The sequence below is a fragment of the Pseudomonas sp. NBRC 111133 genome (genome assembly GCF_001320605.1).
Classification (GTDB): Bacteria; Pseudomonadota; Gammaproteobacteria; order Pseudomonadales; family Pseudomonadaceae; genus Aquipseudomonas; species Aquipseudomonas monteilii.
In genome coordinates, this window is the sequence record NZ_BCBJ01000085.1 from 1 (window position 1) to 56171 (window position 56171).

General features: G+C 62.9%; 49 protein-coding genes. 24 read left to right on the forward strand and 25 right to left on the reverse strand.

Features of this window, described 5'->3' with window-relative positions; genetic code table 11:
- Positions 1–150 precede the first annotated feature (150 nt).
- A complete protein-coding gene (locus APH36_RS20050; RefSeq protein ID WP_060499979.1) occupies positions 151–1329 on the forward strand; it encodes an acetyl-CoA C-acetyltransferase in 1179 nt (392 codons plus the stop codon).
- A gap of 84 nt (positions 1330–1413) precedes the next feature.
- On the opposite strand, the gene APH36_RS20055 is transcribed toward APH36_RS20050, so the two are convergent.
- Positions 1414–2133, reverse strand: coding sequence for an SDR family oxidoreductase (locus tag APH36_RS20055; protein ID WP_060499980.1), 720 nt, complete (start codon positions 2131–2133; stop codon positions 1414–1416).
- 54 nt (positions 2134–2187) lie between these two features.
- The gene (locus APH36_RS20060) at positions 2188–3012 is read right to left on the reverse strand and encodes a 5-methyltetrahydropteroyltriglutamate--homocysteine methyltransferase (RefSeq protein WP_060500015.1); all 825 of its coding nucleotides are present in this window, start codon (positions 3010–3012) and stop codon (positions 2188–2190) included.
- Positions 3013–3214: 202 nt separating this feature from the next.
- On the opposite strand from APH36_RS20060, the gene APH36_RS20065 reads away from it, so the two are divergent.
- Entirely contained in the window at positions 3215–4702 is a 1488-nt protein-coding gene (locus tag APH36_RS20065; RefSeq protein ID WP_060499981.1) for a methylenetetrahydrofolate reductase C-terminal domain-containing protein, read from the forward strand.
- Here APH36_RS20065 and yjiA read toward each other — a convergent pair.
- From yjiA to APH36_RS20080, 3 genes are all read right to left on the reverse strand, one after another.
- The gene (yjiA, locus tag APH36_RS20070; protein ID WP_060499982.1) at positions 4662–5639 is read right to left on the reverse strand and encodes a GTPase; all 978 of its coding nucleotides are present in this window, start codon (positions 5637–5639) and stop codon (positions 4662–4664) included. The genes APH36_RS20065 and yjiA overlap by 41 nt on opposite strands.
- A 77-nt stretch (positions 5640–5716) precedes the next feature.
- On the reverse strand, positions 5717–5914 hold the full coding sequence (locus tag APH36_RS20075) for a YbdD/YjiX family protein (RefSeq protein ID WP_016713459.1): 198 nt from the start codon (positions 5912–5914) through the stop codon (positions 5717–5719).
- 17 nt (positions 5915–5931) lie between these two features.
- Positions 5932–7998, reverse strand: a complete 2067-nt coding sequence (locus APH36_RS20080; RefSeq protein ID WP_060499983.1) for a carbon starvation CstA family protein — start codon at positions 7996–7998, stop codon at positions 5932–5934.
- A 177-nt stretch (positions 7999–8175) separates the two neighbouring features.
- Here APH36_RS20080 and APH36_RS20085 point away from each other — a divergent pair, with 177 nt between their 5' ends.
- Both APH36_RS20085 and APH36_RS20090 read left to right on the forward strand, forming a co-directional pair.
- Complete coding sequence (locus APH36_RS20085; protein WP_060499984.1) at positions 8176–8538, forward strand: PilZ domain-containing protein; 363 nt, start codon at positions 8176–8178, stop codon at positions 8536–8538.
- Between the two features lie 263 nt (positions 8539–8801).
- Positions 8802–10319, forward strand: coding sequence for a nucleobase:cation symporter-2 family protein (locus APH36_RS20090; protein WP_060499985.1), 1518 nt, complete (start codon positions 8802–8804; stop codon positions 10317–10319).
- Between the two features lie 115 nt (positions 10320–10434).
- Here APH36_RS20090 and radA read toward each other — a convergent pair whose 3' ends face one another.
- On the reverse strand, positions 10435–11805 hold the full coding sequence (gene radA / locus APH36_RS20095) for a DNA repair protein RadA (protein ID WP_060499986.1): 1371 nt from the start codon (positions 11803–11805) through the stop codon (positions 10435–10437).
- Between the two features lie 175 nt (positions 11806–11980).
- On the opposite strand from radA, the gene mscL reads away from it, so the two are divergent.
- Positions 11981–12400: a large-conductance mechanosensitive channel protein MscL gene (gene mscL / locus APH36_RS20100; RefSeq protein WP_060499987.1), complete on the forward strand. Its 420-nt coding sequence runs from the start codon at positions 11981–11983 to the stop codon at positions 12398–12400.
- Between the two features lie 80 nt (positions 12401–12480).
- Here mscL and APH36_RS20105 read toward each other — a convergent pair whose 3' ends face one another.
- On the reverse strand, positions 12481–13257 hold the full coding sequence (locus APH36_RS20105) for a ferredoxin--NADP reductase (RefSeq protein WP_060499988.1): 777 nt from the start codon (positions 13255–13257) through the stop codon (positions 12481–12483).
- A 213-nt stretch (positions 13258–13470) separates the two neighbouring features.
- Here APH36_RS20105 and APH36_RS20110 point away from each other — a divergent pair, with 213 nt between their 5' ends.
- Together APH36_RS20110 and APH36_RS20115 are read left to right on the forward strand one after the other, a co-directional pair.
- Positions 13471–14178, forward strand: coding sequence for an autoinducer binding domain-containing protein (locus APH36_RS20110; protein ID WP_060499989.1), 708 nt, complete (start codon positions 13471–13473; stop codon positions 14176–14178).
- 96 nt (positions 14179–14274) lie between these two features.
- Positions 14275–15399, forward strand: a complete 1125-nt coding sequence (locus APH36_RS20115) for a methyltransferase (RefSeq protein WP_060499990.1) — start codon at positions 14275–14277, stop codon at positions 15397–15399.
- Positions 15400–15516: 117 nt separating this feature from the next.
- Here the strand turns inward: APH36_RS20115 and APH36_RS20120 are convergent, their stop codons facing one another.
- From APH36_RS20120 to APH36_RS20130, 3 genes are read right to left on the reverse strand one after another with little or no spacing between them, the layout of a single operon-like run.
- On the reverse strand, positions 15517–15672 hold the full coding sequence (locus tag APH36_RS20120; RefSeq protein WP_016713451.1) for a DUF2474 domain-containing protein: 156 nt from the start codon (positions 15670–15672) through the stop codon (positions 15517–15519).
- A 9-nt stretch (positions 15673–15681) separates the two neighbouring features.
- Entirely contained in the window at positions 15682–16689 is a 1008-nt protein-coding gene (gene cydB, locus APH36_RS20125) for a cytochrome d ubiquinol oxidase subunit II (RefSeq protein ID WP_016713450.1), read from the reverse strand.
- Positions 16690–16692: 3 nt separating this feature from the next.
- Entirely contained in the window at positions 16693–18129 is a 1437-nt protein-coding gene (locus APH36_RS20130; RefSeq protein WP_025754001.1) for a cytochrome ubiquinol oxidase subunit I, read from the reverse strand.
- A gap of 345 nt (positions 18130–18474) precedes the next feature.
- Here APH36_RS20130 and APH36_RS20135 point away from each other — a divergent pair, with 345 nt between their 5' ends.
- The 5 genes from APH36_RS20135 (at position 18475) to APH36_RS20155 (ending at position 23797) form a co-directional block, all read left to right on the forward strand.
- Positions 18475–19695, forward strand: a complete 1221-nt coding sequence (locus tag APH36_RS20135) for an MFS transporter (RefSeq protein ID WP_060499991.1) — start codon at positions 18475–18477, stop codon at positions 19693–19695.
- A gap of 223 nt (positions 19696–19918) precedes the next feature.
- Complete coding sequence (locus tag APH36_RS20140) at positions 19919–21214, forward strand: NCS2 family permease (RefSeq protein ID WP_060499992.1); 1296 nt, start codon at positions 19919–19921, stop codon at positions 21212–21214.
- The gene (gene trmA, locus APH36_RS20145) at positions 21211–22296 is read left to right on the forward strand and encodes a tRNA (uridine(54)-C5)-methyltransferase TrmA (RefSeq protein ID WP_060499993.1); all 1086 of its coding nucleotides are present in this window, start codon (positions 21211–21213) and stop codon (positions 22294–22296) included. The genes APH36_RS20140 and trmA overlap by 4 nt, the downstream gene beginning before the upstream one ends.
- Positions 22297–22353: 57 nt before the next feature.
- On the forward strand, positions 22354–23259 hold the full coding sequence (locus APH36_RS20150) for a LysR family transcriptional regulator (protein ID WP_060499994.1): 906 nt from the start codon (positions 22354–22356) through the stop codon (positions 23257–23259).
- Positions 23260–23362: 103 nt separating this feature from the next.
- Positions 23363–23797 (forward strand): cupin domain-containing protein, encoded by a 435-nt coding sequence (locus APH36_RS20155; protein ID WP_060499995.1) that lies wholly within the window; start codon positions 23363–23365, stop codon positions 23795–23797.
- Positions 23798–23831: 34 nt separating this feature from the next.
- Here APH36_RS20155 and pcaG read toward each other — a convergent pair whose 3' ends face one another.
- The gene (pcaG, locus tag APH36_RS20160; protein WP_060499996.1) at positions 23832–24437 is read right to left on the reverse strand and encodes a protocatechuate 3,4-dioxygenase subunit alpha; all 606 of its coding nucleotides are present in this window, start codon (positions 24435–24437) and stop codon (positions 23832–23834) included.
- Positions 24438–24447: 10 nt separating this feature from the next.
- Positions 24448–25167 carry a protocatechuate 3,4-dioxygenase subunit beta gene (gene pcaH, locus APH36_RS20165; protein ID WP_003251597.1) on the reverse strand — a complete coding sequence of 240 codons (720 nt, stop codon included), beginning with the start codon at positions 25165–25167 and terminating at the stop codon, positions 24448–24450.
- Between the two features lie 200 nt (positions 25168–25367).
- Between pcaH and APH36_RS20170 the strand changes: the two genes are divergently transcribed.
- Together APH36_RS20170 and APH36_RS20175 are read left to right on the forward strand one after the other, a co-directional pair.
- Positions 25368–26261 carry a neutral zinc metallopeptidase gene (locus APH36_RS20170; protein ID WP_060499997.1) on the forward strand — a complete coding sequence of 298 codons (894 nt, stop codon included), beginning with the start codon at positions 25368–25370 and terminating at the stop codon, positions 26259–26261.
- 173 nt (positions 26262–26434) lie between these two features.
- Positions 26435–28354 (forward strand): methyl-accepting chemotaxis protein, encoded by a 1920-nt coding sequence (locus tag APH36_RS20175; protein WP_060499998.1) that lies wholly within the window; start codon positions 26435–26437, stop codon positions 28352–28354.
- Between the two features lie 119 nt (positions 28355–28473).
- On the opposite strand, the gene ggt is transcribed toward APH36_RS20175, so the two are convergent.
- From ggt to APH36_RS20190, 3 genes are all read right to left on the reverse strand, one after another.
- Positions 28474–30141 (reverse strand): gamma-glutamyltransferase, encoded by a 1668-nt coding sequence (gene ggt / locus APH36_RS20180; RefSeq protein WP_060499999.1) that lies wholly within the window; start codon positions 30139–30141, stop codon positions 28474–28476.
- A 117-nt stretch (positions 30142–30258) separates the two neighbouring features.
- Positions 30259–31155 (reverse strand): LysR family transcriptional regulator, encoded by an 897-nt coding sequence (locus tag APH36_RS20185; protein ID WP_028699858.1) that lies wholly within the window; start codon positions 31153–31155, stop codon positions 30259–30261.
- Positions 31156–31185: 30 nt separating this feature from the next.
- Positions 31186–31776 carry an NAD(P)H-dependent oxidoreductase gene (locus APH36_RS20190; RefSeq protein ID WP_060500016.1) on the reverse strand — a complete coding sequence of 197 codons (591 nt, stop codon included), beginning with the start codon at positions 31774–31776 and terminating at the stop codon, positions 31186–31188.
- A 163-nt stretch (positions 31777–31939) separates the two neighbouring features.
- On the opposite strand from APH36_RS20190, the gene APH36_RS20195 reads away from it, so the two are divergent.
- Positions 31940–32254, forward strand: a complete 315-nt coding sequence (locus tag APH36_RS20195; protein ID WP_016713437.1) for a putative quinol monooxygenase — start codon at positions 31940–31942, stop codon at positions 32252–32254.
- Here APH36_RS20195 and APH36_RS20200 read toward each other — a convergent pair.
- Positions 32244–33008 carry a sulfite exporter TauE/SafE family protein gene (locus tag APH36_RS20200; protein ID WP_060500017.1) on the reverse strand — a complete coding sequence of 255 codons (765 nt, stop codon included), beginning with the start codon at positions 33006–33008 and terminating at the stop codon, positions 32244–32246. The two genes, APH36_RS20195 and APH36_RS20200, sit on opposite strands and share 11 nt — an antisense overlap.
- 138 nt (positions 33009–33146) lie before the next feature.
- Between APH36_RS20200 and APH36_RS20205 the strand changes: the two genes are divergently transcribed.
- The 6 genes from APH36_RS20205 to APH36_RS20230 are packed head-to-tail and all read left to right on the forward strand — an operon-like array spanning position 33147 to position 38847.
- Positions 33147–33758, forward strand: a complete 612-nt coding sequence (locus APH36_RS20205) for a CDP-alcohol phosphatidyltransferase family protein (RefSeq protein ID WP_060500000.1) — start codon at positions 33147–33149, stop codon at positions 33756–33758.
- A 24-nt stretch (positions 33759–33782) separates the two neighbouring features.
- A complete protein-coding gene (locus tag APH36_RS20210) occupies positions 33783–35537 on the forward strand; it encodes a bifunctional alpha/beta hydrolase/class I SAM-dependent methyltransferase (protein WP_060500001.1) in 1755 nt (584 codons plus the stop codon).
- Complete coding sequence (locus APH36_RS20215) at positions 35538–36851, forward strand: phosphatase PAP2/dual specificity phosphatase family protein (protein ID WP_060500002.1); 1314 nt, start codon at positions 35538–35540, stop codon at positions 36849–36851.
- On the forward strand, positions 36848–37279 hold the full coding sequence (locus APH36_RS20220) for a hypothetical protein (RefSeq protein ID WP_060500003.1): 432 nt from the start codon (positions 36848–36850) through the stop codon (positions 37277–37279). Before APH36_RS20215 ends, APH36_RS20220 begins: the two co-directional genes overlap by 4 nt.
- A gap of 10 nt (positions 37280–37289) precedes the next feature.
- The gene (locus tag APH36_RS20225) at positions 37290–37913 is read left to right on the forward strand and encodes a lysophospholipid acyltransferase family protein (RefSeq protein ID WP_060500004.1); all 624 of its coding nucleotides are present in this window, start codon (positions 37290–37292) and stop codon (positions 37911–37913) included.
- 1 nt (position 37914) lies between these two features.
- A complete protein-coding gene (locus APH36_RS20230) occupies positions 37915–38847 on the forward strand; it encodes a phosphatidate cytidylyltransferase (RefSeq protein ID WP_060500005.1) in 933 nt (310 codons plus the stop codon).
- A 221-nt stretch (positions 38848–39068) separates the two neighbouring features.
- On the opposite strand, the gene APH36_RS20235 is transcribed toward APH36_RS20230, so the two are convergent.
- Positions 39069–39344 carry a metal/formaldehyde-sensitive transcriptional repressor gene (locus APH36_RS20235; protein WP_060500006.1) on the reverse strand — a complete coding sequence of 92 codons (276 nt, stop codon included), beginning with the start codon at positions 39342–39344 and terminating at the stop codon, positions 39069–39071.
- A 70-nt stretch (positions 39345–39414) separates the two neighbouring features.
- Here APH36_RS20235 and dmeF point away from each other — a divergent pair, with 70 nt between their 5' ends.
- Both dmeF and APH36_RS20245 read left to right on the forward strand, forming a co-directional pair.
- Positions 39415–40350: a CDF family Co(II)/Ni(II) efflux transporter DmeF gene (gene dmeF, locus APH36_RS20240; protein ID WP_060500007.1), complete on the forward strand. Its 936-nt coding sequence runs from the start codon at positions 39415–39417 to the stop codon at positions 40348–40350.
- Between the two features lie 96 nt (positions 40351–40446).
- The gene (locus APH36_RS20245; RefSeq protein WP_003258412.1) at positions 40447–40791 is read left to right on the forward strand and encodes a cupin domain-containing protein; all 345 of its coding nucleotides are present in this window, start codon (positions 40447–40449) and stop codon (positions 40789–40791) included.
- A 90-nt stretch (positions 40792–40881) separates the two neighbouring features.
- Here APH36_RS20245 and mmsB read toward each other — a convergent pair whose 3' ends face one another.
- Positions 40882–41769 carry a 3-hydroxyisobutyrate dehydrogenase gene (mmsB, locus tag APH36_RS20250; RefSeq protein WP_027609099.1) on the reverse strand — a complete coding sequence of 296 codons (888 nt, stop codon included), beginning with the start codon at positions 41767–41769 and terminating at the stop codon, positions 40882–40884.
- Between the two features lie 9 nt (positions 41770–41778).
- Positions 41779–43305: a CoA-acylating methylmalonate-semialdehyde dehydrogenase gene (locus APH36_RS20255; protein WP_060500008.1), complete on the reverse strand. Its 1527-nt coding sequence runs from the start codon at positions 43303–43305 to the stop codon at positions 41779–41781.
- 132 nt (positions 43306–43437) lie between these two features.
- On the opposite strand from APH36_RS20255, the gene APH36_RS20260 reads away from it, so the two are divergent.
- Positions 43438–44388 (forward strand): LysR family transcriptional regulator, encoded by a 951-nt coding sequence (locus APH36_RS20260; protein ID WP_060500018.1) that lies wholly within the window; start codon positions 43438–43440, stop codon positions 44386–44388.
- Positions 44389–44418: 30 nt separating this feature from the next.
- Here the strand turns inward: APH36_RS20260 and APH36_RS20265 are convergent, their stop codons facing one another.
- The 6 genes from APH36_RS20265 to recC all read right to left on the reverse strand — a co-directional run bounded on the left by APH36_RS20265 (position 44419) and on the right by recC (position 56072).
- Entirely contained in the window at positions 44419–44910 is a 492-nt protein-coding gene (locus APH36_RS20265) for an OmpA family protein (RefSeq protein WP_060500009.1), read from the reverse strand.
- A 4-nt stretch (positions 44911–44914) separates the two neighbouring features.
- A complete protein-coding gene (locus APH36_RS20270; RefSeq protein ID WP_060500010.1) occupies positions 44915–46186 on the reverse strand; it encodes a diguanylate cyclase domain-containing protein in 1272 nt (423 codons plus the stop codon).
- Positions 46183–46749, reverse strand: a complete 567-nt coding sequence (locus APH36_RS20275; protein ID WP_060500011.1) for a YfiR family protein — start codon at positions 46747–46749, stop codon at positions 46183–46185. The genes APH36_RS20270 and APH36_RS20275 overlap by 4 nt, the downstream gene beginning before the upstream one ends.
- Before the next feature lie 100 nt (positions 46750–46849).
- Positions 46850–48925: an exodeoxyribonuclease V subunit alpha gene (gene recD, locus APH36_RS20280; RefSeq protein WP_060500012.1), complete on the reverse strand. Its 2076-nt coding sequence runs from the start codon at positions 48923–48925 to the stop codon at positions 46850–46852.
- Positions 48922–52596 carry an exodeoxyribonuclease V subunit beta gene (recB, locus tag APH36_RS20285; RefSeq protein WP_060500013.1) on the reverse strand — a complete coding sequence of 1225 codons (3675 nt, stop codon included), beginning with the start codon at positions 52594–52596 and terminating at the stop codon, positions 48922–48924. The genes recD and recB overlap by 4 nt, the downstream gene beginning before the upstream one ends.
- Positions 52593–56072, reverse strand: a complete 3480-nt coding sequence (gene recC, locus APH36_RS20290; RefSeq protein ID WP_060500014.1) for an exodeoxyribonuclease V subunit gamma — start codon at positions 56070–56072, stop codon at positions 52593–52595. Before recC ends, recB begins: the two co-directional genes overlap by 4 nt.
- Between the last annotated feature and the right edge of the window lie 99 nt (positions 56073–56171).

A 56171-nucleotide genomic window follows, 5' to 3' on the forward strand; every position in this document is an offset into this window, starting at 1 on the left:
ATCTCATAGGCGCGGAATATCCGACGACATACCCTCTAGCAACCCCATTGATTTGTTTTTCACATCAATCACAAAGAAAAACAAACTTAACAAATCAACCAAACCCGCCGATGCTGGCAGCACCATGCCCATTGCCCGGAGAACAACAACATGAACGACGTGGTCATTGTCGCCGCAACCCGTACCGCCATCGGCAGCTTCCAGGGCGCCCTGGCTACAGTGCCTGCGGTCGACCTCGGTGCCGCCGTGATCAAGCGCCTGCTGGAACAGACCGGGCTGGACCCGGCGCAGGTCGACGAAGTGATCCTCGGCCAGGTACTCACCGCAGGTGCCGGGCAGAACCCGGCGCGCCAGGCCGCGATCAAGGCCGGCCTGCCCTACAGTGTTCCGGCACTGACCCTGAACAAGGTCTGCGGCTCGGGCCTCAAGGCCCTGCACCTGGCCGCCCAGGCCATTCGCTGCGGTGACGCCGAAGTGGTGATTGCCGGCGGCCAGGAAAACATGAGCCTTGCCCCTTACGTGATGCCTTCGGCACGCACCGGCCAGCGCATGGGCCATGGCCAGCTGATCGACAGCATGATCACCGACGGTTTGTGGGATGCCTTCAACGACTACCACATGGGGATCACCGCCGAGAACCTGGTGGACACGTACAGCCTGAGCCGAGAGCAGCAGGACGCCTTTGCCGCCGAGTCGCAGCGCAAGGCGGTGGCGGCTATCGAGGCCGGGCGTTTCGATGACGAAATCACGCCGATCGTGATGCCGCAGAAAAAGGGTGACCCCAGAGTGTTTGCGCGTGACGAACAGCCACGCCCGGACACCACCGCGCAATCCTTGGCCAAACTGCGTCCTGCGTTCAAGAAAGATGGCAGCGTTACCGCTGGCAACGCCTCCAGCCTCAATGACGGGGCAGCCGCCGTGCTGCTGATGAGCGCCGCCAAGGCCAAGGCCCTTGGACTGCCGGTACTGGCGAAGATCGCAGCTTATGCCAGTGCCGGCGTAGACCCGGCAATCATGGGCATCGGGCCGGTTTCCGCGACCCAGCGTTGCCTGGACAAGGCCGGCTGGCAGTTGGCCGAACTGGACCTGATCGAAGCCAACGAAGCGTTCGCCGCGCAAGCGCTGGCGGTGGGCAAGGCACTGGAATGGGATGCGGCACGGGTCAACGTGAATGGCGGGGCGATTGCGTTGGGCCACCCGATTGGTGCATCCGGCTGCCGCGTGCTGGTGACCTTGCTGCACGAGATGATCAAGCGGGATGTGAAGAAAGGCCTGGCTACCTTGTGCATTGGGGGTGGCCAAGGGGTGGCGCTGGCGATAGAGCGTTGATCCCAGCCTGAGTTGAACAGGCCCGGCCTCTTCGCGGGCTTGCCCGCGAAGAGGCCGGGCCTGCCTACAAAGCAACCTCAGCCTTCAGAACCGCTCATCGGCTATGGCCGGTAAGATCAGCTCCCGCACATAGCTCGCCGCCGACAGTTCAAGCAGCGTGCGTACCATCAGCACCACATCATGCAGCGGTATCAGCCCCCCTTCCCCACGCACCGCAGCCTCGGCCACCGGCACGTCCAGACCGTCCTCGGTATTCAGGTATCCCAGGTTCAGGCACGTCACCCCAAGGCCCTGCCCCCGATAACCTTCGCGCAACGCCTCGGCAATACCGCGAAGGGCGAATTTGGAGGCGGCAAAGGTCACTTCCGGGCGACCACTCTGGGGCAAGCCCGAGGTGGAGCCGGTCAGAATAATCCGTGGTTTTTCGCTTTCAAGCAGCAACGGCAGCAGGCGCTTGATCAGCAGGATGGTTGCCGTGATGTTGCAGTCGACCATGCGCTGCAATTCCACATCACGGTCTTCAAGGAAGCTGTAGTGCGCCTCGAACGCTTCGGCCTCCCACAAGCCGAGGTTGTAGATCAGCGTATCCACCCCGCCCTCGGCCACTGCTTCGGCAATGGCCTCGACGGCGGCAGCGGGCTGGCCGAGGTCGGCCTCGATCCACTGGGCTTCAACACCCTGGCCCAAGCTCACGTCTGCTGGCCGGGTGCGAGAGACGCCGACCAAAGTGTCACCCGGTTTGCCCAACCCTTCCATGAAGGCCTTACCCAGGCCCTTGCTGGCGCCGACTACCAGAACTCTCATCGCATCACTCCCTGTCGATTTGAATCGGAGTCGGCATTCTAGGGTGTTTGAGGATCAAGCGGCGATAGCGACCTGTTTCAGCGCGTTATTCAAGGCCTTGACCAGTTCAGCCACTTCCTGGCACTTCTGCACCGCCAGGTCCAATGGGCTTCGCAGCAACGCGCAAGATGGCGCCACCCACAGCCGCTCCCCCAGACGCTCGTGGGCATCGCGCAGCAGGTCCAGGGTCTTTTCCTGGTCGCAAGGCAAAGCGTTGCGGCCGTCGACCAAGCCCAGCGACAGCACCTTGTAGGCCGGCAGGCGGTCGAGCATGGTGGTGTACTGCTCGGGTGCCTGCACCAGGTCGATGTGCAAGCCATCGACCGGCAGGTTCGCGGCCAGGCCAAGGTTGCCTTCAAGCCCCCCCGCGTAAGTGGCGATCAACTTCTTCAAAGGTGCGCGCTGAAGAATGTTGTAGACGCGTTCGTAGGCGTTTTTCCAATCTTGCGGCAACTCAAGGGCGAGGATCGGTTCATCGATCTGCACCCACTCGACACCCAGGGCAGCCAGGCGGTTGAGGGTTTGGTCATACAGCGGCAGCAGGCTGTCGAGTGGCTCCAGTTTGTCGACATCACTGGCCTTGGCTGTGGCCTGCCACAGGTAGCTCAACGGGCCCAGCAACACCGGCTTGACCGCATGGCCCAGGGCTGTGGCTTGCGCTACTTCCTCGAAAAGCTGTTCCCAGTTCAGGGCAAACTGCTGGTGGTCACCGGCCAACACCTGGCCGTACCAGGCAATGTCGCCGACTGGCAGCAGTTCTATGCCGGCGTCTTTCTGCACCTGCCACAGCTCATGGTCGCCGCAGGTGTGTGGAAAGCCCAGGTTATGTGCCAGTGCCATGTCTTGTCCCTTCAGCATGCATAAATGATTGAGGGGATTTTCCGGTTCGCGGACCGTTGAGGCAAACTCATTAAATTTGAGATGAACTCAAGATTTCTTCATGATCATGTCTCAATCAGGGCACCCTCCTGCGCCCCCGGACATGATCCGGTCCACCTTGTGCCGCACAATGGCACCTTGACCACACCAGGTACCCGGCCACATGAGCCTGCTGAAAACCGCGCTGCGCGAACAAAATTTCGTCTGCGTGACGGAGTTCGTCCCCAAGCCTTCCGCAGAACGCTTCGCCGCCATGGAAGCGATCATGGTCCGTGCGCACCTGTGTGGCTGGCCGATGACCATTGCCATCGGCGACCGTGTCGGCAGCCCGCTGGACATGTCGCCGCTGGACGCCCTCGCCTCGTTCAGCAACCCGGTGCCTGCCCTGCCGCACTTTTCCGGCAAGGACCGCGAACGCCACCACCTGCTCGCCCAGTTGCAACGCATGGACGCCGCCGGCCTCGACCAGCTGTTGCTGCTGACAGGCGACCGCCTGCCCGGCCACGAGCCTGGCCAGCGCCCGGTGCGTTACCTGGAGTCGGTCGCCGCCCTGCAGATCGCTCGCCAGGCTTGCCCACACTGGCTGCTGGGCGCTGCACTGAACCCGTTCAAGTACCACGAGGAAGAAGGCGGCGCCCAGTATTTCAAGGCCGAAAAAAAGCTGGCAGCAGGCGCCGACTTCCTCACTCTGCAACTGGGGTTCGATGGGGATAAACACCAGGAAGCCATGCACTGGATGCGCCGCCAGGCCAGGCCCAAGCCCATGCTGGCGTGCCTGATGAGCCTTACCCACGGGCGCGCTGCGATGCTCGACCACGTGGCTGGCGTTACCGTCACACCGTCGATGCGTGACATGCTCGAAGCGGAGACCGTGCAGTCCAAGGCCTTTGCCCAGGCACGCAGCGTTGACCGCCTGGCCTTGCAGATCATCGGCGTGAAGCTGATGGGTTACGCCGGCGTGCATCTGTCAGGGGTTCACGAACTCAAACAACTGCTGGCCCTTGAGGCACGCATCGAACACTGGCAAACCCGGATCCATACCCTGGATCAATGGGCGCCTGCATGGCGCGCCAGCTGGCAGATGCCCGGCCTGCCGGCAGTCACCTTCCATCCGCCGCAGGCGGGTTGGCGCCAAGGCGAGTCACGGGTCGATGCTTCGCTCACAGAAAAAGCGCGCTATCACCTGATGCACGGCATGCATTCATTGCTGTTCAGCCGTCGCAATAGCCTGAGCAAGGCATTTGGCTGGGCGGTGCGCCAGCCGCTGTGGTCAACACCGGTTGGCGCACAGGTGCTGCACAAAATGGAGCGCGCAGTGAAACGGCCATTGGTGGGCTGCGACACCTGTGGCCGCTGCCGCCTGGAAGACACGTTGTACATCTGCCCGGAAACCTGCCCCAAGGGCCTGGCCAACGGCCCCTGCGGCGGTACCGCACTGAACCGCTGCGAGTTCGGCGACCGCGAATGCATACACAGCATCAAGTACCGTACGGCCAAGGCCGTTCGGCAAACGGCGGTGCTCACCGAGCGTCTGATCCCCTGCATCGAGGTCGAAACCCGCCACCGCAGCTCATGGCCGCAGTGGTTCGCGCCACAAACGCCGCGCCGGCTCAGCCCGCAGCCAACGCCTCGAAGCCAGCCCGAATCGTAGCCTCGGGCAGTTCATCGGCGATGAACACCATCACGCTTTCGCGGGTTTCACCTTCAGCCCACTCGGCATCCCAGTCGAAGCCGTAAAGCTTGAGCACACCCTGGAACACCAGCTTGCGGTCCTCTCCGGCAATGTTCAGCACGCCCTTGTAACGCAACAGCTGTTTGCCGTGGGTTTCCAGCAGGTCGTTCATGAAATCGCTGAGGCGGTCGATGTCCAGCGCGGTTTCCGTACGCAACACCAGCGTGGAAATACGGTCCGGGGTAGCCGGTTTGAGTACAGGGCGTAACGTCGGCTTCAGGTTCGCACCCAAGTCGGGGTGGAGGTTGAAGCCACGCACATCCAGTAGCTCAGCCAGGTCGATACGACCGTGCTCGACCACCCGGGCTGCGGCCCGACCATTGATGCGGGCCAGGCGTTCGCGCAGGGCTTCTACCGCAGCCGAGTCAACCAGGTCGGTCTTGCTCAACAGCAAGCGATCGGCAAAGCCGACCTGGGCCTGGGCAATGGTTTGGGTCAGGTGCAGTTCGGCATGAGCCGCGTCTACCAGGGTGATGATGCCGTCGAGGATGTAGCGCTCACGCAGTTCCTCGTCGATGAAAAAGGTTTGCGCCACCGGCGCCGGATCGGCCAGGCCTGTGCATTCGATTACCAGGCGGTCGAAGGCGATTTCGCCAGCGTCCAGGCGTTCAAGCAGCAGGTACAGGGCGCGGGTGAGGTCGCCGTGGATGCTGCAGCATACGCAGCCGTTGGCCAGGGTCATCACCTGCACCGGTTCGTCGCCCAGCAGTTGGCTGTCAATGCCAGCCTCGCTGAACTCGTTTTCGATCACGGCGAGTTTCAGGCCGTGCTCGGCCTTGAGCATGTGCTTGAGCAAGGTGGTCTTGCCGGCACCGAGGAAGCCAGTGAGCACGGTTACGGGAATGGGCGTCTGCACGCAGTAAATCTCCTGAATCTGAAATGACTGTGGGAGCCGGTTACCCAGGCTCCCACAGGTTCACACGTGTCGCAGGCTCAACAGCACTTGGGCCCGGACTTGCCACCGTAACGCGCTTCCTGACGTTCGCGGAAGAATTCCTCGTACGTCATCACCGGCTTGTCCGGGTGGGTCTTCTGCATGTGCTCGACATAGTTGTCGTAGTCGGGCATGCCGACCATCAGGCGGGCTGCCTGCCCCAGGTATTTACCCAGTCGACCCAGGTCGTTGAACATGACTGCAGTCCTCTCGATTACGCGTCAGGCAGTGCCTGGAACGGGGTTTCCTTGTCGGTACGTTCCTTGCGGCCCAGGGCGGCATAGCCAACCTTGATGGCGAAGAACAGGATGCTGAACACCACCAGCAGGAACAGAATCGTCAGGCCCGCGTTGGTGTAGGCGTTGAAGATCACATGCTGCATCTGCCCGATGTCCTTGGCCGGGGCCAGTACCTGGCCGGCGTCCAGCGCGGTGCTGTATTTCTTGGCCAGGGCCAGGAAGCCAACCGCCGGGTTCGGGTCAAACAGTTTGATCAGGCCTGCAGCCGTGGTGCAGATCAGCAGCCAGACGGCCGGCACCAGGGTGACCCAGATGTAGCGCTGACGCTTCATCTTGATCAGCACTACGGTACCGAGCATCAGGGCGATCCCGGCCAGCATCTGGTTGGAGATGCCGAACAGCGGCCACAGGGTGTTGATGCCGCCCAGCGGGTCGATCACGCCCTGGTACAGCAGGTAGCCCCAGAGTGCCACGCAACCCGCGGTGGCAAGCAGGTTGGCGCCCCACGATTCGGTGCGTTTGAGCGCCGGCACGAAGCTGCCCAGCAGGTCTTGCAGCATGAAGCGCCCGGCACGGGTACCGGCGTCCACCGCGGTGAGGATGAACAGCGCCTCGAACAGGATCGCGAAGTGGTACCAGAAGGCCATGGTGTTTTCACCTGGCAACACCTGGTGCAGGATCTGCGCGATACCGACCGCCAGGGTCGGCGCACCGCCGGCACGGGCCAGGATGGTGTGCTCACCGATGTCACGGGCGACGGCTTCAAGCTGCTCAGGTGTAATCAGGAAGCCCCAGCTGCTGACCGTCTGCGCCACCGACGCCACGTCTGCACCAACCACGGCGGCCGGGCTGTTCATGGCGAAGTACACACCCGGCTCGATCACCGAAGCGGCGACCATGGCCATGATGGCGACGAACGACTCCATCAGCATGCCGCCGTAGCCGATGTAGCGGGCGTTGGTTTCGTTGTCCAGCAGCTTGGGCGTTGTTCCCGAGGAGATCAGCGCATGGAAGCCGGACACCGCACCACAGGCAATGGTGATGAACAGGAACGGGAACAGGGTGCCCTTCCACACCGGGCCGGTGCCGTCGGTGAACTGGGTCAGCGCCGGCATTTTCAGCTCGGGCGCGATGATCAGGATACCGATGGCCAGGCCAACGATAGTGCCGATCTTGAGGAAGGTGGACAGGTAGTCACGCGGTGCCAGCACCAGCCATACCGGCAGCACCGCGGCAACGAAGCCGTAGCCCACCAGCATCCAGGTGATCTGCACGCCCGTGAAGGTGAACGCTGGGCCCCACACCGGGTCTGCAGCGATTACACCGCCCAGCCAGATCGAAGCCAGCAGCAAAACCACGCCTATGACCGAGATTTCGCCGATGCGGCCCGGGCGGATGTAGCGCATGTAGATGCCCATGAACATCGCGATCGGGATGGTCGCCATCACCGTGAACATGCCCCATGGGCTTTCGGCCAGGGCCTTGACCACGATCAGCGCCAGCACCGCCAGGATGATGATCATGATCAGGAAGCAGCCAAACAGGGCGATGGTGCCCGGAATGCGGCCCATCTCCTCGCGCACCATGTCGCCCAGCGAGCGGCCGTTGCGGCGGGTAGACAGGAACAGGACCATGAAGTCCTGCACCGCACCGGCCAGCACCACACCGGCAATCAGCCACAGCGTGCCGGGCAGGTAGCCCATTTGCGCGGCAAGCACCGGGCCGACCAGGGGGCCTGCGCCAGCGATAGCGGCGAAGTGGTGACCGAAAAGAATGTGTTTGTTGGTCGGGACGTAGTCCAGGCCGTCGTTGTTGAGCACCGCAGGCGTGGCGCGCCGCGGGTCGAGTTGCATCACCTTGGTGGCGATGAACAGGCTGTAGTAACGGTAGGCAACCAGGTAGATGGCCACTGCCGCGACCACGATCCACAAGGCGTTGATCGCCTCACCGCGCCGCAGGGCTACCACACCCAGCGCGCAGGCCCCTATGACTGCCAGCGCCAGCCACGGAATGTGGCGTAGCAGGCTATTATTGTTGTTCATGGTTTGCTTCCAGCTGGTGGATTGGAAAGACCGCCCACCGAGTCTAGGGCCAGTCATCGCGCATTGCCACACTTGCTTTGGTCTAGAGCCTCTGCGGCCAGATTGCGGTACCTGATGCACATACCACTCTAACTATAGTCAGGATGTCACCTTAGGACCCACCCGAGGACCCATGCCATGAGCGATCACGACGAACGCCGCCGCTTCCAGCGTATCGATTTCGACGCCCCCGCCGAACTGCGGCAAGGCCTGAAGTGCTGGCCTGCCAAGTTGCTGGATCTTTCACTCAAAGGCCTGCTGATCGAGCGCCCGGCAAATTGGGACGCCGACCTGACCCAGGACTTCGACGCCACTATCCATCTGGGTGAGGAAGCCCGTGTAAAGATGCAGGTCGAGCTGCGCCACGAAGAACCCGATCGTCTGGGCTTCATCTGCCTCTATATCGACGTCGATTCGATGACCCATTTGCACCGTCTTGTGGAATTGAACGTGGCTGACAGCACCGAAATGATGCGTGAGCTGCGCGAACTCATCGAATAATGAAATCTCTTAGCTAGCTAATAGCTCTCCCGCCTGACGTTTCCTGTCTACCCAGACAGCTTTAAGCCTGGGTAGCAGCACTTTGTACACACCCCTCTAGCACCGCTTTCGATGAGTTGGTACGGCTTCTGCATTGGGTTTTTGCACACCCAGCGGTCGCCCGTGTACGCGCTCCGATCAAAATCTTGTATACAATTTCTGTGGCAATCATTGGCAGGAAATGTCTACAGTAGCGACACAACAATAAACAGAGAGCCTGCTCCATGACTACGTCCCCTAGCACGTCTCCCACCAAGCGCCCCGAGGATGAAAACCTCGGGCTTGGTGCCAACCTGGCCTATGGTCTGCAGCATGTGTTGACCATGTACGGGGGGATCGTCGCGGTACCCCTGATCCTGGGGCAGGCCGCTGGCCTGAACGGTGCCGAAATCGGCATGCTGATCGCGGCCTCGCTGTTTGCCGGTGGCTTGGCCACCCTGCTACAGACCTTGGGGCTGCCGTTCTTCGGTTGCCAGTTGCCGCTGGTGCAGGGCGTATCGTTCGCCGGTGTGGCGACCATGGGCGCGATCCTCAGCAGCGAGGGCGGCGGTGGCTTACCGGGCGTGCTTGGCGCGGTCATGGCGGCATCGCTGATCGGCTTTCTGATCACGCCGGTGTTCTCGCGCATCACCAAGTTCTTCCCGCCACTGGTGACCGGTATCGTCATCACCACCATCGGCCTGACCCTGATGCCAGTGGCCGCACGCTGGGTAATGGGCGGCAACAGCGCCTCGCCAGAATTCGGCAGCGTGGCCAACATCGGCCTGGCCGGGCTCACCTTCGCCATCGTGCTGCTGCTGAGCAAGCTGGGCAGCGCGACCATCTCGCGCCTGTCGATCCTGCTGGCCATGGTGGTCGGCACGCTGATCGCCTGGGCGCTGGGCATGACCGACTTCAGCAAAGTCACCGAAGGCCCGATGTTCGCCTTCCCGACGCCGTTCCATTTCGGCATGCCGGAATTCCACATCGCCGCGATCCTGTCGATGTGCATCGTGATCATGGTGACCCTGGTGGAAACCTCGGCCGACATCCTCGCCGTAGGTGAGATCATCGATACCAAGGTCGACTCCAAGCGGCTGGGCAATGGCCTGCGCGCCGACATGGCATCGAGCATCCTGGCGCCGATCTTCGGCTCGTTCACCCAGAGCGCGTTCGCCCAGAACGTTGGCCTGGTGGCCGTGACCGGGGTCAAGAGCCGCTATGTGGTGGCTACCGGTGGCGTGATCCTAGTGGTGCTCGGCCTGCTGCCGATCATGGGCCGGGTGATTGCCGCCGTACCTACCCCGGTACTGGGCGGCGCGGGCATCGTGCTGTTCGGCACCGTGGCAGCCAGTGGTATCCGCACCCTGTCGAAGGTCAGCTACAAGAACAACGTCAACCTGATCATCGTCGCGGCCTCGCTGGGCTTCGGCATGATCCCGATTGCCGCGCCGACCTTCTACCACCACTTCCCGAACTGGTTCGAGACCATCTTCCACTCGGGCATCAGTTCGGCGGCGATCATGGCCATCCTGCTGAACCTGATCTTCAACCACTTCACCACCGGCAACTCGGAAAACCAGTCGGTGTTCGCTGCAGCCTACGAGCGCACCATCCAGTACTCGGACATTTCTGCGTTGCGTGATGGTGACTACTTCAAGGATGGCAAGCTGTTCGACGCTGAAGGGAATGAGGTGCCGATGCTGGAGGTGGACGAGCATGGCAATGAAACAGTCAGGCGGGCAGCGGTTGCCGAGCATTGACTGCTGACTAAGCGGTGAAGTGGAGGGGCCGACGCGCATCGTCGGCCCCTTTTTCGTTTGCCTGTACCGGCCTCTTCGCGGGCAAGCCCGCGAAGAGGCCGGTACAGGTTATAAATTACTCGAACAATGCATCCAGGGCCTGCTCCAGCCGGGTTACGGCAATCACCTGCAACCCCGCTGGCGGTTCTTTCGGCGCATTGCCCTTGGGCACGATGGCACGCTTGAAACCGTGCTTGGCCGCCTCCTTCAACCGCTCCTGCCCACTGGGCACAGGCCGCACCTCGCCCGACAAGCCAATCTCGCCAAACACCAGCAGCCCATGGGCGAGTGGCCGGTTACGCAAGCTGGACATCACCGCCGCCAGCAACGCCAGGTCCGAGGCCGTCTCCAACACCTTCACCCCCCCCACCACGTTGAGGAACACGTCCTGATCGTGGGTAGGAATCCCACCGTGGCGGTGCAACACCGCCAACAACATGGCCAGGCGGTTCTGGTCCAGGCCCAGGGTCACCCGCCGAGGGTTGGCCAGGTGGCTGTCGTCGACCAGTGCCTGCACCTCGACCAGCATCGGGCGGGTGCCCTCCCAGGTCGCCATCACCACACTGCCCGGCACTTCTTCCTGGGTACGGTTGAGGAAGATCGCCGACGGGTTGGACACCTCTTTCAGGCCGCGGTCGGTCATGCCGAACACACCCAGTTCGTTGACTGCGCCAAAGCGGTTCTTCACCGCCCGCAGCAAGCGCAGGCGGCCATCGGACTCCCCCTCGAAATACAACACGGTGTCGACCATGTGCTCCAGTACCCGAGGGCCGGCCAGCGATCCTTCCTTGGTCACATGGCCGACCAGGAAGATGGCCGTGCCGCTTTGCTTGGCGTAACGCACCAGCAGCGCCGTGCTCTCACGCACCTGGGCCACGCCACCGGGCGCTGATTGCAACTGCTCGGTGAAGATGGTCTGGATCGAGTCGATCACCATCACCCGTGGCTTCTCGACGCGGGCTGTGGCAATGATGGTCTCGATGCAGGTTTCGGTCATCACCTTGAGCTGGTCCTGGGGCAAGCCCAGGCGCCGCGAACGCATGGCCACCTGCTGCTGCGATTCCTCACCCGTCACATACAGTGCCGGCATGCCCACGGCGATGTTGCACAAGGTCTGCAACAGGATGGTCGACTTGCCGATGCCGGGGTCGCCACCAATCAGCACCACCGAGCCATCCACCAGGCCGCCACCCAGCACGCGGTCCAATTCGGTGCTGCTGGTGGTGAAGCGCGGGATTTCCTCGACGCTGACTTCGGCCAAGGTCTTGATCTGTGCCTGCTGCCCGGTCCAGCCGGCGCGGCCGCTGCTGGGCGCCGCTGAGCCGCCGCTCTCGATGATGGTTTCGACCAGGGTGTTCCAGGCCCCGCATTCGCCACACTGGCCGGCCCATTTGGGAAAGGTCGCGCCGCACTCGGTGCAGCCATACAAGCGCTTGGCCTTGGCCATGGGTGGGTCTCCTGGAAAAAACCGCCATGATAGCCGAGCCGAACGTGTCTCGAACGCTTCGGGATGCGACAAAACTATTCGTTCCAACTGCAGTCAGTAGCCCTGAACACCACGCATGAAGCGTTTTAGTGGCTTACACTGCGTTAACCTTACCTTTTGTTACAAGGAACCAAACATGGGCATGATCAGTGAGTTCAAGGCCTTCGCGGTCAAAGGCAATGTCGTCGACATGGCGGTGGGTATCATCATCGGCGCGGCCTTCGGCAAGATCGTCTCGTCCTTCGTCGGAGACGTGGTCATGCCGCCACTGGGCCTGTTGATCGGGGGGGTGGACTTCAGCGACCTGGCCATTACCCTGAAGGCTGCCGAAGGTGATGTACCGGCGGTGGTGCTGGCATATGGCAAGTTCATCCAGACCGTGATCGACTTCCTGATCGTGGCCTTTGCCATCTTCATGGGGGTGAAGGCAATCAACCGGCTCAAGCGTGAAGAAGCCGTGGCACCGACTGCGCCGCCTGTGCCGACTGCCGAGGAAACGCTGCTGACCGAGATTCGCGATTTGCTCAAGACACAGAACCAGAACCGCTTGCCCTGAGAACTAGCTTCAAGCTTCAAGCTTCAAGAAAAAGCGGACGCAGCGCCAATCCGCTCTTTCTTGCAGCTTGCAGCTTGCAACTACCAGTAGTTCTCGACCGCCACCTGCCCTGGCCGCTTGCTCAGGCTCAGTTGCAGGTCACGTGCCTTCAGTACCTTACGCGTCTCGTCGATCATCTCCGGGTTGCCACACAGCATCACTCGCGAATGCTCCGGTGACAGCTCCAGCCCTGCGGCCTTCTCCAGTTCGCCATTCTCGATCAGCGTGGTAATACGCAGGTTCAACGCACCCGGGTGCTGCTCACGGGTCACCACCGGGATGAACTGCAACTTGCCAGCAAACTCGGCCAGGTAGTCGCGCTGCTCCAGCCCGGCGATTTCATCCACATAAGCCAGCTCTTTCGCTTCGCGCACCGAGTACACCAACTTGATGCTGTCGAAACGCTCCCAGGCCTCGAAGTCCTGCAGGATCGACATAAATGGTGCGATGCCAGTACCGGTCGCCAGCAACCACAAGTCACGTCCCCCGACAAAGCGGTCGAGGGTGAGGAAACCAAACGCCTGGCGGTCGATCAGCAGGGTGTCGCCTGCACCCAACCGGCTCAGCTCGCTGGTGAATTCACCGCCCGGCACCACGATGGAGAAGAAGTCGAGGTGCTCGTCATGGGGTGCGCTGACCATGGAATAGGCGCGCCACACCACACTACCATCGGCCTTGGTCACGCCCAGGCGGGCAAACTGGCCGGAACGGAAGCGGAACCCCGCATCGCGCGTAACCCGCAGGCTGAAGAGATTCGGCGTCAACGGCTGAACATCGAGCAGGGTCTGGCGGGTGAACTTTTCGGCGCTTGCGGTCATATCGGGCTCCAGGGTTGGCGAGTGCACAGTGTCGCTTAAAGTGGCCTGGATAAAAACCACCGCTTTGTAGGGCCTCATCAAGGGCGATCGTGCTGAACGTTCAGATAAGCCCGATCGCTATAACAAAAAATTCCCAACGCAATGCTAGGACTTTTCCTACACTCTTCCGGGTACTCAAACGGATTGGATCCTGACACCCAAGGAGTCCTTCAAATGCTGCATTGGAGACCCGAAAACCTGCATGTGTTCGTCAGCGAGCGACGGCCAAGGAAGTTGTTCGACATCGCAGTGCACTTGGCTCAGGACTTGGGCATGGAATACCTCGGGCTGAATATTCGCATTCAGATCGCCACGCAGACACCCAAGATTTACCTCTACAGCAATTACCCAAACGAATGGATCGAGCGCTATCAGCGTGACGAGTTCTACAAACAGGACCCCGCCGCAAACGTGAGCCACAGCTCGACGATGCCAGTGCTGTGGACAGACGACCTGTATCGCGAAGCCCCTCGGTTTCGCGAAGAGGCTTGCCAATATGGCCTGCGTCATGGCTGGACACAGTCGCTGCACGACTTACAGCACAACGAGAGCCAGATCAGCGTAGCCAGACCCGCCGGTAACATCGACATTGCCGAACTCTACGACAAAGCCGGCAGCGTGCAGTGGCTGTGCCACACCCTTCACGCCGTACTGGGAGAGCACCACCTGAACGCACTGTGCCCACCCCAACCCAAAATGAGCGATCGGGAACTGGAAGTGCTGAAATGGTCAGCCGCCGGCAAGACCGCTGCCGACGTGGCCTGCATTCTGTCACTGTCGCAAAGCACGGTTAACTTTCATATCCGCAGCGTGATCACCAAAACCAACGCAGCCAACAAAGCCGGTGCCATCGCCATCGCCGCCCTGCGTGGCTGGATCTGACCTACAAACCTGCGACCTTGGGCAAAGCCCTGTAGAATCGTCTGGCAAAGCTCGGGGCGAACCGCAACGGGCAGTTTCATACCCGAGCCATACGCCATGCCCCTGTTGACCACCCCCTACGCCGAACTCGACCTGATCCGCCAGCCGGAGCAGGCCAACGACCCGCTTCAGGCTTTCGACGCCGCCGACGAGTACCTGCTTGCGCAGCTGCACGAGCAGGCACCCGACGCCAGCTGCCGGGTGCTGGTGCTCAATGACAGCTTTGGTGCCCTGGCCGCCAGCCTGGCGGGCCAGCTGCAGGTAGTCAGTAGTGGCGATTCGCACCTGGCGCACCTGGCGCTGGGAAAAAACCTGGCGCGCAATGGCTTGCCGTTCGACAGCGTGCCGTTCGTACCGGCCAGTGAACACTGGCAAGGCCCATTCGACCGGGTGCTGGTGCGCGTGCCAAAAACCCTGGCGCTGCTCGAAGAGCAACTGATTCGCCTGCAAGGCCACCTGGCGCCAGGGGCACAGGTGATTGCCGGGGCAATGATCAAGCACTTGCCGCGCGCGGCCGGTGACCTGATGGAAAAATACATCGGCCCGGTGCAGGCCTCGCTGGCGCAGAAAAAGGCGCGTCTGCTGACGGCAACGGTGGCCGAACTGCCGGCCGCCCGCTCGCCCTACCCTAGCCGCTATCGCCTTGAAGTGCCTGCGCTGGAGCTGGTGAACCACGCCAACGTGTTCTGCCGTGAAGGGCTGGATATCGGCACCCGGGCATTCTTGCCGCATCTGCCACGTGACCTGGGCAACGCGAGGGTGGCAGACCTGGGCTGCGGTAATGGCGTACTGGCGATTGCCAGTGCATTGGCCAACCCGGATGCCCAGTACACGCTGGTCGATGAGTCGTACATGGCAGTGCAATCGGCGCGGGAGAACTGGCAGGCTGCACTGGGCGATCGCCCGGCAACCTTCGTCGCAGCCGATGGGTTGGCCGGGGTGGAGAAGCAGTCGCTGGACGTTGTGCTGTGCAACCCGCCGTTCCACCAGCAGCAGGTGGTGGGGGATTTCCTGGCCTGGCGCATGTTCCAGCAGGCGCGTGAGGCGCTGGTGGTGGGTGGGGCGCTCTACATCGTGGGTAACCGGCACCTGGGGTATCACAGCAAGCTGGCGCGGTTGTTCCGGGGGGTGGAGCAGGTGGCAGCGACGCCCAAGTTTGTAATCCTGAAAGCCCGCAAGTAAGCACCTGCGCCGCCCCTGTGTGAGCGGGCATGCCCGCGAACACCGGCAGAGCCGGTGCCATACACCGCGTCGCGTGCTTCGCGGGCTTGCCCGCTCCCACAGTTCCAGTCCGCAGGATCAGTGGGTGGTAAGGCCCGCAGCCCCCATGAACAGCCGCATCACCCACGCCGCCACACCCAGCGCCGCCACGCTCATCGCCCAGATCAGCAACAGCCAACCCAGCCGCTGCCACAGCGGTTTCTTCTCTTCCAAGCCATGTTTGCCGGTCATCATGCGGCCCTCCTAGTGATAGCCGTCTTCATGGGTCACCTTGCCGCGGAACACGTAGTAGCTCCAGAAGGTGTACATGAGGATGAACGGCAGGATGAATAACGTGCCCACCAGCATGAAGCCCTGGCTTTGCGGTGGCGCCGCAGCATCCCAGATTGAGATCGACGGCGGGATGATGTTCGGCCACAGGCTGATGCCCAGGCCGCTGTAGCCAAGGAAGATCAGCACCAGAGTGAGCAGGAACGGCGTGTAGTGTGCGTTGCGCGCCACCGCCTTGAGCAACCCGTAGAAGGTCACCAGCACCAGCAGCGGTACCGGCATGAACCAGATCAGGTTAGGCATGCTGAACCAGCGGTCGGCGATCTGTGGATAAGCGATCGGTGTCCACAGGCTGACGATACCGATCACCACCAGCAGTACCAGCGCCAGCGGCCGGGCCATGTCGTGCATCTTCTGTTGTAGCGGCCCTTCGGTCTTCATGATCAGCCAGGTGCAGCCCAGCAGCGTGTAGGCCACGATCAGCCCCAAGCCACAGAACAGGCTGAACGGGGTAAGCCAATCGAGGGTGCCACCGGCAAAATGGCGGTCGACCACCTTGAAGCCTTCAAGGAAGGCACCCAGGGCCACGCCCTGGAAGAAGGTGGCAACCAGCGACCCCCAGATGAACGCCTTGTCCCAGATGTGGCGCTTGTCAGCTTTGGCCTTGAAGCGGAACTCGAAGGCCACGCCGCGGAAGATCAGCCCGATCAGCATCAGGATCAATGGCAGGTAAAGGGCTTCGAGCACCACGGCATAGGCCATCGGGAACGCCCCGAACAGCCCCGCCCCGCCCAGGATCAGCCAGGTTTCGTTGCCGTCCCACACCGGGGCGACGGTGTTCATCATTACATCACGGTCCTGCTCGCCCTTGACGAAGGGGAAGAGCATGCCGATACCCAGGTCGAAGCCGTCCATCACCACGTACATCATGACGCCGAAGATGATGATCACCGCCCAGATCAGCGGAAGGTCGATACCCATGGCTCAGTCCTCCTTGCTCAGGCTGGCAGTCTTGGCCTCATGGCCATCATCGGCGGCAGACAACGGCCGCGCCGGCGTACGTTTCTGGCCAGGGCCGCCCGGTGTGTGTTCGTCGCCTTCGCCGGTCTGGGGCCCTTTGCGCACCAGGCGCATCATGTAGCCAAGGCCGGTACCGAACAGGGCGAAGTACACCACCACGAACGCCACCAGGGTGAAGCCAAGCTGTGCATAACTGTGGTTGGACACACCATCCGCCGTACGCATCAGGCCATACACCACCCAAGGCTGGCGCCCTATTTCGGTGGTGAACCAGCCGGCCAGCAAGGCGATCAGCCCGGAAGGCCCCATCCATAGCGCCAGGTACAGGAACGGGCGCGAGGTGTAGAGCGTGCCGCGCTTGCGCAGCCACAGGCTCCACAGGCCGACGAAGATCATCAGGAAACCAAGCCCGACCATGATGCGGAACGACCAGAAGACGATGGTCGAGTTGGGCCGGTCCTCAGGTGGGAATTCCTTCATCGCCGGCACCTGCTTGTCCAGGCTGTGGGTGAGGATCAGGCTACCGAGCGCCGGGATTTCCAGTTTGAAGTGCGTGGTTTCGGCCTTCATGTCGGGGATGCCGAACAGGATCAACGGGGTCGGCTCGCCGGGCACGTTCTCCCAGTGGCCTTCGATGGCAGCGATTTTCACCGGCTGGTGCTTGAGCGTGTTCAGGCCATGGAAGTCGCCTATCACCGCCTGGATAGGGGCCACGATCAACGCCATCCACATGGCCATCGACAGCATCTTGCGCACCGCCGGGTTGTCACGCCCGCGCAGCAGGTGCCAAGCCGCCGAGGCGCCGACGAAGAACGCCGTGGAGACGAACGCAGCGGTGGCCATATGCATCAGGCGGTAGGGGAAGGAGGGGTTGAACACCACCGCAAACCAGTCCACCGGCACCACCCGGCCATCAATGATCTCGTGGCCTTGCGGGGTTTGCATCCAGCTGTTGGAGGCGAGAATCCAGAAGGTGGATACCAGCGTGCCCAGTGCGACCATGCAGGTGGAGAAAAAGTGCAAGCCGCGGCCTACACGGTTCCAGCCAAACAGCATGACGCCGAGGAAGCCCGCTTCGAGGAAGAAGGCGGTCAGCACCTCGTAGGTCAGCAATGGCCCGGTCACGGCGCCGGCGAACTCGGAGAAGCGGCTCCAGTTGGTACCGAACTGGTAGGCCATGACCAGGCCCGAGACCACGCCCATGCCGAAATTGACGGCGAAAATTTTCGACCAGAAGTGATAGAGGTCACGGTAGACCTGGTTGTGGGTCCGCAGCCAGAGGCCTTCGAGGACTGCCAGGTAGCTCGCCAGGCCAATGGTGATGGCCGGGAACAGGATGTGGAACGACACGGTAAAGGCAAACTGCATTCGGGCGAGCTCTAGGGCCTCTATTCCGAACATGGTGCTTCCTCTTCAGATAATCCGGCGTCCGGGCTTGTGGCCTCAGTCGCCCACTGCCCCCACTGGGTCGAGTACGGCGTGTTGGAATTGTTCTGTTCGATCGCAGGGATTCCGGCCCAAAGGGCCTATTCGTTGAATCTGGAACGATTGATCCAGATCAACGAATGCTAGGAAGCATAGTCCCGAATGGCCCGGCAAGCCGTGTGGTTGATTGCCGCGTGACCGGTTGCCACACCCTCTTTCATTACGGGTGAAAAAGTGCAGATCCGGGCAAACAGTAACCGTTTGTTACAAACAGATGATACGCTGCGCCCCCCTCTACTGCGCCGAGGCCCCTGGTTTCCGATGTCTGATTCCGCACCGCAGTTGTTACGTCACCACCGCCCTTTCCTGGCGTTCTGGCTGGCCCGTGTGTTTACCGCCAGCGGCTTCCAGATGCTCACCGTGGCCATTGGCTGGCACCTCTATCAATTGACCGGCAACGTGCTGGACCTGGGCCTTGTCGGCCTGGTGGAATTTGCACCACGGGTGCTGTTCATGCTGCACACCGGGCATGTGGCCGACCGCTATGACCGGCGCAAAGTCGCCGCCCTGTGCCAGAGCCTGCAGGGGCTGATCGCCCTGGCGCTGGCGGTGGGTAGCGCGACTGACAGCGTCACCCGAGAACTCATTTTCGCCCTGGCCTTCCTGCTGGGTGCCACACGCTCGTTCGAAATGCCGGCGACTCAGGCGCTGTTGCCCAACGTGGTGCCGCCTGGGCTGTTCCCAAGGGCGGTGGCGGCGTCGGCGTCAGCCACCCAGTCGGCGACTATCGTGGCGCCAGCGGTGGGCGGCTTCCTGTATGCCTTTGGCAGCATCTGGGTGTATGGCCCCACCGTGGCCCTGTACGCCATCGCCTGCGTGCTCACCCTGAGCCTGCAGGCACGCGGCCAGGTCGTGCAGCGCGGGCGGGCCAGCATCGAATCGCTGCTGGCCGGCATTCGCTTCATCCGCAGCCGGCCTGACATCCTCGGCGCAATCTCGCTGGACCTGTTTGCCGTTCTGCTGGGTGGGGCCACCGCGCTGCTGCCGGTGTTCGCCAAGGACATCCTGCTGACCGGCCCGCTGGGCCTCGGCCTTTTGCGTTCGGCGCCGGCAGTGGGCGCATTGCTGATGTCGGTGTGGCTGGCGCGCTTCCCGTTCGAGCGCAATGTGGGGCGCACCATGTTCACGGCAGTCGGCGTGTTCGGCGTGGCGACCATCGCCTTCGGCCTGTCGACCTCGTTCTGGTTCTCGCTGGCGGTGCTGGTGGTGCTGGGCGCGGCGGACATGATCAGCATGGTGATTCGCGGGGCTTTCGTGCAACTGGAAACGCCGGATGAAATGCGCGGGCGGGTGAGCGCTGTGAACGGGTTGTTCATTGGTGCCTCGAACCAGCTCGGTGAGTTCGAATCCGGGGTGACGGCGCACTGGTTTGGCACAGTGCCAGCGGTGGTGATGGGCGGAGTGGGCACGTTGGTGGTGACCGGGGTGTGGATAAAACTGTTCCCAACACTGGCAAAACGGGATCGGTTGCATAACAACTGAATGGGTGGCCTATGCCGGCCTCTTCGCGGGCTAGCCCGCTCCCACAGGGATTGCACAGGCTAATAAAAACCCATTCCCCAACGGCCATAGGCCCCCGCCGAGCATGCTGGTATCATTCGCGGCTTTTTTCCTCCCCACACAAAACCACGGCAACCGGTACGGTCTGTGCTTTGCTGATGGGGTCGATACATTCATGGCGCCGGGGGCGCCTTGGGGAGCGGGCATGCTGGAAAGGCTGTTTCAACTAAGAGCACACAACACCAACGTACGCACGGAGATTCTTGCGGGCGTCACTACCTTCCTGGCCATGGCCTACATCCTGTTCGTCAACCCGAGCATCCTCGGCGAGACCGGGATGGACAAGGGCGCGATCTTTGTGGCCACGTGCCTGGCAGCGGCCATCGGGTCCACCACCATGGGCCTGATCGCCAACTACCCGATCGCCCTGGCGCCGGGCATGGGCCTGAACGCGTTCTTCACCTACACCGTGGTGCTGCACATGGGCCACACCTGGCAAGTTGCGCTGGGCGCGGTGTTTTTGTCGGCGGTGATGTTCTTCCTGTTGTCGATCTTCCGCATCCGCGAATGGATCGTGAACAGTATCCCGCTGCCGCTGCGTTCGGCGATTGCCGCGGGTATTGGTCTGTTCCTGGCATTGATCGCCCTGCATAACGCCGGCATTGTCGTCGATAACCCGGCAACCCTGGTTGGCCTGGGCGACCTCAAGCAGCCTGCACCGATCCTCGCCACCCTGGGCTTCTTCCTGATCGTGGGGCTTGAGTCGCTGAAAGTACGCGGCGCCGTGCTGATCGGCATTCTGGCAGTGACCATCGCCTCAATCGTGATGGGCGTGACGCCGTTTGCCGGCATCGTCTCCATGCCGCCTTCGCTGGCACCGACCTTTCTGCAGCTGGATGTCGCCGGCGCGCTGGACGTGGGCCTGGTCAGCGTGATCTTCGCCTTCCTGTTCGTCGACCTATTCGACAACTCCGGCACCCTGATCGGCGTGGCCAAGCGCGCCGGGCTGATGGGCAAGGACGGCCACATGCCGAAGATGGGCCGCGCCCTGATCGCCGACAGCACAGCCGCCATGGCCGGTTCGCTGCTGGGCACCTCGACCACCACCAGCTACATTGAATCCGCTGCGGGCGTCAGCGCCGGTGGCCGCACCGGTCTGACCGCTATCGTGGTTGCCGTGTTGTTCCTACTGGCGTTGTTCTTCGCCCCGCTGGCCGGAAGCGTGCCTGCGTTCGCCACCGCTCCGGCGCTGCTGTTCGTCGCCGTGCTGATGGCCTCGGGCCTGGCAGAAATAAACTGGGACGATGTCACCGAAGCCGCGCCAGTGGTCGTGACCGCCCTGGCCATGCCACTGACCTATTCGATCGCCAACGGCATCGCCTTCGGCTTCATTTCCTGGACCGCCGTCAAGCTGATCTCCGGCCGCCACCGCGACCTGAACCCGGCCCTGGTGATCCTTTCCATCCTGTTCGTCATCAAGCTGGGCTGGTTCAACGCATGAGTGCTGCTTTCGACCCCTCCTCCTACGCCACCCAGCTGGACGCCAAGGTAGCCCGGCTGCGCGAGCTGCTGGCGCCGTTCGGCGCACCAGAGCCGGCTGTTTTCGACTCGCCGCGCGAGCACTACCGCCTGCGCGCCGAGTTCCGCCTGTGGCGCGAGGATGGCCAGCGCCACTACGCCATGTTTGCCCCGGGCGATAAGCACAAGGCGATCCTGATCGACGATTTCCCCATTGCCAGCCAGCGCATCAATGCACTGATGCCGCGCCTGAAGGCGGCCTGGCAGGCCAGCGAGGAACTGGGCAACCGCCTGTTCCAGGTGGAGTTCCTCACCACCCTGGCCGGCGATGCGATGATCACCATGTGCTACCACCGCCCGCTGGACGAGGCCTGGGAAGTAGAAGCGCGGCAACTGGCTGAAACGCTGGGCGTGAGCGTCATTGGCCGTTCCAAGGGCAAGCGCCTGGTGATCGGCCGCGACTACGCGGTGGAAAAACTCGACGTGGCTGGCCGTGTGTTCAGCTATCGCCAACCGGAAGGCGCGTTCACCCAGCCCAACGGCGCGGTGAACCAGAAGATGCTGAGCTGGGCCTTCGAGGCCATTGGCGAGCGCCAGGACGATCTGCTGGAGCTGTATTGTGGCAACGGCAACTTCACCCTGCCGCTGGCCACCCGCGTGCGCCAGGTGCTGGCGACCGAAATCAGCAAGACCTCGGTCAATGCCGCGCTCAGCAACCTCGACGAGAACGCTGTGGATAACGTGCGTTTGGTGCGCTTGTCGGCCGAAGAGCTGACCCAGGCGCTGAATGAGGTGCGGCCGTTCCGCCGCCTGGAAGGCATCGACCTGAAAAGCTATGACTTCGGTACTGTGTTCGTCGACCCGCCGCGTGCGGGGATGGACCCTGACACCTGCGAGCTGACCCGGCGTTTCGAGCGGATCCTGTACATCTCCTGCAACCCCGAGACACTGGCGCAGAACATTGCCCAGCTGCAAGATACCCACCGTATCGAACGCTGCGCGCTGTTCGACCAGTTCCCGTACACCCATCACATGGAAAGCGGCGTGTTGCTGGTCCGGCGCTGATCCGCTACCCGGTGGGGCCTTCAAGGCTCCACCGGGCGCCTCAGGAGAGCTGTGCCGATGGACCAGTTGAACGCCATGCAAGCCTTTCGCCGGGTCGTCGACCTCGGCAGCTTCAGTGCCGCCGCCAGCCAGGCCGGCCTGTCCCATACCGTGCTGTCACGCCAAGTGAAACAGCTGGAACGCCAGTTGGGCACGCAACTGCTCACCCGCACTACCCGCCGCCTGCACCTGACCGAAGCCGGCACACTCTTCTACCGCCACTGCGTGCAGATCCTCGAGCAGATGCAGGCGATGACCCTGGAGCTTTCCGAACATCAGCAGCAGCCCACGGGTACCCTGCGCCTGGGCGTGGCCACGGCCTTCGGCGAACTTGAACTGGGGCGCTGGCTGCCGGACTTCGTCGAGCACCACCCGCACCTGCAGGTCGAGCTCCATTGCAGCGATCGCTTCATCGACCTGCTGGAAGAACAAATCGATATTTGCCTTCGGATAACCGATCATCTGCCTGACTCCAGCCTGGTAGCCCGCCTGCTGGCCCGCAGCGAGGTGCTGCTGGTGGCTGCGCCACGCTACCTTGAACGCCACGGCACGCCTACTTCCCTCGACACGCTGGTTGGCCATCCCCTGCTCGGCTACAGCAATCTGCCTCACCCACAGCGTCTGTATCTGACCAACCCCGAGGGTGAACAGCGCAATATCCTGATGCCCCGGCGCCTCAGCGCCAACTCGCCGATGGCCTTGCGTGCTGCTGCCATCGGCGGGCTGGGCATTGCCAGCTTTGATCGTTTCATCGTGCATGACGCCTTGCTGGACGGGCGCCTGGTGCCGGTGCTCAAAGGCTGGAAACTGCCACCACGCAACCTGTATGCGGTGTACCCGCAAAGCCGCTACCTGGCACCCAAGGTGCGGGCGTTGCTGGACTATGCGCAAACCTACTACGCACAGCCGAGATGGCAGGACTGATCTGTGCAGAACATGAACAAGTCATGCGCTCCAAGAGGCGTATTTGTGCAGAAACTGTTTGGTTAGGCTTCGTTGCACTGTCACTCAACGAAGGAGCACTACCATGAAAGCATTGCAGGCGATCATTACGGGCGTGGCGCTCGCCACCCTGGCCGTTGGCATCAACGCGGCAGAAAAAACCGTGTCAGTACCCGACAGCGCAGCGCTGAAATGGCAGGACGTACCCAACACCAACGGTGCAGTCAGCTACGCCAATGTTGAAGGGGATATCTTCGGCAAGGGGCCTTATTCGGCCTATGTGAAATTCAGTAAGGGTACCGACAACGACCAGCACCAGCACAGCCAGGCACTGCCGACCGTTGTCCTGAAAGGTACTTTCTACGCGGTGATCGACGGCAAGCGCACTGAGTTTCCCGCAGGATCCTACTACAAGCTGCCGGCCGACCTGGTGCATGAAAGCGGATGCACTGCGACGGCCGATTGCCTGCTGTTCCAGTACCAGGCCGATGCGTTTGACCTGAAGCCTGTGAACAGCTGATAGCCCGGGGCCGCCTTGCGGCCCCAGGTTTTCATCAGAAGTCGAAGAACACCGTCTCACCTTCACCCTGAATACGGATATCAAAGCGATACGCCGTCATCCCGTCCACTTCGCAACGCTTGGCAATCAAGGTTTCACGCCGCTGTGGCTGCTCGATCAGGTTCAGCATCGGGCACTTGGCGTTAGCCTGGGCTTCGTCATCGAAATACAGGCGCGTGTGCAGGTGGATATTGATGCCACGGGCGAACAGGCTGATGTTGATGTGCGGCGCCATCGGCACGCCAGCCGCGTTGTTCACCACACCCGGCTTGACCGTATGCAGGGTCCACTCACCGGCATCAAAAGTGGTGGCGGTGCGACCAAAGCTGTTGAAGGCGTTTTCCAGGTTGTAGGCATCCTGGTATTCGCCGTTGGCGTCGGCTTGCCACACTTCCAGGAACGAGTCGCGCACCAGGTGGCCGTTACCGTCATACACTTGGCCGATCAGCAGAATGTGCTCGCCCGGCGCGTCTGGCTTGGCCAAGCGGTTCCAGATTTCCTGGTCGCGGGTCGGGTTGCCGGCCGCTTCCAGGGCCAGGCCGATGTGCACGTAGGGGCCGGCGGTCTGCGAAGGGGTTTCCGGCAGCAGTTCGATTGGCATGGCGGGGTCCTCAGCAGTTCTCGAAGTGGGTCTTGCGCTGGCCACGCAGCACGATGTCGAAGCGGTAGGCCAGGCAGTCCATCGGGTTGGCGTTGCTCATGTCGAGCTTGGCGATCAGCTGCTGCACGGCTTGCGGGTTGGCGATCGACTTGACGATCGGGCACATCGGGATCAGCGGGTCACCCTCGAAGTACAGCTGGGTGATCAGCTTGGTCGCAATCGACGGGCCACTGATAGCGAAGTGGATGTGCGCCGGGCGCCAGTCGTTCGGGCCGTTGCGCCATGGGTACGGGCCTGGCTTGATGGTGCGGAAGCTGTAGTAGCCGTCACGGTCGGTCAGGCAACGGCCAACGCCACCGAAGTTCGGGTCCAGCGGTGCCAGGTAACGGTCGTTCTTGTGGCGGTAGCGGCCGCCGGCGTTGGCTTGCCACATCTCCACCAGGGTGTTCGGCACAGGCTTGCCGTACTGGTCGACGACGCGGCCGGCAACGATGATGCGTTCGCCGATTGGCAGGCCACCGTTGTTGAAGTTCAGCAGCAGGTCATGGTCGTGGGCACCGAAGCCCAGGTGGGAAAAGTCTGGCCCCGTGGTTTCGCTGATCGACTGTGGAATGCTGACCAGTGCCTGGCGCGGCGAGCGGGCAATGGACGTCTTGTAGTCAGGCGTAAGGGCTTTGGGGTGCCAGTTGCGATCACGGATCACGAAGCGGCTGTTGTCCTGTGCGGGCATGCCGGTTTCCTCTCTTGGAATTATGTGAACGCCTGGGCGTGGCAGGCGGACTTGCAGTTTCAGGCATGTCGCGCGCGATGAATATTGAAATCAGCCCTCTCTAACATAACCATTTGGTTATGGATTAACACCTTGGCCTGACACCTGCTGCTGTCGTGAACTAATCTTTGTCTTCTTGTTTCACGCTCGGGAGAGCACTCATGGAATGGCGAAAAGGCCGACGCAGCGACAACGTGGTCGATGCCCGAGGCGAAGGTGGCGGTGGCGGCGGCATGCGTTTCGGCGGCGGCAAGGGGCTGGGGCTTGGGGCGATCCTGCTGATCGTCGGCATCGGCTGGCTCACCGGGCAGGATCCGCTGCAGATTCTTGGCCAGCTCGCCGGCCAGATGGAGCAGCAACAGACGCAGGTTGCACCGAGTGGTGCGGGTGGCAAGGCGCCACCGGCCAATGACCAGCAGGCCGAATTCGTTGCCTCGATCCTGGGCGACACCGAAGACACCTGGAAAGCCTTGTTTGCCGAAGCCGGCCAACAGTACCGCGACCCCAAGCTGGTGCTGTTCAGTGGCCAGGTCAATTCAGCCTGTGGTTTCGCCTCGGCGGCAGTGGGGCCGTTCTATTGCCCGGCAGACCAGCGGGTGTACCTGGACATGTCGTTCTTCCGCGAAATGGAAACCCGCTTTGCTGCCGCTGGCGACTTCGCTCAGGCCTACGTGATCGCACACGAAATCGGCCACCATGTGCAAACGCTGCTGGGCGTTTCGGCCAAGGTGGATGCCGCGCGCCGCAACGGCCAGCGCATGGAAGGCGACAACGGCCTGCTGGTGCGCCAGGAGCTGCAAGCCGACTGCCTGGCCGGTGTGTGGGCCTACCAGGCGCAAAAGCGCCTGAACTGGCTGGAACCAGGCGACGTCGAGGAAGCGCTGAACGCAGCCAATGCCATTGGCGATGACCGCCTGCAGCAGCAAGGCCGCGGGCGCGTGGTGCCGGACTCGTTCACCCATGGCACGTCGGCACAGCGGGTGCGCTGGTTCAAAGCCGGGTTTGCCCAAGGTGAGGTGAACAGCTGCGATACCTTCAGCGCGCGTAGTCTCTGAAAATGCCGGGGCTGCATTGCAGCCCCAATTTATCCAATTACAAATCTGCTGAAAAAGCGTTTCAGCTTCACTGTTCATTGCCGATAACCCCTGCACGAGTCAGCGGGCACCCAGAACAACAACGCCTTGCGATCGAAGATCAAGAGAGCAAAAACTACTTCTGGAGTGCGTGCATGAACAGCTGGTTCGCCAACATCAGCGTCAACCTCAAACTCGGCCTGGGCTTCGGCCTGGTGCTGGTCCTCACCGGCCTGCTGGCCCTCACCGGCTGGACCAGCCTGGGCAGCCTGATCGACCGCAGCAACTGGATGGGCGACATCGGCCAGCTGAACAAGGACCTCACCGACCTGCGCATTGCGCGCCTGCAGTACATGATCGCCAACGGCGACGATGCCGCCGCCGCCAACACCCAGACCAAACTGGACGCCTTCAGCAAGCAACAGGCTTACCTGGCCAGCACCTTCAAGAGCCCGGAAAACATCAAGCTGCTGAATGAACTGGGCGAAACCATCAGCGCCTACAAGCTGTCGCTGAACAAGATGCGCCAGGGCTACGACGCCACCCGTACCGCGCGCACGGCGATGGACAGCTCAGCAACCCGCGCCGACCAGGCCATGGACATCCTCAGCCAGGAAGTGATGGCTCGCCCCGAGGCCGACAGCGTACGCCTGGCCCAGTACCAGCTGATCAGCAAGGCCCGCCAGCAACTGTTGCAGGTGCGCATCGATGTGCGCGGCTACATTGCCGACAACACTGCCGCCAACGAGCAGGCGGCCCTGCGCCAGCTGGATGCGGCGCTGGCCGATATCGACAACCTCAAGCGCCAGCTGCCCGCCGAAGATGCCCGCCTGCAACAGTTCGAGCGCTCGGTGCTGGCCTACCGCGACGCCGTCCGCCAATTCCGCGACGCAGTCGCCGACATCAGCACCTCACGCGCCGAAATGACCGTACAGGGTGCCGACATCGTCAAGCGCAGTGATGCGCTGTACCAGATCCAGCTGGAGCGCCGCGACATCGAAAGCACCCAGGCCCGCAGCCTGCAGGCCATCGCCACGTTGCTGGCGCTGTTGGTTGGCGTGCTGGCAGCGGTGCTGATCACCCGCCAGATCACCGGCCCGCTGCGTGAAACCCTGGGCGCGGTGGAAAAGATCGCCAGCGGCGACCTCACCCAACACCTGCGCGTCACCCGGCGCGATGAGTTGGGGGTGTTGCAGCAAGGCATCGCACGCATGGGCACCACCCTGCGCGAGCTGATCACCGGCATTCGCGATGGCGTCACCCAGATCGCCAGCGCCGCCGAAGAGCTGTCGGCAGTCACCGAACAGACCAGCGCGGGCGCCAACAGCCAGAAGGTCGAGACCGACCAGGTGGCCACCGCCATGCACGAAATGGCCGCCACCGTTCAGGAAGTGGCACGCAACGCCGAGCAGGCCTCGCATGCCGCCACCGGTGCCGACGACGAAGCCCGTGCCGGCGATCGCGTGGTGGGCGAGGCGATTGGCCAGATCGAGCGCCTGGCCGAAGACATGCACCGCTCCACCGAAGCCATGAACCTGCTGCAGCAGGAAAGCCAGAAGATCGGCAGCGTGATGGACGTGATCAAGTCGGTGGCCGAACAGACCAACCTGCTGGCGCTGAACGCGGCGATCGAGGCCGCGCGTGCCGGCGAGGCCGGGCGTGGTTTTGCCGTGGTCGCCGACGAAGTACGCGGCCTGGCCCAGCGCACGCAGAAGTCCACCGAAGAAATCGAAGAGCTGATTGCCAGCCTGCAACATGGCACCCAGCAAGTGGCGAACGCCATGCACGGCAGCCGTACCCTCACCGACAGCAGTGTCGAGCTGGCACGCAAGGCCGGGGCTTCGCTGGAGAGCATCACCAGCACGGTGTCGAGCATCCAGTCGATGAACCAGCAGATTGCGGCGGCGGCAGAGCAGCAAAGCGCGGTGGCTGAAGAGATCAGCCGCAGCATTCTGAATGTGCGTGATGTGTCGGAGCAGACGGCAGCGGCCAGTGACGAAACCGCGGCGTCCAGTGTGGAACTGGCGCGGCTGGGTGGGCAGTTGCAGACGCTGGTCAGCCAGTTCCGCGTCTGACCATAAGATAGCATTCGCGGGCAAGCCCGCTCCCACAGGTACAGCGCAATATCTGAAGATTGCACGAACCCTGTGGGAGCCGGCTTGCCCGCGAATGCGTCAGCACTGCCTACAGTGCTCTATTTGACGATCATCCCCACCCCACGCCCACGCGGATCGGAGGCGGTCTCAAGCTTCGCCCCGTCCACCCGGATCGCCTGGATATCCCCCATCTCCCAGCCCTGGTCCTCCAGCACATAACCCATCTTCTTCAACTTATCTGCCTCCGGCCCGGTCAACGGCGCATAGGCATCAAAGTAAATGGTGTCCTTGGGCAGCAACTGATGGTGCACGCGCTGCGCCGCCACCGCCTTGTCCAGCGGCATGCCGTAGTCGTACAGGTTGTTCATCACCTGGAAGATCGAGGTAAAGATCCGCGAGCCACCCGGCGTGCCGATTACCAGCACCACCTTGCCATCGCGGGTCATCAGGCTAGGGCTCATCGACGACAGCATACGCTTGCCCGGTTCGATGGCATTGGCATCGCCCCCCACCACACCAAAGGCATTCGCCGCCCCCGGCTTGGCGCTGAAGTCATCCATCTCGTCGTTGAGCAGGAAGCCTGCCCCCTTCACCACCACGCCACTGCCGTAGTCGAGGTTGAGGGTGTAGGTGTTGCTGACCGCGTTGCCCTGCTTGTCGACGATGGAGAAGTGCGTGGTCTGGTGCGGCTCAAGGCCCGGCTTGACCTTGTCGGTGTCGGAAATGGCCTTCGGGTTGACCTGCGCGGCACGCTTGGCCAGGTAGTCCTTGGCCACCAGTTTATCCACAGGTACCTTGGTGAACGCCGGGTCACCGAGGTAGTCGGCGCGGTCGGCGAACACGCGCTTCTCGATCTCGGCCAACAGGTGAATGTACTGCGCCGAGTTGTGCGCTACCCCTTTGAAGTCCGCCGCGCGGTCTTCCTTGATGCCCAGCAGCTGGGCCAGGGCCACACCGCCAGAGCTTGGCGGTGGCGCGGTGTAGACCACGTTGCCACGCCAGCTCACGGCCATCGGCTCACGCCATACGGCCTTGTAGTCCTTCAGGTCTTCTTTGGTGATCAGGCCCTTGTCGGCCTTCATCTGCGCCACCAGCAGGTCGGCGGTCTTGCCTTGGTAGAACTCGCTCACGCCCTTGTCAGCGATACGTTCCAGTGTCTGGGCCATTTCTGGCTGTTTGAACAGTTCACCGACCTTCATGCTGCCGAAATAGTCGTTGAAGTTGGTCGCCGTCTTGAACATGCCTTGGGCATCGTTGCGGTACTGGTACTGCTTTTCCGCCACCTTGAAGCCGTTTTTCGCATAGCCGATGGCCGGGGTCAGCAGCTCGCTCCAGGGCAGCTTGCCGAACTTCTTGTGTGCCTCCCACAGGCCCATCACGGTGCCGGGCACACCTGCTGCACGCACCCCGACCAGGCTGAGGTTCTCGATGACTTCGCCCTTGTCATCCAGGTACATGTCGCGCGTGGCGGCCTTTGGCGCGACTTCGCGGTAATCGAGGAAGTAAGGCTTGCCGTCGACGAACAGGGTCATGAACCCGCCACCACCAATGTTGCCAGCTTCAGGGTACGTCACCGCCAAGGTGAAGGCAGTGGCCACCGCGGCATCCACCGCGTTACCACCCTTTTTCAGAACATCGGCAGCCACCTGTGCACCATATTGATCGGGGGCAGCCACCGCGCCCCCCTCCAGCGTGGCGGCGTAAACCGAGGAACAGCTCAGGATCGAGGCTGCGAGAGCCAGGTACTGGAACGGAACAATACGCATGACACTTCCTTGGTGTTGTTTTTGTTGAGCAGTCAGTAAGGCCGAAGCGGTTCGACTGCGCAATAACACGCAGGAAGTTTCGCCGCCTGCGGACAGGATCTGTCGCGTTCAGGCAACTCAGCAGGCGTACATCGCCAGCTTGCGCTGGATGAAATCAAGGAAGCACTGGATACGCAATGCCAGCTGGGTGTTGCGGTAGTACACCGCGTGAATCGGTTGGCGATAGCCATTGTTGGCCTCGCTCAGCAGCACCTGCAGGCGCCCGGTGCGAATGTCCTCGTGGGTCATGAAGTGCGACAGACTGACGATGCCCTCGCCGGCCAGCGCCAGCTGGCGCAGGGTCTCGCCACTGGAGGCGATCAGCGCCGGGCGAATGCTCCAACGGTCACCCTGGGCATGGCGCAGTGGCCACTGGTTGAGCGATTCGGGCTGGCTGAAACCCAGCAGGCAATGGTTGGCCAGGTCCTCGACCTGCTGCGGTGTACCGTGCTGCTCAAGGTAAGCCGGGCTGGCCAGCACCTGCACCGGGCTGCAACCGAGGTTGCGTGCGTGCAGGCTGGAGTCGGCCAGCTCACCGATGCGGATGGCCACGTCGGTGCTCTGCTCCAGCAGGTCGATGATCAGGTCGTCGGTGTTCAGCTCCAGCTCGATACCCGGGTACTGGCGGCGAAACTCGCCGATCCACGGCAAGATGGCATGCAGCATGAACGGCGCGGCCGCATTGATGCGCAGGCGCCCGGTAGCGGTCTGGCGGTTCATCGACAGGCGCTCTTCCATCTCGTCCATCTGCTCCAGTACCTGCCGCGAACGCTCAAGGAAAAAGCGCCCTTCCTCGGTCAGGTCCATACGCCGGGTGGTGCGGTTGACCAAGGTAGTGCCGAGCTTGCCCTCCAGGCGCGACAAGGTACGGCTGACGGCGGACGGGGTCTGGCCCATCTGCTCGGCAGCGGCAGAGATCGAGCCGCAGTCGATGACGGCGACGAACACCTGGAGCTCTTCGGATCGGGTTTTCACATTCTGGCCTGCGGCAGCTACTTGTCTGGATTAGATCGCCTTGCCGAACACCTTGTCCAGATGTGCCTCATAAGCCGCCAGTGCCGCCGGTACATCCGGGCGTTTCATCACATCCACCGCCAGGAAGGTCGGCAGGCCGGTCATGCCAAGGAACTGGTTGGCCTTGTGGAACGGGAAGTACACGGCATCCACACCCTTGCCTTCGAAGAAGTCGGCAGGGTCATCGAATGCCTGCTGCGGCGCGTTCCAGGTCAGCGACAGCATGTACTGCTTGCCATGCACCAAACCACCGCTGCCGTACTTTTGCGAGTGGTCCGAACGGGTGCGGCCATCGTTGGCGTAAAGGCTACCATGGCCAGCGGTGAAGACTTCATCGATGTACTTCTTCACGGTCCAGGGCGCGCCCATCCACCACCCCGGCATTTGATAGATGATGACATCGGCCCAGAGGAACTTCTCCACTTCAGCCTGCACGTCGTAGCCGCCGTCGATGAAAGTCTCCTGCACATCGAAACCGGCGCGGTCCAGGTGAGCGATGGCCGCTTCGTGTAAGGTCGCGTTGAGGCGACCATCGGAGTGAGCGAACTGTTTACCACCATTGAGCAGAAGGATCTTTTTCATGCTGGCCTCCCCGGCCGGGTCAGAATTCATGCCGGCAGGTTAGAGACTCATGGGGGTGGGATATAGCGGTAACGAGGCAAAATACAATTGACCAGAAGTCACGAATGCGCACCTTATTATTGCCGTAGAATCGGTTCACCTTCCCATCACCGAGTAGCGCCCCATGAGCGAGCAGTTCGCCTTCATCCTCAAAGCCAAGACCCGCCCGGAAATGGCTGACGCCTTCGAAAACCTGTTCCGCCCTTATGTCGAGCCAAGCCGCCAGGAGCCGGGCTGCATCGAGTACCACATGCTGCGTGACCAGCAGGACCCGAGCCTGTTCGTGTTCTTCGAAGTGTGGGCCGACCAGGCTGCGCTGGATGTGCATTCGGCCCTGCCGCACATGGCCGCGTTCTTCGAAAAGCGCATGGATTACCTGGAGCGCGATTTCGATATCCAGCGGGTCGACATGCTCAGCGCCTCAAGCGCTAGCCGTTGATCAGCAAATGGCCGCCCAGTGCGGCCAGGCCGATGAAAAAGCAACGTTTGAACACCAGCGCGCTGATGCGTTGACGCAACCACTGGCCCACCAGCATGCCGAGCAGGGCTGGCGCCAGCATCAGCAGCGAAGCTCCCAACGCCTGGCCACCGAGGGCATCCTGCCCGGCCAGGCCAACGGCCAGCGCCAGGGTCGAAACCGTGAACGACAGGCCCAAGGCCTGGATCATTTGCTCGCGGCTCAGCCCCAGGCTCTGCAGGTAGGGCACAGCCGGTATCACGAATACACCGGTTGCCGCCGTGATTACCCCCGTCACCAGCCCGCAGGCTGGCCCCAGCCAACGTTCGTGCCTCGCCGCCAGATGCAAGCCTGGGCCGAGCAGCCCGTACACTGCATACACCAGCAAGGCCGCACCCAACGCGTGCACGGCCCATGGACCACTGTTGATCCCCAACCAGGCACTGCCCAGCAAGGTGCCGATGAAGATCAGCGCCAACATCGGCACCAACCGCGCCAGCAACGCTCGCAGGTGCCCACCACTTGCCAATTGCCAAAGGTTGGTGAGGGTCGAAGGCACGATCAGCAGCGCAGCAGCCTGCGCCGGTGACATCGCCAGACCCAGCAGGCCCATGGCGATGGTCGGCATACCCAGGCCGATCACCCCTTTGACGGCGCCGGCCAGCAGGAAGGTCAGCACCACCAGAAGCGAGAGCGCTGGGCCAATGTTCTGGTAGAAAGCGAGCAAGGTAGTCATGGGCCGATAATGGCGTGCGCCGAGCGCGCTGAAAACCCCGGCCTCAACCAATGTGAGCAATTTCTCGGCCACTCACTTGCAGCCAGCAAAATCCTCGGCACACAATCGGCCCATCGCACCACTAAAAAGGACTTTCCAGTGGCATCGATCTACCAGCTCAAACCACGCTTCCAGGCCCTGCTGCGCCCAACCGTCCAGCGCCTGCATGACCGGGGCGTCACCGCCAACCAGGTCACCGTCACCGCCGCCGTGGTATCGATCCTGCTGGGCCTGCTGCTGGCCGCCCTGCCCCATGCCACTTGGTTGTTCATCCTGGTGCCAGTGTGGATGCTGCTGCGCATGGCGCTGAATGCCGTCGACGGCATGCTGGCCCGGGAGTTCGGCCAGCAATCCACCCTCGGCGCCTACCTCAACGAACTCTGCGACGTGATCGCCGACGCCGCCCTGTACCTGCCCTTCGCCCTGCTGGCTGGCGTGTCACCTACGCTGGTGGTGCTGGTGGTGCTGTGCGCCACCTTCAGCGAGTACGCCGGGGTCATGGGCCCGCTGGCCGGCGCATCGCGGCGTTATGACGGCCCCATGGGCAAAAGCGACCGCGCCTTTGCCTTCGGCGTGCTCGGCACCGGCGTCGCCTTTGGCCTGCTGAACGGCAGCTGGATCAATGGCTTGCTGCTGGTCATCCTCGCGCTCTCGCTCTATACCCTCTACAACCGGGTTCGCCAAGGGCTGGCCGAAACCCGCAGAGCCTAAAATCGTCGCAAAAGGACGTTGACCATGCGCCAAGCGCAAGCGCTGCACTTCTCCACCCATGACGGTGTCGAGCTGCACTACCGTCATTGGCCTGCCACCCGCAACGAACACCAGCCACGCCGGGCCGTGGTGATGTTCCACCGAGGCCATGAACACGGCGGGCGTATGGCCCACCTGGCCGATGAACTGGACATGCCGGGCTACGACTTCTTCGCCTGGGATGCGCGCGGCCACGGCCAGTCGCCAGGTGCGCGCGGCGACAGCCCGGGGTTCGCCACCAGCGTGCGCGACGTGCAAACCTTCATCGAACATATCCAGGCCCACCACGGTATCGCCGAGCAGGACGTGGTGGTGCTGGCGCAAAGCGTCGGCGCCGTGCTGATTGCCACCTGGGCGCACGACTACGCGCCCAAGGTGCGCTGCCTGGTGCTGGCCTCGCCGGCATTCAAGGTCAAGCTGTACGTGCCGTTCGCCCGCCCCGGCCTGAAACTGCTCAAGGCCTTGCGCGGCAACTTCTTCGTCAACAGCTACGTCAAGCCGCGCCTGCTTACCCATGACCCGGAGCGGGTGATGTCGTACGTGGCCGACCCGCTGATCAGTCGGCCGATTTCAGTGACCATGCTGCTGGGCCTGTACGAAGCCGCCGACCGGGTAGTAGCAGACGCTCAGGCCATTCAGGTACCGACCCAATTGCTGGTCTCGGGGGCCGACTTCGTGGTCGAGCGCCAGCCACAGGAGCGCTTTTTCGAACGGCTGGGCAGTGCTCGCAAGGAAATGCACATACTGCCCGGGTTCTTCCACGACACCTTGGGTGAACGTGATCGGGCCCATGCGCTGAGGCGTATCGAACGGTTTGTCGAACACTGCTTCACCCACCCCGCCGCACAGCCGTCATTGCTGGATGCCGACAAGACCGGCGCCAGCTGCGCCGAGGCCGAGGGCCTGGCCGCACCCTTGCCACGCAATTCGCCCCGCGACCTTTACTGGCGCGCCACCCGCGCGGGCCTGCAGCTGGGCAAGGGGCTGTCCGAAGGCGTGAAGCTGGGCTTCGACACCGGCTTCGACTCGGGCAGCACCCTCGACTACGTGTACCGCAACCAGCCGACCGGCAAGGGCAAACTGGGCCGCCTGATCGACCAGAACTACCTCGACGCCATCGGCTGGCGTGGCATTCGCCAGCGCAAGCTGCACGTCGAAGAATTGCTGCGCCTGGCCATCGCCCGCCTGCGTGAACAACAACGGCCCGTGCACATTGTCGATATTGCCGCCGGCCATGGCCGCTACATCCTCGAAGCCCTGCAAGACCTTGAGCAGCTGCCGGATTCGATCCTGCTGCGCGACTACAGCGAACTGAACGTTCAGCAAGGCAGCGCGCTGATCAGCGAAAAGGGCCTGGCCGACATCGCCCGCTTCGTCCAGGGCGATGCTTTCGCTCGCCAGAGCCTGGCCACACTTGAACAACCCCCATCGCTGGCCGTGGTGTCAGGGCTGTACGAACTCTTCCCCAGTAACCAGCTGGTGGGCGACTCGTTGGCCGGGCTGGCCGACGCCGTAGAGGATGGCGGCTACCTGGTCTACACCGGCCAGCCGTGGCACCCGCAACTGGAGATGATTGCCCGCGCCCTCACCAGCCATCGGGGTGGCGAGGCCTGGGTGATGCGCCGCCGCAGCCAGGCCGAGATGGACCAGCTGGTCGAGGCAGCGGGCTTCCGCAAGCTGGCCCAGCGTATCGATGAATGGGGCATTTTCAGCGTCAGCCTGGCACAGCGGGTACGCTGAGTGAGCCTGCCACGCGAGCCTGGGCTGATTCGCCGGGGCGTGTTCTGGCTTCTGCTGCTGGGGCCGTTGTTCTTCCTCAGCTATGGGCTGGCGAACCATTACACGGCCGGGCGCAGTGATGTCGGCAGCCTGGTGTTCGGCTGGGAGCACGGCATGCCGCTGTGGCCCTGGACGATCATCCCATACTGGTCGATCGACCTGCTCTACGGGCTGTCCTTCCTGCTGCCGCGCACACGCCAGGAAATGGACCGCCACGCGCTGGCGCTGCTCAGCGCACAGGTGATCAGCGTTAGTTGCTTCCTGCTGTGGCCGTTGCGCTTCACCTTCGAGCGACCGGACCTGGACGGGCTGTTCGGCTGGCTGTTCGATGTGTTAATGGGCTTCGACAAGCCCTTCAACCAGGCGCCTTCGCTGCACATCGCTTTGCTGGTGGTCATCTGGACGATGTTTGCCCGGCATGTGCAACACCAGCCCTGGCGTTGGCTGATGCATGGCTGGATGGCGCTGATCGGGGTGTCGGTGCTGACCACTTGGCAGCATCATTTCATCGATGTACCCACGGGGGCGCTGGCGGGGTTTGCCTGCCTGTGGCTGTGGCCATGTCAGGGGCGCCTGCCTTTTCAAGCGGCCCACCTTGCACGGGATGCCAAGCGTTGGAAGATCGCCGGTTGCTATGCTGTGGGCGCGCTGCTGTGTGCGCTTGCAGCTGTTGCGCTGGGCGGTACCGGGCTGTGGTTAAGTTGGCCGGCCGTGTCGCTGGGGCTGGTGGCGCTGAACTATGCCGTGTTCGGGGCGGGCGGTTTTCAAAAGGGTTCCGACGGGCACTTGTCGAATGCCGGCCGGTGGCTACTAGCGCCCTATCTGGCAGGTACGTGGCTCAATTCGCGGATGTGGACGAGGCGCCACCCGCAGGCGGATGAGGTATGCGATGGCGTGTACCTTGGGCGGATTCCAGGACGTGGCGAGGGAGAGCAATTTGCTGCGATTGTCGATTTGTGTGCGGAGCTGCCGTGCACAGTATTGGCTACGCAGGATTACCTGCATTTCCCCACCCTTGACCTGATAGCACCCGACGGCATCCTGCTACAGCAGGCCGCTAACGCCATCGAACACTGCCATGCCAAAGGCCCCGTGCTGGTCTGCTGCGCTTTGGGTTATTCACGCAGCGCCAGCGCCGTGGCGGCCTGGCTGGTGGTGACCGGCCGCTGCGATGACGCCCAGCAGGCAGAATCCCTTATCCGTAAAGCACGCCCCGGCATCGTCCTGCGCAACGCGCATCGCCAGGCTCTCCAGCAACTGGGAGCACAGCCATGAACCTGCGTGTAGTGGCCAGCCTGCTGGGCCGAGGCAAGCAGCTGGAATGCCTGTCCGACGGCCTCACCCTGCTGGCCCTAGCCTATGGCCTCACCCCCTTGCTGGGTCTCCCTCTGGCACCGCTGGCCAGCGTGCTGTGCAGCGTGCTGCTGGCGCTCGGCATGCTGCACAAGTACTGGGCCATCCGCGTGGCGATCGATGCCGAACTGTTTGCCCACCTAGCCAATAGCGAAGACCTGGCGGCAGACACCCAGGCCCTGGACCACGCCCTCTTCGAACTGAAACTCAAACCACAGGCCACCGACGGCCGCACATGGCCTGCCCGCAGCCAGGCCGCACTAGGCCTGTTGCGCCGTCAGGCCGTATGCCTGGGCCTGCAGCTCTCGCTAGCCTTGGCTACCCTGCTGACACTGCCTTTGAAGGGATAACGAACGCCCCATGCTCGCCAACCTGACCGCCTATGTCATCACCTCCGCCGCCCGCCTGATCACCGGCGCCCGCGCCCTGTGGCTGGGTTGCACGCCGCTGCCGGTGCAGCGCCTGTACTTCGCCAACCACAGCAGCCACGGTGACTTCGTGCTGCTGTGGGCCTCCCTGCCGCAGCCGCTGCGCAAGCGCACCCGCCCGGTGGCCGGCGCGGACTACTGGGCCAAACCGGGCATTCGCGACTTTCTCATTCGCAAGGTGTTCAACGGCGTGCTGATTGATCGGCAACGCAGTGAAGGCCAGGGCAGCCCGCTGCAACCGATCCTCGAAGCCGTGGCCCAGGGCGACTCGCTGATTTTCTTCCCGGAAGGTACGCGCAACCTGGGTGACGAGCCGCTGATGCCGTTCAGAAGCGGCTTGTACCACCTGGCGGCAGCCAACCCCGACGTCGAGCTGGTGCCGGTCTGGATCGCCAACCTCAACCGGGTGATGCCCAAGGGCCGTGCCCTTCCGTTGCCCCTACTTTGCACACTGAGCTTTGGCGAACCGTTGCACCTGCAGGCTGATGAAAGCAAGCAGGCCTTTCTAGCGCGGGCCAGCCAGGCCCTGCTGACCCTGGCCCCGAAGGATGCCTGACATGGACGACAACACCCTTTCCCTGTTCGCCGGCATCGGCGCCCTGCTGCTGCTCGCCAGCGTGATCGGCCGCCTGCTCAAGTGGCGGGCAGGCCCAGCGCCACACGCGGTAATCGACAACCTCAACGCCCGCATCAACGCCTGGTGGGTGATGGTGCTGGTCATCGGCATCGCTTTCCTGTTCGGCAAGTACGGTGTGATCGTGCTGTTCTACGGCGTGTCGTTCTACGCCCTGCGCGAGTTCATGACCCTTACCCCGACCCGGCGCAGCGACTACCCGGCGTTGGTGGCGGCGTTCTATGTGGCGCTGCCGGTGCAGTACGTGCTCATCGCCATGGACTGGTACGGCCTGTTCAGCATCTTCATCCCGGTGTACCTGTTCCTGCTGCTGCCGATATTGTCCAGCTTTGGCGGCGATACCACACGCTTCCTTGAACGTGCGTCAAAGGTACAGTGGGGGTTGATGATCGCGGTGTACTGCGTGTCATCGGTGCCGGCCTTGATGACGCTGGAGATCCCGGGCTACGAGGGCCGCAACCTGCTGCTGATCGCCTGGCTGATCCTGGTGGTGCAGATCAGCGACGTGCTGCAGTACGTATGCGGCAAACTGTTCGGCAAACACAAGGTGGCCCCCAACCTGTCGCCGTCCAAAACCGTCGAAGGCCTGGCCGGCGGCGTGGCACTGGCCACCCTGATAGGCGCCCTGCTGTGCTGGATCACCCCGTTCACCTTCTGGCAGGCCGCACTGATGGCCCTGACCGTGAACACCATGGGCTTCTTCGGCGGGCTGGTGATGTCGGCGATCAAGCGCGACCGTGGGGTGAAGGACTGGGGACACATGATCGAAGGCCATGGCGGCATGCTCGACCGCATGGACTCGGTGTGCTTTGCGGCGCCGGTGTTCTTCCACTTTGTGCGGTATTGGTGGGCGTAGCCACATACCCCTGGGGGGTATTCATCAGAGGCTCTGCCCAAAATCCAGAAACCTGCACGACTCCTGTGGGAGCGGGCTTGCCCGCGAAGAATGCGACGCGGTGCGTGGCACCGGCTTCGCCGGTGTTCGCGGGCAAGCCCGCTCCCACAGAGACCGCGCAAACTTCAGCGTCAGAACAACACAGTTGCTCCTTCATTGAGGGGCGTGGCACACCACAAAACTTACTTGAGGTAAGACCGCAATAACGCCGCCACCTTGTCCGCCTCATCCTGGCGCTCCTCGGCGCTCAGCCCGTCCGCCACCAGATGTTCGCGGATATGCCCTTCCATCACTTCGGCCATCAACCCGTTCACCGCGCCGCGCACGGCGGCGATCTGCTGCAGGATCGCCAGGCAGTCCTTGTCCTGCTCCAGCGCCGTCTCAAGCGCAGCGGCCTGGCCCTTGATCTTGCGCACCCGGGTCAGCAGTTGCTTCTTGCTCTTCAGGGTATGTGCCATTGGATTCCACACCATGCTAGGTATACTGGGGTATAGTATATTTCTCGATCTTCCGGGAGCATGATAAACCATGGCGACACAAACCTCAGACCGTTGGCAGCACAGCCATCAGTTCCACACCAGCAACCTGGGCGCCGAGCGCAAGACCCGCCTGGCGGTGTGGCTGACCGCCGTGATGATGGTGGCGGAGATTGCCGGTGGCTGGTTCTTCAACTCCATGGCACTGCTGGCCGACGGCTGGCACATGAGCTCCCACGCACTGGCCCTTGGCCTGTCGCTACTGGCCTACGCCGCCGCACGGCGCTATGCCGCTGATCGACGCTTTGCCTTCGGTACCTGGAAAATCGAGATTCTCGGTGGTTATTCCAGCGCGCTGCTGTTGCTGGGCGTGGCCGGGCTGATGGTGTTCCAGTCGGTGGAGCGGCTGCTGACACCGGGGCCGATCCATTATGACGAGGCCATCTTCATCGCCGTGATCGGCCTTGCGGTCAACCTGATTTGTGCCTGGCTACTGCGCGATGACCATCACCATCATGATCATCATGGGCACGACCATCACCATGACCACGGCCATCACCACGACGACCTGAACCTGCGCTCGGCCTACCTGCACGTGATGGCAGATGCCGCCACTTCGGTGCTGGCCATCGTTGCCTTGCTGGCCGGCAAGTTCTGGGGCGCCAGCTGGCTCGACCCGGTCATGGGACTGGTGGGTGCACTGCTGGTGGCGCTGTGGGCCCGCGGCCTGCTGCGCGATACCGGCCGGGTGCTGCTGGATGCGGAGATGGACGCGCCGGTGGTAGCAGAAATCCGCGAAGTGGTGGCGCAGCTGCCGGTGCCGGCCAGTATCACCGACCTGCATGTATGGCGGGTGGGCAAGGACCAGTACGCCTGCATTCTTGGCTTGGCCACCTCAAGTGCCCTCAGCGCCGACAGCGTGCGCCAGGCCTTGGGTGTGCATGAAGAACTGGCGCACGTCACCGTCGAGGTAAACCGCCTGGCATAGCGCGACCAGACAGCTGGACGTCGAGCCCAGGCAACTGCGGCTCGGCCGATAGCCCTATGGTGACGAGTCATTCAGCCAGTCACCAGGAGTTGTGCCATGTCCGATTTCATCACCGTCCTGCGCGAAACCTGCCCGACGCCGGTCGTGGACGCCACCAAGTGGAAGCGCATCGGCGGCGATCCGCACACCGTCAACCTCAATGCCTACCTGTCGGCCGACGGCAGCAAGATCATGGGCACCTGGATCTGCACCCCGGGCAAGTTCGAGGTCAACTACGAGAAGTGGGAGTTCTGCCACTTCCTCGATGGCTACTGCATCATCACTCCGGAAGGCGAAGAGCCGAAGCACCTGAAAGCCGGTGACGTGTTCGTCATCGAACCGGGGATGAAAGGCACCTGGGAAGTGGTCGAGACTGTACGCAAGTATTTCGTTTTCGCCTGACAAAAAAAATCGCGGGGCAGGCGCTCTTCCCTCTGGTGCGCAGTTACAGAGGGAAGGCCACCTGGCCCGCGAAGAAGCCCACCTCGCTCGTCAATCCTTCTTGCGATACCCCTCGACGATGGCCGAGAAGTCCTTGCCCCCTTCGCCGCGCAGGCTCATGGCCTGATACAGCTGCTGGGCCACGGCCCCGAGGATCACCGGCTGGTGTGCCTGGCGTGCCGCTTCGGTGGCCAGCCCCAGGTCCTTGAGCATCAGCTCGGCGCCAAAGCCACCGGTATAGCCACGCGATGCCGGCGCCGTTTCGATGATGCCCGGCCACGGGTTGTAGGTGTCCGAACTCCAGCAACGCCCGGTCGAGCTGTTGATGATGCCGGCCAGCACCTTGGTGTCGATGCCCAGGGCGTTACCCAGGGCCATGGCCTCGGAGACGCCGATCATGGAGATGCCCAGCAGCAGGTTGTTGCAGATCTTGGCGATCTGCCCGGTGCCGACTTCACCGCAGTGCACGATGTTACGGCCCATCTGCTCCAGCACTGGCTTGAGGCTGGCGAACAGCTCGGCGCTGGCACCGACCATGAAGGTCAGGGTGCCCGCAGCCGCGCCGCCGGTGCCACCGGACACTGGCGCGTCGCCCATGTCCACACCCTTGGCCGCTGCGGCCTTGGACACATCGCGTGCGGTCTGCGGGTCGATGGTGCTGCAGTCCACGGTTGGCGTGCCGGGGCGAATGCCGGCCAGCACACCGTCGTCGTTCAGGTATACGCTGCGCACATGGGCCGCCGCCGGCAGCATGGTGATGACCAGCTCGCTGTTGGCCGCCGCGTCCTTGGGCGACGGGCTGATCTGCCCGCCCAGTTCTGCCAGCTCGGCCAGCACGGTTTTGTTCAGGTCGAACAGGTTCAGTTGGTGCCCGGCCTTGATCAGGTTGCGGGCCATGGGCGCGCCCATGTTGCCGAGGCCAATGAATGCAATACGCATGACGTCTCCTTAGCGCAGGCTGATGGTGGTGTTCACACCGTCATTCACACTGTCGTCATCGAACCAGCGGGCGGTGACGGTCTTGGTCTGAGTGTAGAACTGCACCACCTGCTTGCCGTACGGGCCGAGGTCTCCGAGCTTGGAGCCACGCGAACCGGTGAAGCTGAAGAACGGTACCGGTACCGGGATCGGGATGTTGATACCGACCTGGCCGATGTCGATTTCGCTCTGGAACTTGCGCGCGGCCGCGCCGCTCTGGGTGAACAGGCCGGTGCCGTTGCCGAACGGGTTGGCGTTGACCAGGGCGATGGCCTCGTCGAGGGTATCGACCTCCAGGGTCACCAGCACCGGGCCGAAGATTTCCTGGGTGTACACCTGCATGTCGGTCTTCACGCCCGAGAACAGGGTTGGGCCGACGAAGTTGCCCTGCTCGTAGCCCGGCACCTTGACATCGCGGCCGTCGAGCTCCAGCTTGGCGCCTTCCTTGATGCCACTTTCGATCAGGCCCAGCACACGCTCCTTGGCGCGTTTGGACACTACCGGGCCTACATCGGTGCCAGGCTCACAGCCGGCATTGACCTTGAGCTTGCTGGCCGCTTCCTTGATATCCGGCAGCCATTCGCGAGCCTTGCCCACCAGCACCGCCACCGAGGTGGCCATGCAGCGCTGGCCTGCAGCGCCGAAGGCAGCACCGACCAGGGCGTTGATGGTTTGCGTACGGTTGGCATCGGGCAGCACAACGGCGTGGTTCTTGGCGCCCATCATCGACTGCACGCGCTTGCCGTGCTGGCTGCCCAGGTTGTACACGTGGGTGCCGACTTCGGTGGAGCCTACGAAGGAAATGGCTTTGATGTCTTGATGGGTGCAAATGGTATCCACCACTTGCTTGCCACCGTGCACCACGTTCAGCACACCCGCCGGTACGCCAGCTTCCAGCGCCAGCTCGACCAGCAGCATGGTCGAGAGAGGGTCCTGTTCGGACGGCTTGAGCACGAACGTGTTGCCGCAGACGATGGCCATGGGGAACATCCACAGCGGGATCATCGCCGGGAAGTTGAACGGGGTGATGCCGGCGCATACACCAATCGGCTGGCGCAGGGTGTAGGTATCGACACCGCCTGCGACGTTCTCGGCGAACTCCCCCATCTGCAAGGTGCCGATGGAGGCGGCGTGCTCGACCACTTCCAGCCCACGGAAGATATCGCCTTCGGCATCAGCCAGGGTTTTGCCCTGCTCGGCGCTGAGCACCTGGGCAATACGTTTGGTGTGTTCGCGGATCAGCGCCTGCAGCTTGAGCATGATGCGCATGCGTGCACCAATCGGGGTGTCGCGCCAGGTCTGGAAAGCGCGATGGGCAGCAGCCACGGCAGCGTCGACTTCTTCGACAGTGGCGAACGGCACGCGCGCCAGTACTTCTTGGGTGGCAGGGTTGACGATGTCGCGCCATTCGGTGGTCTTCGACTCGACCCATTGGCCGTCGATCAGCAGCTTGACCTGCTCGACCTTGGTCGGGTTCGGGGATTGCGGTGCGTTCATCTGCGTTCTCCTTGGAATTATTGTCGGGACGAGATCGCCAGCGCCAAGCAAACGCAAGGTGGCGTCCTGAGGCTTTTTTCGAGTATAGATGTGCAAACATCCAACAAGAACGCACAAAAAAACCGGATCATCATGCAAAAAGACCTCACATCCCTGAGCGCACTCAACTGGGACGACCTGAAGTTTTTCCTTGAAGTGGCCCGCACCCGCAAGGCCAGCAGTGCCGCCAAACGGCTGAGCGTGGACTACACCACGGTGTCGCGGCGCATCAGCTCGCTGGAGGGGGCGCTGGGTACGTTGCTGTTCGAAAAATCGCGGACCAACGGCTTTGTGCTCACCGCCGAAGGTCAGCGCCTGCTGGGCTATGCCGAGTCGATCGAAAGCACGCTGCACATGGCCTGCGAGCAGGTATCCGGGTCGGGCGTGGCGCTGTCGGGGCATGTACGCATGGGCTGCACCGAGGGCTTTGGCAGCTTCTTCATTACCCCGCAGCTGAGCCACTTCGTTGATGCCTACCCGGCGATTTCGGTGGACATCCTGCCGCTGCCGCACTTCATCAGCCTGTCCAAGCGTGAGGCGGACATCGTCATCGCGCTGGAGCGGCCGGAGCATGGGCCTTATGTATGCTGCAAGCTCTGTGATTACCGCTTGCGGCTGTATGCGACGCAGGATTACCTGGACAGCCACGCGCCGATTCGTCAGGTGGCGGACTTGGCCAAACATCCCTTTATCAGTTACGTGGATGATTTGGCGTTCAGTTCGGAGCTTTTGTACCTTGCCAACCTGATTCCCGGTGCCACTGCGCACCTGCGCAGCACCAGTGTGATTGCGCAGTACACGGCGGCGTTGCAGGGGCGTGGGTTGGCGATATTGCCGTGTTTCCTGGCTGCGCAGGACCCGCGTTTGGTGACGGTGTTGCCGGAGGAGATCGAGGTGACGCGGCAGTTCTGGATGTATTGCCGGGAAGATTTGAGGAAGTTGAAGCGGATAACCCTGCTGTGGGATTACATCCGGGGGGTGACCGAGGCGAATGCACCGTTGCTGATGGGGGGAACGCGGGAGATGAGTTTTGCTCAGGAATGATCAGGGCGCTCTGCGCCCTGATATACCCAGTCAGTAAGACGCCACCACGATAGACACCCGCCGGTTCTCGGTACGCCCGGCGCTGGTGCGGTTGTCTGCTACCGGTTGCGTGCTGCCCAGGCCACGGCGCTGAATGTTCTGGGCCTGCATGCCCACCCCGACCAGCGCTTTGGCCACACTTTGGGCACGGCGCTCGGACAGTTGCTGGTTATACGCCGCCTTGCCGGACGAATCGGCATGCCCGTCTACCCGAACGCCCTGGATACCAACACCCAGCAGCGCCTTGCCAATGCGCTCGACAATCGCCTGGCTCTGGCCGTTTAGGCTGTCAAGGTCGCTGCCGAACAGCACTTTGCCAGACAGGTCGTAGGCCCAGCCTTCATCGGTGGGGGTAAAGCCTTCGCGCTTGAGTACGGCAATCTGTTCAGGGGTAAGGCCCTTGGGGGGGGCGCTCTGGCAACCGGTCAGCGCCAGCACGGCGAGCAACAAGGCCCACAGGGGAAAACGTATAGCGTGCATCACGGGTTCAACTCCTGTTCTTGATTTCACTGGCGGACCGTTCCGTCTGCGCCACTTGCCAATGGCCACGGCGTTTACGCTTGGCCTCGTACATCGCCGCATCGGCGGCATTGAGAAGACTGGCGGGGTCAGCGCCATCATCAGGGTAATAGGCGATACCAACACTCAACGAGGTGGCGATACTGCGGCCGCTGTCCAGCTGCACCGGCAGCTTCATGCTGGCCACGATCTTGTCGGCAATGTGTTCGGCGTCCTGGCGCGACTGCAACGGCGTCAGCAGCACCGCGAACTCGTCGCCACCCAGGCGGGCTACCAGGTCGTGTTCACGCACCTGGGCGCGCACACGGTCGGCGACGCTGATCAGCACTTCGTCGCCCACGGCATGGCCGAGGGTGTCGTTGATCTGCTTGAAGTGGTCGCTGTCGAGGAACAGCAGCGCCAGGTGATCCTGCTGCCGCGCCGCATTACGCACGCTGCGGCTCAAACGCCCTTCGAAGAAAGCGCGGTTGGGCAAACCGGTAAGGCTGTCGTGGCTGGCCTGGTGGGCCAGGGTCTGATTTTCGTTCTGCAGGTGGCTTTGCCACACCTCCAGTTCGTCGAGCAGGGCATTGAAGTCGTTGCCCAGTTCGTTGAGTTCGGCAATTGGCGCTTCCGGCACGCGCCGGTCGAAGCTGCGTTCGCGGCGGGCGGCGTGGGCGACACTGGCCAGGCCGCGCAGCGGGCGGGTGATATTGCTGAGCAGGCGCCGCGAAAGATACTGGGCAGCCAAAGCGCTGAGTATCGTGCAGAACAGAATTCCGGCCAGACCGCTGAGCAGGAACAACAGCAGGCTACGGCCCTGGCCGACCAGTTCGGTGTGCCCGACTTTTTGCTGCTGGTGCAGGATCGGCAAGTTGACCGGCTCATCCAGCAAGGCCGTGGCCACCTGCACTTCGAGCTTGCCGAGCATGCCCGTATCACCGCGTTGCCAGTGCGCCAGCAGCTCGCCTTCGTTGTTGAAGACCTTGGCTTCGGCCACCTCCTCGTTACTGGCGATCAGCGCCAGTGATTCGTTGGCCGCTGCACTGTCATCGAACACCACCGCCGCCTCTACGGTGTAGTTGATCGAGCGGGCGATCAGGTGCAGGTTGTGATTGGCATAGACGCGCAGGGCGAGCACACCCAGCAGCGTAAGCGAAATACCGGCCAGGCCTACCGCGAGCAAGGCAACGCTGAGGTGGCCACGGCCCAGCACCGAACGCAGGGTCGGGCGCACGCCCTGCTTGCGGGTCGGCTTCATGGCTGCACCGCCCGGCGCCGCGACAGTTGCAGCACGCTGGGGTGAATGCGCACGCCGGAACGCGCCACCGAATCCAGGTTGACTTCAAAGGCCACCTGCTGGTCGCTGACCCTCAGGCAGAACAGGCTGCCGACCGTGCAGGGGTCGTTCGCTTCGCTGATGCTCAGAACCGGGTGGCCGCTGATGCGCTCGAACAGTTTGTCGCGCTGGCCCTGGTCAAGCTTGCCAATGTAGATGGCATCGCAGGCCTGGGCGACCTGGGTATCCTCTGCCAGCAGCCGCCGCACCTGCAGCGGGCGGCCGGACTCCTGTACATGGCCTTTGATCAGGTCATCGGCATACTCGGTGGGGCCAACCAGGCACAAGCGCAAGGGGGATGGTTCGACCGGCCAGCGGGCATAGCTGAAGATACCCAGTACGACCTGGGTTACGGCCTTGGCGCGTTGCTGGGCCTGGGCAGTGGTTGTGGCAGTATCTGCCCGGGCGCAGCCCATGGAAATGAACAGGGCGGCCAGCAACAGCGACAGTGCACAGCTTGGCGCTCGCCTCCCGGCCACGTTCATGTGGGAAATCTCTTATGGTCCTTTCCGGTAACGGCGCAACGATAGCACATGGCCGCTTCCTTGTATGGAAGAGCGGCCAGGTGCATCAGGTTGCATGCCCCTAGACCTGCTCCAGCATCAACCCGGAAATACGCCGTACCTTGCGCGCCACCGCTTCTTCGAAAATGCCCTGGCGTGGCTCGACCAGGCTGAAGCAGTGCTTGGCGCGGGTGATGCCGGTATACACCAGTTCCTTGGTCAGCACCGGGTTGAGCGCATCCGGCAAAACCAGTGCGGTGTGGCTGAACTCCGAGCCTTGGGACTTGTGCACGGTCATGGCGAACACCGTTTCCACTTCGTTAAGCCGGCTCGGCAGGACGAAGCGCACCCCGCCACTGCCATCGTTACGCGGGAAGGCCACGCGCAGCAGCGGCTCGCCTTGCTCATCCGGCAGGCGCAGGGCGATGCCGATGTCACCGTTCATCAGGCCCAGGCCGTAGTCATTGCGGGTCACCAGCACCGGGCGCCCTTCGTACCAGGGCTGCTGGCTGTCGATCAGCCCGGCATTGTGCAGCACCCGCGCCACCCGCTCGTTGAGGCCTTCGACCCCCCAGGCGCCGCGACGTACCGCGCAGAGCAACTGGAAGGCCTCGAAGCTGTGCAGCACCTTGCCCGCCCACTGCTCCCATGCCGGGTCGTCAAATGCGGTTTCGAGTGCCGGCCTGTAGCGGCCAAGGGTGCGCAGGTAGCTGCGATAGCCTTGCGGGCCTTCGGCACCACGGTTCAGGCCGTCGAGCAGCAGGCGGTCAAAAGCACGGTCTTGCTCGTGCTTGAGCGCCAGGCTGTGCACGTCGTCCGGTGGCGTGGACAGCAGGTTGCGTGCCGCGTAGGCGTCCTGGCGATTGACCAGCCTGGCCAGTTGACCAATCCCGCTGCCTTCGCCGAAGCGTCGTGAAAAACGCAGCATTACCACCTGCTGGGCAAGCGGGTTGCGCTGCTCATCACCAGCCTTGAGCCCGCTGCCGGCCAGCGACTCGCCGCTGACCTGTTCCAGCCAAGCGGTAGTTGCCGGCGAGTAATAGCCCTCCTCGGCATCCCGGCACAAATCCCCCAGCACCGCGCCGGCCTCGACAGAGGCCAACTGGTCCTTGTCCCCCAGCAGCACCAAGCGTGCCCGTGGCGGTAAGGCATCGAGCAGGTTGGCCATCATTTCCAGGTCGATCATCGACGCCTCGTCGACCACCAGCACATCCAGCGGCAACGGGTTGCCAGCATGGTGGCGGAAGTGCCGCGAGCCTGGGCGGCTGCCGAGCAGCCGGTGTACGGTGCTGACATCAGTGGGAATTTGCCCGCGGACTTCGGCGCTGACTTGCAGCCGCTCGACTTGCTGGCCAATGGATTCGGTCAGGCGCGCAGCAGCCTTGCCGGTCGGCGCTGCCAGGCGTATGCGCAGCGGCCTGCCCAGCTCTACCGCCGGCCCCTGCAGCAAGGCCAGCAGGCGTACGACGGTCGTGGTTTTACCCGTGCCGGGGCCGCCCGTGATGATGCTGAAACCGGCACGGGTGGCCAGCGCACACGCCAGCTTCTGCCAGTCCACCTGGCCTGCTGGCGCACCGCCCGCGAACAGCTGCGACAGGCGATCTGACAGGTCGGTCAGCGGCGATTCGGCCTGGGTCAGGCGCTGGCGCAGGGTATGGTCGATACGCCGCTCGTAGCGCCAGTAACGGCGCAGGTACAGGCGCTCGCCGCTGAGCACCAGCGGCCGCGCTTGCTGGCCTGGGTTATCGCCGAGTGCCACCAGCGAGCTGGCGGCAATGCGCTGTCGCCAGGCATTCAAGTCGAGGTTGGCCAGCAGCTGCGAGGGTAACAGCAGAGGGCCAGTCAAGGCGTCACCCTCCGGTGGCAGCGACAGCGCAAAGTCGGGCTCGGCCAGGGTTTGCTGCAAGTCGAGGCACACGTGGCCATGGCCCAGTTGGTGGCTGGCCAACGCTGCCGCCAGCAACAGCAAGGGGTCACTGCCAGGGGCGCGCTCTTCAAGGAACGACACGAATGCCCGGTCCAGGGCACGCAGCCATCCCCGCTCCACCCAGCGGTCGAGCAGTTGCAGCAGGTCACCACTGTCATGCTGAGGTGCCAGCGCCAACAGGTGCTCGGCGTGCAATGGCGTGGGCAAAAGGTCGACTAGGCTTCGGCTCATGGCGCGACTCCGGCTAACAGGTCCTGCTGTGCGGGCGCGCGCTCGCCACGGAACAGCGCATCCAAGCGCTCAATCAGCTCACGCGGTGGCTTGGCGTGGTACACGCCGTGGCCGCTGCTGCTGGCGCCTCGCAGGAAGATGAACAGGGCGCCACCGACATGGCGGTCGTAATCGTAATCGGGGAGACGTGCGCGCAGCTGGCGGTGCAGGGCCAGCAGGTACAGCACGTACTGCAGGTCATAGCGGTGCTCGATGATGGACTTTTCCATGGCCATTGTGTCGTAGGCCTGGATGTCCAGGCCCAGCCAGTTGGACTTGTAGTCGGTCACGTAGTACCGCCCATCCAGCTCGAACGCCAGGTCTATAAAGCCTTTGAACATCCCGTTGAGCACGGTCGGCTGCGCTGCCGGGCGTGACAGGCCAGGGTGGGTGTGGCGAGCGACCAGGCGATCGAGTTGTTCGGCGTCGACCTGGTGGCTGGCGAACCAGAACTCCATTTCGATCTGGTAATGGCGCAACTGACCGAGCGTTACGCTCAAGTCGTTGCCCGGCAACGGCAGCGGCTCGCTCAACAAGCGTTGCAGCCACTGGGTGAGCGTGGGAATCCAGCCGGTCCAGTCACGGCGGTTGCATCGCTGGCCAACGGTTCGCTCGATCAGCTGTGAGTTGCCGGTGACCTGGCTGAAGCCCTCGCGCCCAGCCCATTCCAGCAGGCCATGGAGGAAGGTGCCCGGGTTCGGCCCCCGTGGAAAGCGGTGGATATCGCCGCTCTCGGGCGGGACCTCGCGCAACACCTGGGCATCGAGCACCTCGTCATCCAGCAATTGCTGGGCCTGCGAGCTGTCGGCGCCGAGGGTCTGGTCGCCGACGCGCAGGGCGCTGTACGACGCGATCCACCAATGCTCGGCTGCTGCGCGGCGAGGCTTGCGTGCGGGCAGCAGCTCACGCTCGGCATGCGGCATGCGATACACCTGCTCATCCGCCTGCGGCAGACCTGGGCAGGTGATATGCGGGGACGTCGCTGCCAGCGCCTGCAACCAGTCCGTCAACTGCGTCGATCCGGCCAGAGCAAGGCCGCCCCCCAGCAGGTAGCCAAATGCCGAGCGGTGCAGCTGCGAACGCTTCTGGTTGCCACGTTTGAGGTCGGCCACACCCAGCCAGCAAGCATGCTGTGCACGGGTCAGGGCTACGTAGAGCAGGCGCAGGTCTTCGGCCAGGCGCTCGTCATCGGCGCGCTCGATCTGCTCCTGGTTCGGCGTGAGTGTGAGGTGGGCATTACCGTCGCTGTCATGCCAGGCTAACGGCAGTCGGGTGCCGTCGACAGGCTTGCTGGTGCAGATGAACGGCAGATAGACCAAGGGATATTCCAGCCCCTTGGACTTGTGGATCGTTACGACCTTGACCAGCTGTTCGTCGCTCTCCAGGCGCAGGATCTGTTCTTCACCGGCCTGGCCGGAACTGGCCAGGTGCTCGGCCAGGTGGCGGATCAACGCCTGCTCACCGTCCAGCTCACCTGCAGCCTGCTGCAACAGCTCGGCCAGGTGAAGCAGGTTGGTCAACACCCGTTCGCCATCACTGCGGCGAATCAGCGTGCGCGGCAGGTGGAAGTCGTGCAGCAGGTGGCGCAACATCGGTAGCACCCCTTGGCGCTGCCAGGTGTCGCGGTAAAGGCGAAAACGCATGACCCAGCCTTCCCAGACCCGCTCGTCCTGGTTCAGCCGGTCCAGTTCGGCCAGCGACAGGCCCAGTGTGAGGCTGGCCAGTGCGGCCTTGAGCAGGCGTTCCGAGTCTGGCTCGGCGCAGGCCTTGAGCCAGGCCAGCAGGTCGTGGGCTTCCTGGGCGGCAAACACCGAATCCTTGTCGGACAGGTACACGCTGCGCACATCACGCGCGGCCAGCTCGGCGCGAACTATCTGTGCTTCATGGCCATCACGCACCAGGATGGCGATGTCCGAAGGCAGGCAGGGGCGCAATTCGCCCTCGGCATTCTGGAAGCCCGCCGTGCCCTGCTGGCCACCGTTGAGCAAGGCGACGATATGGCTGGCGCAGCTGGCGGCCAGTTGCTGGCGGTAGACGCTGCTGGAAACCGGCTCTTCGCTTTCCAGCTGCCAGCACTGCAGGGCTGCGCTGGCCTCACCGTCGATCAATAGCTGTTCGCTACGGCCCTTGGCATGCACCTCGACGAACGGCAACGGGTTGTCATCAGCTTCGCGGAACAGGAATGCACCCCGCCCCGTTTCACGCGCTTCGGCCTGCAGGAACACCTGGTTGACCGCCGCGACCATGGCTTTGCTGGAGCGGTAGTTGGTGTCCAGGCTGTGCAGGCGGCCACTGGTGGCGCGCCGCGCAGCAAGGTAGGTGTAAATGTCGGCACCCCGGAAGGCGTAAATCGCCTGCTTGGGGTCACCGATCATGAACAGGCCGGTTTGCGCACGGTTTTCGCTGATCTGGTAAATGCGCTCGAAAATCCCGTACTGCACCGGGTCGGTGTCTTGGAATTCGTCGATCAGCGCGACCGGAAACTGCTCGCGAATCAGGCTGGCCAAGCGCTCACCGGCCTCGCTGGCCAGGGCGTGCTGCAGGCGCACGAGCATGTCGTCGAAGCCCATTTCCGCACGGCGGCGCTTTTCCACTTCGAATCGCGTCGATACCCAGCCGGCAGCATGCTCAAGCAACGGCGCATCTGGGTTGTCCAAGGCCTGCAATTGCTGTTGCAGCGTCTGCATGGCGTCGAGGGCCGGGTGCTCGGGCGGTTCGCCCTTCCAGGCTTCAGCCATGCCCGCCGGGGTGAGGCGGGTGAAGCCGGTACCCAGGTCGAGCTCCACCTGTTGCTCATCGGCTGCCCAGGCGCAAAGTTTGTCGAACCAGGGTTCGAAGTAACGGGCCTGCATCTTCCGGCCGTCGACCTGCTTGGCGGCCAGTGCATCGCGGCAGATTTGGCGCAGCTCTTCGGCCCACTGCGCCCACGGCGCCTTTAGCTGGGCCAGCTGTTGGCCACGTTGCTGCAGCGACGCCTGGATCAACGCAGCGGGCTCTGGCCCGTCGTGCTGAGCGCGTATACGGCCAAACAGCGGGCGGATGCGCGGCAGCAAGGCATCGGGGCTCCCCCAATTGCTGCGGACCCAGGCCAGCGCATCACCGCGCATGCCGTAGCAGAAACGCCGCCAGTAATCGCGCATCACCTGACCCAGCAGCTCGCTGTGGTCGGTTTCCAGGGTTTGGGTGAACAAGCTGCCACTGTCGAAGGCATGCTCGCGGAGCATGCGCTGGCACCAGCCATGGATGGTCGATACCGCCGCTTCGTCCATCCACTGCACTGCGATTTCCAGGCGGCCGGCACAACGCGGCCAGGCCTCTTGTGGATAATCGTCACGCAGCTGATGCAACAACGGGTCGGCGCCTTCCAGTTCACCACGGAAAAACCGTGCAGCCTCAGCCAGGCGGGCACGAATGCGCTCGCGCAGCTCTTTGGTGGCAGCGTCGGTAAAGGTCACCACGAGGATTTGTGGTGGTAGCAGCTCGCGGTCGAAGCCCTGTTCGCCACCGTGGCCGAGGATCAGGCGCAGGTACAGCGCCGAAATGGTGAAGGTCTTGCCCGTACCGGCGCTGGCCTCGATCAGCTGGCTGCCGTGCAGGGGGAAACTCAGTGCCAAGGGACGGGCCTGGGTCATACGCCTTTCTCCGGATTGCCCAAGGTCTGCCAAGGGGCGGTGAACAACGGGCGGTACAAGGTTTCGCACCAGCCTTCGAAGGTTTCGTCAGCGGTGAGTGCGGCAAAGTCACGGAACTGGCGAGCCAGGGCAATGCTTTCACCACGCTCGCCAAAGCTGGTGCGCTCGTCGCCTTCGTAGGCGCGGGCTGCGGCGGCAAGGGCCTTGTCGGCATCGTCCTGGGCCAACCATGCAAACGCGGTTTTGGCTGCAACGGGCAGAGGCGCATTCATCCCTGCCTGACGGGCCACCAGCAAATCGCCCAACAGTTGCGTGGCCTGCTCGGGCGGCAGCGGGGCAAGCAACAGGGTCAGGTCACTGGCTACCAGCGCACTGTTATACGGGTAGCCCGCCGCACAGGCGGCCAAGTGCGTGACCCAAGGGGCAATCAGCCGGTGCCACTTGAGGTTGTTGCGCCCGGCACTGATGGTGTTGGGTACGGTGGTGATGCTGAGCAGGCTCTGGTCATTCGCCTGGAACACACGGCCCAGCCAGCCTTCGAGCCGGTGCTGGCCGTGCTCGAAATGCACCGGCAAAGCGCCCTCGACCAGCTGTGGCCAGCGTTGCAGCAACTGCTGGTGACGTTGCAGCAGGTCAGGTAGCGGTTCGATCAGCTCGTTTTGCAGTAGCTCGCCGAAGCCGGCCAGTGGCAACAAACCGCAGGCTTGCAGGCGCCGGGCCTGGGCCTGCAAGGCCTGTTCGGCGTTGCCCGGCTCGGCCAGGGCGGCGCCGAGCAAGCTCTCACTGGCACCGTAGCGTTGCAGGGTATCGAGGACAAAAGGTTCTTCGTCCGGGGTCGGCGCCTCCAATGCTTCGAAGTACACCTTCAAACGCTGGCTGAAGAAGTGCCTTACCGGGTGGCGCAGGAAGTCATTCAGCTGGGTCAGGCTCAGGGCTTCATCGTCGAGATAAGGTGGCAAGCCTGGGTCGCCCTGCCCTTGCTCCTCGCCTTGCTGGTGCAGCACCTGCCATTCGTGGGCAAAACTGAACAGCGGGCTACCCTTCTGGAAATAGCGGGGGCTGAACGGCTGCAGCGGGTGCTCCTGGGTCAGTCCGTGCAGCAGGTGCTCGCCCGGCTGCGCGGGTTGCCCTTGCTCGACGCTGGTCAACTGCCAGCCCGCAGCGATGTGATCGCGCAACTGGCCGATCAGTACCGAGGCGGGGCGCTCGCTGTTGTCGCGGATACTGCGCCCAACCCAGCTGACATACAGTTGGTCACGTGCCGACAGCAGCGCTTCGAGCAGCAGGTAACGGTCGTCTTCGCGGCGTGAGCGGTCACCGGGGCGGTAATCGCTGGCCATCAGGTCGAAGTCCAGTGGTTGCTGGGCGCGCGGGTAGTCGCCATCGTTCATGCCCAGCAGGCAGACTACGCGGAACGGGATGGCGCGCATGGGCATGAGGGTGCAGAAGTTAACCGAACCGGCGAGGAAGCGTTGCGACAGCTTGCCCTGGTCGAGGCCTGACAGCCAGGCTTCACGCACCACGGTCAGCGGCAACGGATCATTCAGCCCAACAGCCTCGCACACTTCGAGCCAGCCATCGCGCAGGTCCTGTAGCTGCATCAGCAGGAATTCGTCGTGCTCATCCTCGGCGAGGAAGAATACCTGCAGCAAGGCGTGCAGGCGCTCTCCCCACTGACTGACAGTGGCGGGCTCGGAAAATGCCTGACAAGCGACGTCGAGTGCATCGAGCAGTGCAACCAGCGGACCAATCAGTGCTGCGTCCAGGCCGCCGATTTCATCGTAGGGCTCGATGCCGTCGCAGGCCTCTCCCACACCTACGGCATAGCCCAGCAGCATGCGCCGCAGGCCGAAGCGCCAACTGTTCTGTTCAAGCCCGGCGGGCAAACCCAGGCTGGCCCGCTGCTCGGCGTTGAGGCCCCAACGGATACCGGCGCCCTCGATCCAGCGGTGCAGCGTAGGCAAGTCGTTTTCGCGGATACCGAAGCGGGCACGGACTGCCGGTACGTCAAGCAGGTCGAGCACTTCGCTCACCGCGAAACGGCTATCCGGCAGTTTGAGCAAGTGTTCAAGGGCGATCAGTAAAGGCTCACGCCCGCGCTGTCCCTGATCGGTGAGGGTGAACGGGATGTAGCGCGGGTCATTGCGCTGCAACTGGCCGAACACGGCGCGGATATGCGGCGCGTAAGTGTCGATGGCTGGCAGCATGACGATTACGTCACGCGGGCGCAACGTAGGGTCGGCGCTGAAGCGGGCCAGCAGCTGGTCATGGAGAATCTCCACTTCGCGTTGCGGGCTGTGTGCAATGTGGAAGCGGATCGAGCGGTCTTTGCCTGGGTCGACTGGCGGCCACAGCTCACGGGTTTCGGCGAGCGGGCGCAGTTCAAGAATGTCGTCCTGCAACTGGTTGAGCAATGTGGTGGGCGAGCCGTCGCTGAACAGGTCGATGCGCCCATCGCTGAACGCACCCTGGTAGCTGCCTGGGTCGTCATAGCTGTCGAGCAGGTTGATGTAGTCGCGGCCCTGTTTGCCCCAGGCAGCCAACAACGGATGAGCATGCTGGTGCAGCGACTGCTCGTCCAGTTGCAGGGGCATGCCCTGTTTGCGTTGCTGGCGTTTGTACTGGTGGCGCAACAGGTCCTTGTCGGCAACAATGTCGGCCCAGTGGTGGCGGCAGGGGTTGTGCACGCACAGCAATACCTGGCTAAAGCGCGCCAGGCCTGCCAATGCTTCCAGGGCCTGTGCAGGCAACGAGGAAATGCCGAATACGATCACCCGCGATGGGAGCCCCGCAGGTGCCTGTTCCAGGTTGTTAATGCGCTCGGTGAAGCGCTGATGTACCCCGGCGCGGCTTTGAGCCATCCCCTGCTCACCAACATCCTCCAACAAGGCTCGCCACAACTCGGCTTGCCAGCGATTGCCCGGCGGCAGGGCTTTGCGCTCACCACGGGCAGTATTGAGGATATGATTGCCGGCAGCCCAGTCCTTGAGCCAGTCGGCGCGGTAGACCTGGTACTGGTCGAACAGGTCAGCCAGTCGCTCGGCGAGCTGGTAGCGCTTGCGCAGGTCGCTGTCGTCATTGAGGAAGCGCTGCAGCGGCTCGAAATGCGGGCGCTCTATCAGGGCTGGCAGCAGGCGCATCAGGCGCCAGGTCAGTGGGGCCTTGTCGAGCAGGGATACTTCGGGAATTTCGTCATGGCCCAGCACGCTGCGGTACAGCTGCCACATGAAGCTGCCAGGCAATTGCACATCGATTGCGGCAGCGATGCCGCAGCCACCCAGGTCATTTTCCAGCGGGTCTTCAGCCAGGGCCAGTTTGAGCCATTGGGCGATACCATTGCTTTGGACAAGGGCGATTTCGTTTTCCAAAGGTGCCAAGGGGTAACGGCGCATCCAGCTCACCACCAGGCTGCGTAGGTCATCGAGGCGGTTGCCGTGGACGATCATGAAACCTGGGTGGAGCGTGGTAATAGCCATTGAGCATTCCCTGGAAGGCAGTTGGTTCAGATGCGGAACCATATCACGGGGCGTGGCACGGACCGTGGCACGCTTGGAGACAAATCTTTTCCTGTCCGG

What these genes read in the sequence shown, in the direction of transcription:
- APH36_RS20050 (WP_060499979.1), top strand. Translation starts at nt 151, where the DNA reads ATGAACGACGTGGTCATTGTCGCCGCAACCCGTACCGCCATCGGCAGC.
- APH36_RS20055 (WP_060499980.1), bottom strand. Translation starts at nt 2,133, where the DNA reads ATGAGAGTTCTGGTAGTCGGCGCCAGCAAGGGCCTGGGTAAGGCCTTC.
- APH36_RS20060 (WP_060500015.1), bottom strand. Translation starts at nt 3,012, where the DNA reads ATGGCACTGGCACATAACCTGGGCTTTCCACACACCTGCGGCGACCAT.
- APH36_RS20065 (WP_060499981.1), top strand. Translation starts at nt 3,215, where the DNA reads ATGAGCCTGCTGAAAACCGCGCTGCGCGAACAAAATTTCGTCTGCGTG.
- APH36_RS20075 (WP_016713459.1), bottom strand. Translation starts at nt 5,914, where the DNA reads ATGTTCAACGACCTGGGTCGACTGGGTAAATACCTGGGGCAGGCAGCC.
- APH36_RS20080 (WP_060499983.1), bottom strand. Translation starts at nt 7,998, where the DNA reads ATGAACAACAATAATAGCCTGCTACGCCACATTCCGTGGCTGGCGCTG.
- APH36_RS20085 (WP_060499984.1), top strand. Translation starts at nt 8,176, where the DNA reads ATGAGCGATCACGACGAACGCCGCCGCTTCCAGCGTATCGATTTCGAC.
- APH36_RS20090 (WP_060499985.1), top strand. Translation starts at nt 8,802, where the DNA reads ATGACTACGTCCCCTAGCACGTCTCCCACCAAGCGCCCCGAGGATGAA.
- radA (WP_060499986.1), bottom strand. Translation starts at nt 11,805, where the DNA reads ATGGCCAAGGCCAAGCGCTTGTATGGCTGCACCGAGTGCGGCGCGACC.
- mscL (WP_060499987.1), top strand. Translation starts at nt 11,981, where the DNA reads ATGGGCATGATCAGTGAGTTCAAGGCCTTCGCGGTCAAAGGCAATGTC.
- APH36_RS20105 (WP_060499988.1), bottom strand. Translation starts at nt 13,257, where the DNA reads ATGACCGCAAGCGCCGAAAAGTTCACCCGCCAGACCCTGCTCGATGTT.
- APH36_RS20110 (WP_060499989.1), top strand. Translation starts at nt 13,471, where the DNA reads ATGCTGCATTGGAGACCCGAAAACCTGCATGTGTTCGTCAGCGAGCGA.
- APH36_RS20115 (WP_060499990.1), top strand. Translation starts at nt 14,275, where the DNA reads ATGCCCCTGTTGACCACCCCCTACGCCGAACTCGACCTGATCCGCCAG.
- APH36_RS20120 (WP_016713451.1), bottom strand. Translation starts at nt 15,672, where the DNA reads ATGATGACCGGCAAACATGGCTTGGAAGAGAAGAAACCGCTGTGGCAG.
- cydB (WP_016713450.1), bottom strand. Translation starts at nt 16,689, where the DNA reads ATGGGTATCGACCTTCCGCTGATCTGGGCGGTGATCATCATCTTCGGC.
- APH36_RS20130 (WP_025754001.1), bottom strand. Translation starts at nt 18,129, where the DNA reads ATGTTCGGAATAGAGGCCCTAGAGCTCGCCCGAATGCAGTTTGCCTTT.
- APH36_RS20135 (WP_060499991.1), top strand. Translation starts at nt 18,475, where the DNA reads ATGTCTGATTCCGCACCGCAGTTGTTACGTCACCACCGCCCTTTCCTG.
- APH36_RS20140 (WP_060499992.1), top strand. Translation starts at nt 19,919, where the DNA reads ATGCTGGAAAGGCTGTTTCAACTAAGAGCACACAACACCAACGTACGC.
- trmA (WP_060499993.1), top strand. Translation starts at nt 21,211, where the DNA reads ATGAGTGCTGCTTTCGACCCCTCCTCCTACGCCACCCAGCTGGACGCC.
- APH36_RS20150 (WP_060499994.1), top strand. Translation starts at nt 22,354, where the DNA reads ATGGACCAGTTGAACGCCATGCAAGCCTTTCGCCGGGTCGTCGACCTC.
- APH36_RS20155 (WP_060499995.1), top strand. Translation starts at nt 23,363, where the DNA reads ATGAAAGCATTGCAGGCGATCATTACGGGCGTGGCGCTCGCCACCCTG.
- pcaG (WP_060499996.1), bottom strand. Translation starts at nt 24,437, where the DNA reads ATGCCAATCGAACTGCTGCCGGAAACCCCTTCGCAGACCGCCGGCCCC.
- pcaH (WP_003251597.1), bottom strand. Translation starts at nt 25,167, where the DNA reads ATGCCCGCACAGGACAACAGCCGCTTCGTGATCCGTGATCGCAACTGG.
- APH36_RS20170 (WP_060499997.1), top strand. Translation starts at nt 25,368, where the DNA reads ATGGAATGGCGAAAAGGCCGACGCAGCGACAACGTGGTCGATGCCCGA.
- APH36_RS20175 (WP_060499998.1), top strand. Translation starts at nt 26,435, where the DNA reads ATGAACAGCTGGTTCGCCAACATCAGCGTCAACCTCAAACTCGGCCTG.
- ggt (WP_060499999.1), bottom strand. Translation starts at nt 30,141, where the DNA reads ATGCGTATTGTTCCGTTCCAGTACCTGGCTCTCGCAGCCTCGATCCTG.
- APH36_RS20190 (WP_060500016.1), bottom strand. Translation starts at nt 31,776, where the DNA reads ATGAAAAAGATCCTTCTGCTCAATGGTGGTAAACAGTTCGCTCACTCC.
- APH36_RS20195 (WP_016713437.1), top strand. Translation starts at nt 31,940, where the DNA reads ATGAGCGAGCAGTTCGCCTTCATCCTCAAAGCCAAGACCCGCCCGGAA.
- APH36_RS20200 (WP_060500017.1), bottom strand. Translation starts at nt 33,008, where the DNA reads ATGACTACCTTGCTCGCTTTCTACCAGAACATTGGCCCAGCGCTCTCG.
- APH36_RS20210 (WP_060500001.1), top strand. Translation starts at nt 33,783, where the DNA reads ATGCGCCAAGCGCAAGCGCTGCACTTCTCCACCCATGACGGTGTCGAG.
- APH36_RS20220 (WP_060500003.1), top strand. Translation starts at nt 36,848, where the DNA reads ATGAACCTGCGTGTAGTGGCCAGCCTGCTGGGCCGAGGCAAGCAGCTG.
- APH36_RS20225 (WP_060500004.1), top strand. Translation starts at nt 37,290, where the DNA reads ATGCTCGCCAACCTGACCGCCTATGTCATCACCTCCGCCGCCCGCCTG.
- APH36_RS20230 (WP_060500005.1), top strand. Translation starts at nt 37,915, where the DNA reads ATGGACGACAACACCCTTTCCCTGTTCGCCGGCATCGGCGCCCTGCTG.
- APH36_RS20235 (WP_060500006.1), bottom strand. Translation starts at nt 39,344, where the DNA reads ATGGCACATACCCTGAAGAGCAAGAAGCAACTGCTGACCCGGGTGCGC.
- dmeF (WP_060500007.1), top strand. Translation starts at nt 39,415, where the DNA reads ATGGCGACACAAACCTCAGACCGTTGGCAGCACAGCCATCAGTTCCAC.
- APH36_RS20245 (WP_003258412.1), top strand. Translation starts at nt 40,447, where the DNA reads ATGTCCGATTTCATCACCGTCCTGCGCGAAACCTGCCCGACGCCGGTC.
- mmsB (WP_027609099.1), bottom strand. Translation starts at nt 41,769, where the DNA reads ATGCGTATTGCATTCATTGGCCTCGGCAACATGGGCGCGCCCATGGCC.
- APH36_RS20255 (WP_060500008.1), bottom strand. Translation starts at nt 43,305, where the DNA reads ATGAACGCACCGCAATCCCCGAACCCGACCAAGGTCGAGCAGGTCAAG.
- APH36_RS20260 (WP_060500018.1), top strand. Translation starts at nt 43,438, where the DNA reads ATGCAAAAAGACCTCACATCCCTGAGCGCACTCAACTGGGACGACCTG.
- APH36_RS20270 (WP_060500010.1), bottom strand. Translation starts at nt 46,186, where the DNA reads ATGAAGCCGACCCGCAAGCAGGGCGTGCGCCCGACCCTGCGTTCGGTG.
- APH36_RS20275 (WP_060500011.1), bottom strand. Translation starts at nt 46,749, where the DNA reads ATGAACGTGGCCGGGAGGCGAGCGCCAAGCTGTGCACTGTCGCTGTTG.
- recD (WP_060500012.1), bottom strand. Translation starts at nt 48,925, where the DNA reads ATGAGCCGAAGCCTAGTCGACCTTTTGCCCACGCCATTGCACGCCGAG.
- recB (WP_060500013.1), bottom strand. Translation starts at nt 52,596, where the DNA reads ATGACCCAGGCCCGTCCCTTGGCACTGAGTTTCCCCCTGCACGGCAGC.
- recC (WP_060500014.1), bottom strand. Translation starts at nt 56,072, where the DNA reads ATGGCTATTACCACGCTCCACCCAGGTTTCATGATCGTCCACGGCAAC.